This window comes from Paenibacillus sp. J31R30 (genome assembly GCF_059692115.1).
Window position 1 is genome coordinate 1 of the sequence record NZ_JCAUAV010000022.1, and the last position, 55930, is coordinate 55930.

Here is a 55930-nt window from a genome sequence, read left to right on the forward strand (position 1 = left end):
GATGATGGCGGAAGGGACCCACGCGTTCCCATCTCGAACACGACCGTTAAGCCTTCCAGCGTCGATGGTACTTGAACCGCAGGGTTCTGGGAGAGTAGAACGTTGCCAAGCTATTGAAAGAGCCTTACTTGGAGAATTCCAGGTAAGGCTCTTTTTTGCATTTTAAATATGCTGCGGAGCGTTCGTATCCCCTTTTAATAATTGAATAAATCTGTAGGTAAGGTCAACAATAGTAAGGTTCACTTAAGGCTATCGGATCCGTGGGGAGACATTTTAGGAGCAGTACTTGTCAAAAAGAAAGGAAATGATTATAATTTAGTTAAGGTCAAAGAAAGTCAAAGTCAATTTACTTCTAGAAATCTGGGAGGCCGAATTGATGCGCAATGTATCAGAAATTATTGAACAGTACTTGAAACATGTCCTGCAACAAAGTACGGAAGGAGCTATCGAGATTCAACGAAACGATTTGGCTGACCAGTTTCAATGCGTACCGTCTCAAATCAATTATGTCATCAGTACAAGGTTTACTTTGGAAAAGGGCTATTTGGTGGAAAGTAAACGCGGCGGCGGCGGCTACATTCGAATCCAGAAGATCGAGCTCAAGAGTCATGGATCTATTGTGGATCACATTTTCCGTACGATTCATACCCACATTGATCAAGTCACCTCAGAAGGGCTTATTTATCAACTGCAAGAGGGGCATTATATTTCCACCAGAGAAGCTAACCTGATTCGGGCGGCGATATCCAGAGATGTATTGACCTTTAAACTGCCGCTGCGCGATGAAATTCGGGCCAAGATTCTTAAAGCAATGCTGATATCCTTGCTTAGCAGATAAGGAGGCAGATGGAATGGTTTGTCAGGAATGCGGGAAACGACCGGCGACTCTTCACTTCACCAAGATTGTGAATGGAGACAAGAACGAGTTCCACATTTGTGAGAATTGTGCCCGCGAGAAGGGCGAGATGATTCCAGGAACATCGAACGGCTTTTCGATTCACAATTTACTATCAGGTTTACTTGATTTTGAACCATTGTCCGCGGCAAAGTCTCAAGCGATCCGCTGTGATAACTGCGGTCTTACGTATTCGCAATTCAGTAAATTAGGTCGGTTTGGTTGCGGGGCCTGTTATCAAAGCTTTTCAGTCAAACTAGACCCTCTTTTCAAGCGAGTGCATGGGAATATCGTTCATGTAGGGAAAGTTCCCAAACGCAGTGGCGGTATCATTCAGAGCAAGCGTGAAATCGATCTTTTGAAGAAAGATATGATGACCTGTATCGAGAGCGAAGAGTTCGAGCAGGCTGCCCAGATACGTGACCAGATACGTGAGATTGAGAAGAAAATTGCGGGTATGTAAGTTTGTAAGGGAGTGTGAATCCAGTGACATTACAGCGGTTTACAGGAGATGCTTTGAGCGAATGGATGAAGGGTGAAGGGCCAGAGTCGGATATTGTCATTAGCAGTCGAATCCGAATTGCTCGTAACCTGAGAGATTATCCATACCCCATGCTCGCAACCAATCAACAATCCCAGGAAGTGCTGGAACAGTTATCTGGTGTTCTTGAGAACGAAGAGCTGGAGACAATAAGCAACTTCTCGCTCATTCCACTCGCGGAGCTTAATGAGCTTGAGCGAATGGTGCTAGTGGAGAAACATTTAATTAGTCCTAATTTAGCTAACGAATCCAGGAATGGTGCCGTTATTTTAAGCGATAATGAATCGATCAGTATCATGATCAATGAAGAAGATCATCTTCGCATACAATGTTTATGTCCAGGTTTTCAGATTAAAGAGGTTTGGGACCTGGCCAATCAGATTGATGATATTTTTGAAACGCAGATGGATTATGGATACGATGAAAAAAGAGGTTACCTAACGAGCTGTCCGACGAATGTCGGTACAGGGATTCGGGCTTCTGTTATGATGCACCTCCCCGCGCTAGTGCTTAGTCAGCAGATTAATCGTATTTTATCCGCAGTTACACAAGTTGGGTTGACGGTTAGAGGATTATATGGGGAAGGTAGCGAAGCTTTAGGTAATCTATTCCAAATCTCGAATCAAATCACGTTAGGTCAGTCGGAAGAAGAGATTATTGATAATTTATACAGTGTGGCCAGGCAAATTATAGAGCATGAACGCGCCGCGAGACATAAGCTATTACAAGAGTCTAGAATGCGGATCATTGATCGTGTGAATCGCTCCCTTGGGATTCTATCCTATGCAGGAATTATAGACTCTAAGGAAGCGGCACAGCGATTGTCAGATGTACGACTGGGTATTGATGTTGGGATCATCAACAATGTATCCTCTCATGTTCTCAATGAATTATTGGTCATGACGCAGCCTGGTTTTCTTCAGCAATATGCGGGTGAGAAGCTGAATGCAGAAGAGCGTGACATGAGGCGGGCGGAACTGATTCGAGAGAAATTTGGCAGGGTATGAGAAAACTCTTCAAAGATCCCTATATATGGTAAGTTTTATTGCTAATTAGAACGAAGTTTTCGGAGCGAAAACGACATGTTCCAATGTGGAAAGAAAGAAGCAAGATAAGATTCATCCTTTAGGAATTCCATAGATATACTACTTTTGGAGGTGTTCGCTATGATGTTTGGCAGATTTACGGAACGTGCGCAGAAGGTGCTTTCTCTTGCTCAAGAGGAGGCTGTTCGATTAGGACATAACAATATTGGAACAGAGCACATTTTACTAGGACTTATTCGTGAAGGTGAAGGCATTGCTGCTAAAGCACTCGTTGCGCTCGGCTTAGGTCTTGAGAAAATTCAAGATGAAGTCGAATCTCTAATTGGCAGAGGGCAAGAACAACCTACGAACATCGCGTATACCCCTAGAGCTAAGAAAGTGATAGAACTTTCGATGGATGAAGCGAGAAAATTAGGTCACACGTATGTGGGGACTGAACATATTTTGCTCGGATTGATTCGTGAGGGCGAGGGTGTAGCTGCAAGAGTTCTTAATAATCTGGGGGTTTCCCTGAACAAAGCACGTCAGCAGGTTCTGCAGCTTCTCGGCAGCAGTGAAACAGTGTCACCTAGCCATGGAACTAATCCAAATGTGAACACGCCTACATTGGATGGTTTGGCAAGAGATTTGACCGCTTATGCCAAAGAGGGGCATTTGGACCCTGTAATCGGCCGTAGCAAAGAAATTGAGCGTGTAATTCAAGTGTTAAGCCGTAGAACCAAAAACAATCCTGTGCTTATTGGTGAACCAGGGGTTGGTAAAACAGCAATCGCTGAAGGCCTTGCACAAAAGATCATTAACAATGAAATTCCGGAAACGTTAAAAGATAAACGCGTCATGACCCTCGATATGGGCTCTGTTGTTGCAGGGACCAAGTATCGCGGTGAATTCGAGGATCGTCTCAAAAAGATCATGGATGAAATTCGCCAAGCGGGCAATATCGTCTTGTTCATTGATGAGCTGCACACCTTGATTGGTGCTGGGGGAGCGGAAGGTGCGATTGACGCGTCTAACATCCTGAAGCCGGCGCTTGCAAGAGGCGAGTTGCAATGTATTGGGGCTACAACGCTGGATGAGTACCGCAAATACATTGAGAAAGATGCTGCACTTGAGCGTCGTTTCCAGCCGATCACGGTTGATCAGCCTTCACCTGAAGAAGCTGTGCAAATCTTGTATGGATTGCGTGATCGCTATGAAGCGCATCACCGTGTGAAAATCACGGATGCTGCCATTCAAGAGGCTGTTAAGCTGTCCGATCGTTACATCACAGATCGTTTCTTACCGGATAAAGCAATCGACTTGATCGATGAAGCGAGTTCCAAAGTAAGATTGCGTTCATACACGACACCACCTTCCTTGAAGCAGCTTGAAAGCAAGCTAGAAAATATCCGTAAAGAGAAGGACGCTGCGGTTCAAAGCCAAGAGTTCGAGAAAGCAGCAGGACTTCGTGATACGGAGCAAAAGCTTCGCGAAGAACTAGATTCCACGAAAAATGAGTGGAAAGAGAAACAAGGTCGTCTGGATACGGAAGTTACACCGGATGATATCGCACAAATCGTAGCAAGCTGGACGGGAATCCCGGTAAGTAAGCTTGCTGAAGAAGAGACAGATCGCTTGCTCAAGATGGAGGATATCCTTCACGAGCGCGTCATTGGACAAGAAGAAGCGGTTAAAGCTGTGAGTCGTGCGATCCGCCGCGCAAGAGCTGGTTTGAAAGATCCAAAGCGTCCGATGGGTTCCTTTATCTTCCTTGGACCAACAGGGGTTGGTAAAACTGAGCTTGCACGTGCATTAGCAGAATCCCTCTTCGGTGATGACAATGCTGTTGTTCGTATCGATATGTCCGAGTACATGGAGAAGCATTCGACTTCCCGTTTAGTAGGGGCGCCTCCAGGGTATGTGGGCTATGAAGAAGGCGGTCAGCTAACGGAGAAAGTTCGCCGCAAGCCTTACTCCGTCGTCCTCCTCGATGAAATCGAGAAGGCGCATCCGGAAGTATTCAACATCCTTTTGCAAGTGTTAGAGGATGGTCGTTTAACGGATTCCAAAGGTCGTACCGTTGATTTCCGCAACACACTTATCATTATGACTTCCAACGTCGGCGCGGACATGATTAAGAAAAACTCCTCGCTTGGCTTCACTGCTGCACTGGATGCTGGAAGAGACTATACGAATATGAAAGACAAGGTTATGGGCGAGTTGAAGAAAAGCTTCCGTCCTGAGTTCCTTAACCGGATCGATGAAATCATCGTGTTCCACTCTTTGGATGAAGCACACATTGCTCAAATCGTCAGCTTGATGGCCGATGATCTTCGCAAGCGTCTGAAAGAGCAAGAGGTTGATTTCTTACTAACCGATAAGGCGAAAATGTTCCTTGCCAAAGAAGGATTTGATCCAACCTATGGTGCTCGCCCATTGCGCAGAGCAATTCAGAAGCATATCGAAGATCGCTTGTCAGAAGAATTGCTGCGAGGCAATATTTCCAAAGGTGATTCACTAACGATTGATGAGGCTGAAGGCGAGTTAATTGTCCTGAAGGGCGAAGGCGTTTCATTAGCGAAGTAATAGAAAGTGAAGAAGCATTTCACTTCATCCGATGAGGGTGGAGTGAGATGCTTTTTATTTCTTTCGGCACTTTCATGAGAAACATAAAAATGGTAAACTTTATTGGTAAGGATAGCCAAAAAGGATATCCCCATGTTAAGGAGTAATTTCTTCTATGAGTAAACAAAAAACGAAATTTAGCTGCCAAGAATGCGGCTATGATTCACCGAAATGGATGGGCAAATGCCCAGGTTGTCAGTCTTGGAATACGATGGTGGAAGAAATTGAAACGGTTGTTCGTACACAGGGAATGACATCTTCGATCCCCAAAACGAAAGAAAAAGCGATCCCCATCATACATATAGAAAGCAGCTCTGAACCGAGAGTTGTCACAAGCAACAAAGAATTAAATCGTGTCCTGGGCGGAGGAATTGTCCCCGGGTCACTCATCCTCGTTGGTGGAGATCCTGGTATTGGGAAATCAACCTTGCTCCTGCAAACGTCCTTCGAACTCACACAGGCCCAGCAAAAAGTCCTTTATATATCAGGAGAAGAATCGATTAAACAGACGAAGCTTCGCGCCGATCGATTAAATGCTTCCTCTCCGCTGCTGTACGTATTATGTGAGACGAACCTCGAACTTATCGAGGAAGCTATACAAGATATCGAACCTGATTTTCTCGTGATTGACTCGATCCAAACGGTATTTCATCCAGCAATTACTTCGGCACCTGGAACCGTATCGCAGGTTCGAGAATGCACTGGGCATTTTATGAGAATAGCTAAAGGTAAGGGAATTGCAACGGTCCTTGTCGGGCATGTGACGAAGGAAGGGGCAATAGCGGGGCCTAGAATGCTGGAGCATATGGTGGATTGTGTGCTCTATTTTGAAGGAGAGCGGCATCATTCCTATCGCGTGCTTAGAGCTGTGAAGAACCGCTTTGGCTCAACGAATGAGATCGGTATCTTTGAAATGCAAGAGGTTGGTCTTGTCGAAGTCAACAATCCATCTGAGCTGTTTCTGTCAGAGAGGCCGCTTGGCGTGGCAGGTTCAGCTGTGGTAGCTAGCATGGAGGGGACACGTCCCGTCTTGGTGGAGATTCAAGCGTTAGTGTCTTCGACGAACTTTCCATCTCCGAGAAGGATGGCGACGGGTGTCGATCACAATCGATTGTCCTTAATTATCGCGGTACTAGAGAAGCGGATGGGCATGTTTTTACAAAATCAAGATGCCTACCTCAACGTGGCTGGTGGCATCAAGCTGGATGAACCAGCTGTGGATCTGGCGATTGCCATTAGTATCGCATCCAGTTTCCGGGATCAACCTACGCAGCCCTTTGATGTTGTGTTCGGTGAGATTGGCTTAACAGGTGAAGTCCGCGGCGTATCTCGGATTGATCAGCGTGTGAAGGAAGCAGAGAAGCTTGGTTTCCGTAGAGTCATTATGCCGGAGAAAAGCTTGAAGGGGTGGACACATCCGAAAGGGATGGAGATTATTGGCGTAAACACGGTGGCAGAGGCATTGAAAGCAGCGCTTGGTTAACGTGGTTCTGCAAGCTACAAGCCTTCAGGAGGAAAATGATGAGTAAAGAAGAGACGAAACGAGATGTGATGAGCCAATTGCTCCAATTGGTAGCACCCGGCACGCCATTTCGTGATGGATTGGAGAATGTCTTACGCGCCAAAACAGGTGGCCTGATCGTAGTAGGATTCAGTTCCGAGGTAACTGAAATCGTGGATGGCGGGTTCTCAATAAATTGCGACTTTTCACCTAACTATTTGTATGAACTTGCCAAAATGGATGGTGCGATTATCCTCAGTGAGGACATCAAACGTATCCTTTATGCGAACACGCAGCTAATTCCGGATTCATCGATTTCCTCATCGGAGACGGGGATTAGACATCGTACTGCGGAGCGTGTTGCGAAGCAAACGAACAAATTAGTCGTTTCCATTTCGCAAAGGCGGAATGTCATTACGCTCTACCAAGGTAATTTAAGGTATGCGCTGAAAGACATCGGCGTCATTCTGACCAAAGCGAATCAAGCGATCCAGACACTGGAGAGATACAAGGTTGTTCTGGACCAGTCCCTAACGAACCTTAGTGCATCTGAATTTGAGGAGCTAGTTACTCTGCATGATATTACCAATGTCATTGCTAGGTTTGAAATGGTCTTGCGCATCAAAGCTGAGATTAATCGTTATATTAACGAACTTGGTAATGAAGGACGATTAATTAGCATGCAATTAGAAGAACTTGTTGGGAATGCGGAACTTGAAGCGCGTTTGCTCGTAAAAGATTATGTAAGAGAATTATCAGAGGAAAGAGTTAAAGAGATGCAGGCTGGTTTGAAGCGTCTGTCATCTGATGAGCTGCTTGAGCCCCAGCAAATCATCCGGTTGCTTGGGTATTCTCATACCAATTCGATTGCAGAAGAGCCTGTATCTCCACGTGGCTTCCGCATTTTAGGCAAAATCCCGCGGTTACCGTCGATTATTATTGGTAATCTTGTGGAGAAGTTTGGCTACTTGCCACACATGATGATGGCGACGATCGAGGAATTGGATGAAGTTGACGGAATCGGAGAAGTGAGAGCCCGTGCCATAAAAGAGGGTCTCAAAAGAATTCAGGAACAAGTGTTCATTGACAGACATATTTAAAGTGGATACAATCATAAAGTATCATTGTTGAGGTTTCATGAAGTCAAGTTTAGGGTATAGTAAATCCAGAGGTGGACAAAAACATATGTTAACGAAATCAATTCCCAGTCTCTTTACAGTAGGGAACTTATTCCTAGGCGTACTATCGATTATCTTAGCCTTCAGTGGAGAACATGGCATCGCTGCTGTGCTTGTCATTGTCGCCATGTTATTGGATGGACTCGATGGACGTGTTGCTCGAGCGTTGAACGCTCAAAGTGAGTTCGGTAAAGAATTAGACTCCTTATCCGATGTTATTTCTTTCGGTGTCGCTCCTGCTTTTATCATGTATGTAGTTGCATTCAACGACCCTACCGTCATTAGTCCAGCTTTTGCTTGGATTGTAACAGCGATCTTCCCGATCTGTGGAGCGCTGCGTTTAGCTAGGTTCAATGTTGTTGCCGGTACGCCTGGCTATTTTATCGGTTTACCGATTCCAGCAGCAGGCGGTGTTCTTTGTACATTAGCTTTATTCGTGAACGATATTAACGTCTATGTACTTCTTGTAAGTACAGTTCTATTGTCATACTTAATGGTTAGCACAGTAAAATATCCGAATTTCAAAAAAGCGGGTATTCCTAAAGCAGCGATTTGGATCACGCCGATTATCGTTGCAGCAGCAATTTTGATTGCCATCAAATGGCCAGAATCCATTTCCAAAATGATTTTCGTACCGCTTCTGGGGTACGCGCTTTACGGCCTAAAAAAAAACGTTGATGGGTACTTCATCCGCCTCCGTAATCTTCGCAGAAAGAACAAAAGACGTGGCGTAGACGACAGCAATTCAGTGAAATCTGACGTCTAGCACGTTGTTCGAAAATAAAAAGCATTTATTTTCTCCTGAAACTTCGGGAAGAAAATAAATGCTTTTTTTGTTTTCATCATCATGACATGTTGAATAGGCCTAGTGTTGTACATTTCTTTGATTCGTTCTCAACGACTTGCTCCAAATTAATATCAAGAATGTTGCTTAGCGCGGACATGTAGAAAAGATTCCTACCTAATTCGCTGCTAACGACCTCAATGCATTGTTCACATAAGTGTCCAGATACATGGGTGCGAAGAACATCCTTAGCCTCATCCAAGGTCATCTCTGGATGATACTCTTGCTTGGCTGCATGAACCTGAATACATCCACATTCAGTAATGGATTTCACCACGGAACGGTTGGCAGCTGCGCCTGACTGTTGAAATTTGGATAAGACATCAAGCAGACTGCGGTGACGGAGTAACAATTCAGATACTTGATCTTGAAACTGCTTTAAAGTCAAGGAGCTCATTCCATCCACCTCTGGTAGGTTGGTAACTTCCATTTCATTATAATGGATGCCTTCTAATATTTCAATTTTCCGACTAAAGAAGTGATTAACGTTGCATAAATTGGAACATAATTGTAATAAGGCTCAAAAAAAGTGATACAGGAGGTGAATCTGTGATGAAAAAATGGATACAAGTCATTTTAGCCATCATGGGTGGCAGTTTAGGTTATAGGTGGAGCGATGAGTTCCTTCGGACATCGGATGTAGCAAGTCAAGCTGGACAAGTATTTTGGCTTAATAGTTTATGTGCAGTAGGGATGTTTTTGATTTCAGCATGGGTAGCTAATGTTGGTATGAAGCTGCTGATCAGAGGAGAACGCAATGTCACGGATATACCCGTGTCAGACTTGCTTTCCGGTACACTAGGCCTCGTAATTGGGCTGTTGGTTTCTGTGATGTTATTCCCAGTGCTGGAGCAAGCCACATGGGCGGGGCCTTTTTTACCGTTCCTCGTGTCGGCTGTATTGGGAGTCATGGGCTTCCGTATCGGTTACAGCAAGCGGGAAGAGCTTGTGCAGGTCATTGCGAAGAGCCGTTCAGGCGGTCCAGAGAAGCAGACGCATCGTCCGTACGAAGAGCATAAGATTTTGGATACGAGTGTCATTATCGATGGCCGGATCGCAGATATTTGTAAAACGGGATTTATCGAGGGGACACTGGTTATTCCAGAGTTCGTATTGGAGGAGCTGCAACATATTGCAGATTCGTCAGATTTACTGAAGCGAAACCGTGGTCGTCGCGGACTGGACATTTTGAACAAAATCCAAAAAGAACTTGAAGTGAAGGTCCTCATTTATGAAGGGGATTTCGAAGAAATTGCCGAAGTGGACAGCAAGTTGGTGCGCTTAGCCAAAGTGCTTCAAGGGAAAGTGATTACGAACGATTTTAACCTCAATAAAGTGTGTGAACTGCAGGGTGTGTCCGTGCTCAACATCAACGATCTTGCCAATGCGGTGAAGCCAGTTGTCTTACCGGGAGAAGAAATTATTGTTCAAGTCATTAAAGACGGCAAGGAACATGGACAAGGTGTGGCCTATCTAGATGATGGCACGATGATCGTAGTCGAAGGTGGACGTGATTTCATCGGCATGACGCTGGAAGTGATGGTAACGAGTGTGCTTCAGACGTCTGCTGGCCGAATGATTTTCGCGAAACCAAAACTATTGGAAAAAGCACAGTAAAACCAGTATGATAAGGAGATGTAACATAGCTCTTTCAAGTTGACTTGGGCCTATGCTTACGAAGAAAGCTTTCGTTTGGAAAGCGCCAAGTTGGAGGACTTATGGGGAAGCTAGGAGTTATCATCGTGGCAGCGGGCAAGGGCTCGCGCATGGGTACAGCAGAAAGCAAACAATACCTGCAACTGGGACAGAAGCCAATTCTGGTACATACCTTGCAATTATTTCAAAACATACATGAAGTGGATGAAATTATTCTCGTTGTTGGTGCAGATGATGTGAATCGCTGTAACGGCTATGTCACGAGCTATGCGCTTACGAAGGTAACGTGTGTGCTAGCAGGAGGCGCGGAGCGTCAGGATTCCGTTAGACGAGGTCTGGGCGCTTTGCAAGAGGGCACGGAGTGGGTGCTTGTGCATGATGGTGTTCGCCCTTTCGTGAAAACAGAACATATGTTCGAGTGTCTTGTTAAGGCACAAGAAGTAGGAGCAGCTGTCCTCGCCGTTCCTGTCAAGGATACAATTAAGGTTGTGGATGCAGCAGATAAGCGCATTCAATCAACACCGGATAGACGAAGCTTGTGGGCCATCCAAACGCCGCAGGCTTTTCGTCTTTCTCTCCTGCAGGAGGCGCATGAGAAGGCGCAGCAGGACTCATTCACGGGGACCGATGATGCAAGCTTAGTGGAACGTTTGGGTGCTGCGGTGCATGTAGTAGAAGGGGACTATTATAATATCAAAATAACGACCCCGGAAGATTTACCTTGGGCAGATTGGATTTTACATAACGTAAGGGGAGAGGCATGCAAATGATTCGTGTAGGTAATGGATTTGATGTTCATCAATTGGTAGAGGGTCGTAAGTGCATCATTGGAGGCGTAACGGTTCCTTATGAAAAAGGGTTGCTCGGCCACTCCGATGCGGATGTGCTGTTGCACGCGATTAGTGACGCCATATTAGGCGCACTAGGCCTTGGTGATATCGGGAAGCACTTCCCGGATACAGCTGCTGAGTACAAAGATGCGGATAGCTTAGTCTTATTGAAGCGGGTATGGCAATTAGCGAAAGAGAAGGGCTACAAATTGGGGAATGCAGATTCCACAATTATTGCTCAGAAGCCGAAGATGCTTCCTTACATCCCGCAAATGGTTGAAATTATCGCTGCCGCGCTAGAAGCAGAGCCAGATCAGGTGAATGTGAAAGCGACAACGACGGAACAGCTTGGATTTACGGGTCGTGGCGAGGGAATTGCCGCACAATCGGTTGTTTGTTTAATTCGAGATGTGCTAAAATAGCAGGTATTCATGAATGGAATGAAAAGGGGATACGTCGATGAGTCAGCCTTTACGCGTGCGTTATGCACCTAGTCCGACTGGACATTTACATATTGGCGGTGCCCGTACGGCACTGTTTGATTATTTATTAGCTCGCAAGAACGGCGGCGCATTTGTTGTGCGCTTTGAAGATACGGATCAAACCCGTCACAAGGAGTCTGGCGTTGAGGACCAGTTGAACGGTTTGAGATGGCTTGGCCTAGAATGGGATGAAAGCGTGGATATCGGAGGCCCTTACGGTCCTTACCGTCAGATGGAAAGACTCGATATTTACAAAACCTATCTAGATAAGCTTTTACAAAGCGGCCACGCCTACGGCTGCTATTGCTCCGAAGCGGATTTAGAGCAAGAGCGCGCTGAGCAAGAAGCTAGCGGTGAAATGGGCGGCTACTCCGGTAAATGCCGTAGCTTGACACCTGAGCAGGTTGCAGCGTATCAAGCGGAAGGCCGTGTGCCTTCCACGCGTTTCCGTGTTCCTGCAGACCGGATCATCGGCTTCGAGGATAAGGTTCGCGAGCACGTGGAGTTCGACTCCAACGGGATTGGCGATTTCATTATTGCGCGTGCCGATGGCATTCCAACATATAACTTCGCGGTGATCGTTGACGACCATTTGATGAAGATCAACTTGGTTATCCGTGGGGAAGAACATCTGTCTAATACACCTAGACAAATTCTGATGTACGAAGCACTGGATATGCCAATTCCAGACTTTGCGCATCTAGCCTTGATTTTGAATCCAGACCGCAAAAAGATGAGCAAACGGGATGAGTCCATTATCCAGTTTATCGAACAGTACAAAGAACTGGGCTACTTGCCAGAAGCCGTACTGAACTTTATTGCGCTGCTAGGTTGGTCACCGGGCGGGGAAGAAGAGATGTTCACGAAGGAAGAATTGATCGCGCAGTTTGATCTGGATCGCGTATCCAAGAGCCCAGCTGTGTTTGATATGGATAAATTGAACTGGATGAACAACGCTTATTTGAAAAAGGCTCCGCTCTCCCGCGTCGTGGACCTTTGTTTGCCGCATTTGCGCAAAGCTGGCTATATCCAAGGCGACTTGGATGCAGCAGCGCAAGAATGGGTAGAGGCGCTTGTAAGCCTCAATCAAGAAAGAATGCGCTTCGCGGCTGAGATCGTGGAATTATCGAGCCTCTTCTTCAAGGAAGAGCTGGTCATCGACGACGAAGCGGCTGCTGTATTGAAAGAAGAGCATGTGCCTGTCGTGTTGGCGAGCTTCTTGGCTCAAGTCCAGCAAGCGGAGGCTTTCACGGTTGAAGCGATGCCGGCGCTGCTGAAAGCTGTACAGAAGGAAACTGGCTTCAAAGGGAAGCAGCTGTTCATGTCTGTGCGCTCCGCATTGACAGGTCAAGTCCATGGACCGGATTTGAATGTGTCCCTTTTCCTACTTGGGAAAGAAAAAGTCGTTTCACGTCTACAGAGCTTATTGTAAAGCGGGGTTCTTTTCGCTATACTTAACTCAATGAAATACGAAATGCCATGATCAGGAGAGTATGGTTAAGTGAGGATTTGTCAGAGAGGATAATCAAAGCCGTGAGGCTTTGGCTGTGAGTTATCCAATCCTTGTAATCAGAAATGCACCTGGGAGCAGCCGCGCCGAATACTCACTGAGTAGGGTAGGCGCAGCCGGAACACCCACGTTACGGGTTTGAGTTGGGAGACTTCCGAGTCACCAAGCAGAGTGGAACCGCGATAACCACGCCTCTGCAGCCTTAGGGCTGCAGGGGCTTTTTTTATTTTATCATCCCATTATTCTAGGCAAGTAGGTGAGCATATGTGGTCAACGATCAAATCAGATATATCCGCCGTATTCGATAACGACCCTGCCGCACGGAGTTGGTTTGAGGTTGTTTTTACGTATTCGGGACTTCATGCGATTTGGTCGCATCGAATTGGGCATTGGTTTTATACAAGAAGGATGTATACCCTGGCACGTATCGTTTCTCAAGTGAGCCGGTTCATGACAGGAATCGAAATTCATCCAGGTGCAACAATTGGCAAAAGGTTGTTTATTGATCACGGCATGGGCGTTGTCATTGGGGAAACCTGTGAAATCGGGGATGATGTCATTCTATATCAAGGGGTAACTTTAGGGGGAACAGGGAAAGAGAAAGGTAAGAGACACCCAACAATTGGCAATAATGTAGTTATTGGTTCTGGTGCCAAAATTCTCGGATCCTTCCTAGTAGGCGAAAACTCTCGCATTGGGTCCAATGCCGTTGTTATTCAGGAGGTTCCATCTAATAGCACAGTCGTTACCATTCCTGCAAAGCTTGTGAAACGAGACGGCGTCCGTGTGAATCGATTGGATCATGGCAATTTACCGGATCCGATCGTCGATATTTTCCAAGAATTACAGAATCAAATTAATGATTTGAAAAACCAACTTGAAGAAGAGCGGAAGAAGAATGGAGAACTGAGGAGAACATGACACTCAAAGTATATAATACAATGACTCGCAAAAAGGAAGAATTTGTTCCGATTGAGCCTGGTAAAGTGAAAATGTACGTCTGTGGCCCGACGGTATACAACTACATTCATATCGGCAATGGCCGACCTGTTATATTTTTCGACGTCGTTCGTCGTTATTTGGAATCGCAGCAGTATGAAGTGGCCTATATCACAAACTTTACCGATGTCGATGATAAAATGATTCGCAAAGCCGAGGAGATGGCCGTTTCCGTGCCAGAGCTAGCCGAAACGTTTATCGCGGCTTTCTTAGAAGATATCCAATCCTTGGGTGTTCATGAAGCCACTTTGAACCCGCGGGTAACAGAGAATATGCAAGAAATTGTCGATTTCATTGCTGCGCTTGTAGAGAAGGATTTCGCATACGAGGCTCGTGGCGATGTGTATTATCGAACTTCGAAATTCGCGGATTATGGCAAGCTCTCCAAACAAAATCTGGAAGAGCTTCAGCACGGAATTCGTATTGAGGTGGATGAGCGTAAAGAAAATCCGCAGGACTTTGTCCTATGGAAAGCTGCAAAGCCAGGCGAGATATATTGGGATAGCCCTTGGGGCCAAGGCCGGCCAGGCTGGCATATTGAGTGCTCCGCTATGGTGCGCAAATATTTAGGCGAAACGATTGATATTCACGGAGGCGGGCAAGATTTAACGTTCCCTCACCACGAGTGTGAGATTGCCCAAACCGAGGCGGTAACGGGTCATCCGATGGCCAATTATTGGCTGCACAACGCGTTTCTTAATATCGACAATGAGAAAATGTCGAAATCACTCGGAAATGGGATCCTAATTCGTGATCTCATTAAACAAATTAAACCGCAAGTATTCCGTTTCTTCATGTTGTCTGCTCATTATCGGAATCCGCTGAATTTCAGCGATGAGAGCTTGAAGCAAGCAGCGAACGCGCTGGATCGGATTCAGAATGCTTACGACAATATGAAGCACCGTCTGGCTACGGCGTCGGCAACAGGTGAGATTGAAGCGGAAATTACAGATAAGCTGCAGGCGATTTCGAAACAATTTATGGATAAAATGAATGATGACTTCAATACGCCGGATGCGATTACCGCGGTATTCGATCTCGTTGCAGAAGCAAACTTGTACTTGCAACAGGAGCGGGTACATGCGGATGCAGTGAAGCTTTACATGGAGCAGTTGGAAGCGTTCGATGCCACACTCGGCATTCTTTCACTTCAAGCAGATGAATTGCTGGATGAAGAGATTGAACAGCTGATCATTGAACGAACGGAGTCGCGGAAAACGAAGAATTGGGCGCGCGCGGATGAAATCCGTGATTTGCTGACGGAGAAAGGGATATTCCTTGAAGATACACCTCAAGGTATACGCTGGCGCCGCAAATGATCGAATTGAACAATGATGCTGCTAACTTATTTGCGTTCCCGCCATCGAAAAGTCCGAATTTATTGAATCCGCTAGTGTTGGCGTACATTGGGGATGCTGTGTATGAAGTCTACATCCGACAATATGTCATATCCGGGGCGAACCATCGCCCGAACCACTTGCACAAAGCGTCTACGGGATATGTCTCTGCCAAGGCTCAGTCCAAATTGTTGACGGCCTTGATGCCAACGCTAACGGAGGAAGAAGTAGACATCGTGAAGCGTGGGCGAAATGCCAAGTCAGGAACAACAGCCAAAAACGCGGATGTGCTGGAATACCGGCACAGCACCGCGTTTGAGTGCTTAATCGGATATTTATATTACAAGCAATCTTTTGAGCGATTAAAAGAGATTTTAGACTTTGCCATCACGCATGCGCATGATCAAAAGCAGAAATAGAATTGGAATCAGACAGGTATTCGCAACAACCTTTAGGAGGAATTAGGATGGATGAAGATATTATCGGCGGGAAGCACTCCGTTTTGGAGGCGCTTCGTGCAGGACGGACGATTAATAAAATATGGATAGCCGAGGGTGCTCAGAAGCAATTCGCAGGCCCAATTGTGGCAGAAGCCAAAAATCTAGGCATTATTGTTCAGTTTACGGACAAGCGCAAATTGGATCAAATGGCTGAAGGGCTTCAGCACCAAGGAGTAGTTGCACAAGTTGCAGCGTATGCCTATGTGGAAGTTGAAGATATCATAGCCAAAGCGAAAGCGCTAGGGCAAGAGCCATTCATTTTGATTCTGGATGAGATTGAAGATCCGCATAACCTAGGGTCCATTCTGCGTACGGCAGATTGCACGGGGGTTCATGGGGTGATAATTCCAAAACGCCGCTCTGTAGGATTAACTGCAACAGTTTCCAAAACTTCTGCAGGTGCTGTTGAGTATGTGCCCGTTGCGCGTGTAACCAACATTGCTCAAACGATTGAGCAATTGAAGGAGCAAGGCGTATGGGTTGCAGGTACGGATGTATCCGCTGCTCAAGACGTGTATAAAGCCAACTTTACGATTCCTATTGCCCTAGTTATTGGGAACGAAGGTAAAGGTGTTGGCCGACTCATTAAAGAAAGATGCGACTTCTTAGTTAAGCTGCCAATGGCTGGACACGTTAACTCGTTGAACGCCTCCGTAGCCGCGGGTGTATTGATGTATGAAGTGGTCAGACAGCGCAATAAGAGTTAAATGGGATGGAACAGATCCTAATTGTAGATGGCTACAATATTATCGGCGCCTGGCCTGAGCTAAGTAAATTAAAAGATACTGATCTTGAAGGCGCCCGAGACGGGCTTATCCACATGCTTGCGGAGTATCAATCCTTTTCGGGTATGAAAGTCTATCTTGTTTTTGACGCTTATATGGTACCAGGTCTGGGGAAGAAGTATGTTCAGAATAAGTTGGCCGTGCTATATACCAAAGAGAAGGAAACCGCAGATGAGAGAATCGAACGATTGGTCACGAGTCTGATGGGAAGGCGTAAGGAAATTTTTGTAGCGACGTCGGATATGATCGAGCAGCATGTCATATTTGGCAAAGGAGCGCTTCGCTTGCCTGCGAAAGAATTGCTAGTGAAAATTAAGCAGAATCGCAAAGAGGTACGCGAACGCATCGTTCCAGAGACGACAACCAAAAGAAATCCATTCGAGGGCAAGCTGAGTGATGAGATGAAAGCGAAGTTTGAACGATGGCGAAGAGGAGAGTAAATCCTCCAAATGCTAGAAATGGTGGGGTTCCCCGTTGACGGTGTGAGTTTTCATCATGTATACTTAACCTAACTTTTATAGTGAAATCTGGGTAGTCTTGCAGGCCGGAGGGATTGTTGGTGAGTGTCGACCTCAAAGAACTGAGAATGTATGATTATGACCTCAAGCCAGATGAAGACATTGTCGAAGCCGTCCGTGAAGGCAGTAGCGAAGCTTTGGAATATCTTATCAACAAGTATAAGAATTTTGTTCGTGCTAAAGCGCGTTCTTATTTTTTGATAGGTGCAGACCGAGAAGATATTGTGCAGGAAGGTATGATAGGTTTATATAAATCTATCCGCGACTTCCGAGGAGACAAGCTTGCTTCATTCAAAGCCTTTGCTGAACTGTGTATCACGCGGCAGATCATCACGGCGATTAAGACAGCAACTCGTCAAAAGCATATACCTCTTAATTCCTACGTGTCATTGGATAAGCCCATCTATGATGAAGATTCTGATCGTACGCTGCTCGATGTTATTAGCGGCTCCCGGGTAACGGATCCTGAGGAACTGGTTATTAATCAAGAAGAGTTTACGGGACTTGAAGATAAAATGGGAGAGATTTTAAGTGACTTAGAGCGTAGAGTGCTTATGCTCTATCTTGATGGCAGATCCTATCAAGAAATTGCAGTGGATCTCGACCGCCATGTAAAGTCAATTGACAATGCTCTCCAACGTGTCAAGCGGAAGCTTGAACGGTATTTAGAAGTCAGAGATTTGTAGAAATGCCCATGCCGCTGGAGCTGTACGGGTGTTTTTCTTTGTACGGATGTTTAGTAACCCTCGACTGAGCCTATACTGGTGATACTCTTGCATTTGTGAGACTTCTACCTTGACACTCGGGGGACAGTTGTGATAAAGTGTTTCAGGTAGCCCTAAAAGTCGCTTTCTTTTTGATGCGCTTAGAAGGGCTTTAATTAGAAAGTGTCTGTAGGAGGTGTACATCATGCGGGTCATCATCACATTAGCGTGCACAAATTGCAAACAAAGAAACTATGCATCCACTAAAAATAAGCGCAACAATCCCGACCGTATTGAGTTGAAGAAATATTGCAAATTTTGCAATGAACATACTGCTCATCGCGAGACTAGGTAGTTCTTTGGAGGTGTAGTTTGTGGCGTTCTTGGCTAGAATGAGACAAAGCTTCGGATCCACTTTTTCCTTCTTCACCGATAGTTGGTCAGAACTCAAAAAGGTCAAGTGGCCAAGTCGCAAAGAGATGACTACTTATACGCTCGTCGTTATAGGTACAGTAACTTTTGTTGCTATTTATTTTTTTGTGCTGGATCTAGGAATTTCTGAGTTGCTGCGCCTTGTTTTTAAATAAACAGGACTATAGGTGAATTTATTCATGGAAAAAAGATGGTACGTCGTACATACCTATTCAGGGTATGAGAACAAAGTGAAAGCCAACTTAGAGAAGCGCGTTGAGTCCATGGAAATGACGGACAAGATCTTCCGTGTGCTTGTGCCTATGGAAGAAGAACTGGTAAACAAGGATGGCAAGAAGAAAGTCGTCATGCGTAAAGTTTATCCAGGGTATGTTCTCGTGGAAATGATTCAAACCGACGACTCATGGTACGTAGTACGTAATACGCCAGGAGTAACTGGATTCGTAGGTTCTACCGGATCTGGCTCTAAACCAACTGCATTATTACCTGAGGAAGTTGAATCGATCCTGAAGCATATGGGAATGGAAGAGCCGAAGGAAGTAATCGACTTCGAACTCAAAGAAACCGTACGCGTCAAGGTGGGTCCATTTGCAAACTTTGTTGGCTCTGTTGAAGAGATTATTGCCGATAAGGGTAAACTGAAGGTACATGTCAACATGTTTGGAAGAGAAACACCGCTCGAACTTGACTTCGATCAAGTAGAGAAACTCTAAACATGACAACCAAAAGGTTCTACCAGGTCTATTCCTTGGGATAGACCTACGTTAGTGGGATCGCTTAGATTCCTGAATAGTGAGACTTTGATTCGTCGAAGCTCCTATATTACTGCAAGGAGGTGTCTATCATGGCAAAAAAGGTTATTAAAATCGTGAAGCTTCAAGTTCAAGCTGCGAAAGCAAATCCAGCACCACCGATCGGTCCAGCATTGGGTCAAGCAGGTGTGAACATCATGGCTTTCTGTAAAGAGTTTAACGCTCGTACTGCTGATCAAGTTGGTCTAATCATTCCAGTTGAAATCACAGTTTTCGAAGATCGTTCCTTTACATTCATCACTAAAACGCCTCCGGCTGCAGTTCTTCTTCGCGTCGTTGCTGGTATCGCAAAAGGATCCGGTGAACCAAACAAAAAGAAAGTTGCAACTGTGAAACGCGATAAAGTTCGTGAAATCGCTGAACAAAAAATGCCTGACCTAAATGCTGCATCCGTTGAGGCTGCAATGCGTATGGTTGAAGGTACTGCTCGTAGCATGGGAATCGTCATCGAAGATTAATTCCGCAAGGAATGCGACTGTGTAAGCTCGAAGCCTACAGAAATGTTTTCTACGAAAACATGGAAGTCGCTCGGTGGGAGGATTATCCGCTAATACCACTAAGGAGGATAAATATTATGCCTAAACACGGTAAAAAATACCGCGAAGTAGCTCAGCTTGTAAATGCTGAAACTTTGTATGATCCGTCAGAAGCAATCGAGCTTGTTAAGAAAACAGCTCCTGCTAAATTCGATGAAACTGTAGATGTTGCAGTTCGTCTGGGTGTAGACCCAAGAAAACAAGATCAGGCTGTTCGTGGTGTCGTTGTACTTCCACACGGTACTGGTAAAACAAAACGCGTTCTCGTATTTGCAAAAGGCGAGAAAGCAAAAGAGGCTGAAGCAGCTGGTGCAGATTTTGTTGGTGATGCAGACATGATCAACAAAATTCAACAAGGTTGGTTCGAGTTCGATGTTTGCGTAGCTACTCCTGACATGATGAGCGAAGTTGGTAAACTGGGTCGTATCCTCGGGGGTAAAGGTTTAATGCCAAACCCTAAAGCAGGAACAGTTACTTTCGACGTTACTAAAGCTGTTCAAGAGATCAAAGCTGGTAAAATCGAATACCGTCTTGATAAAGCAGGCCAAATCCATGCTCCACTTGGTAAAGTATCTTTTGATGCAGACAAGTTGAACGAAAACTTTAAAGCATTGGTTGATGCACTTGTTCGTGCGAAACCAGCAGCGGCTAAAGGTGTATACCTTAAGAACATTGCTGTATCGTCCACAATGGGTCCAAGCGTACGTGTGAACCTGTCATCCTTTAGATAAGAAATAGCTTCCAGTTGACTTCGGTTACTGGGCGTGATACTCTATCAAAGGTCCTAAAAATGAATATGCAAACCGTAGACAGTAGGTGCTTAACAGCTTAATTTCCTACCGAGGTGTTATGATATATATAACGATTTCTTTGTACATCAGGGAAAAAGTGAACACATCATGCCTTCGTAGCGTCTACGAAGGCATTTCTTATTCATAGATAAGAAATGCTAATGCTCCTACTGTTTGCAATCTTGAAAGATAAATGCATAAGAAGTGAGGTGTACTATGGCAAACGCGAAAATTCTTGCAGAGAAAGAACTAGCAGTAGCTGAAGTGACTGAGAAGTTTAAGGCTAGTGCTTCTACAATCATAGCGGACTACCGCGGTTTGAACGTAGCTCAAGTAACACAGCTGCGCAAAAGCTTGCGCGAAGCTGGTATTGAATTCGTAGTTCTCAAGAACTCGTTGGCTAGACGCGCATCGGCGAATGCTGAACTAAGCGCATTGGATGAGTACCTAACAGGTCCAACTGCTATTGCTTTCAGCAAAGACGATCTAGTTGCTCCAGCGAAAATTTTGACTGAATTTGCGAAAAAGAATGATAAATTGAGCGTAAAAGGTGGCGTGGTCGAAGGCCGCGTAGTTGGATACGATCAAATCAAAGCACTTGCAGAACTTCCATCCAGAGATGGTCTTCTCTCCATGTTGCTTAGCGTTCTTCAAGCTCCAGTTCGTAACTTTGCACTTGCTGTTAAAGCAGTTGCAGAGAAAAAAGAAGCTGAAGGTCAAGCTTAATTACAACGTACTACATGTTTTACAAACAAAAAAACTAATTTATTAATGATAATGGAGGTTTAACCATGAGCACAAATGCAACGATCCTAGAAGCAATCAAAGGCATGACAATCTTGGAATTGAACGACCTGGTTAAAGCAATTGAAGAAGAGTTTGGCGTAACAGCAGCAGCTCCAGTAGCAGCAGGCGGCGGCGCAGCAGTAGCAGTTGAAGAAGCTCAAACTGAGTTTGACGTTATCTTGACAAGCGCTGGCGCATCCAAAATCAACGTAATCAAAGTAGTTCGCGAAATCACAGGTCTTGGCCTGAAAGAAGCGAAAGACCTTGTTGACGGAGCTCCAAAAGCAGTTAAAGAAAAAGTTAGCCAAGAAGAAGCAGACGCTGTTAAAGCTAAGCTTACTGAAGCTGGCGCTTCCGTAGAAGTTAAGTAATTCTTTTTCTTAGGAAACCTCTTGAAGCTTGACTTCAAGAGGTTTTTTTCAACATTTGAGAACCGATTGTTTCACAGGAGATAGACGGTGTAGCCGTTTATTGTGCCTAAGTTTTTACCCTTAGGAAAGCCTTAGGAACACACGTGGTTATTGGATTTTCCTATAGGTAGAAAAGGAGGGAATTCAAACGTGTCAGAGCATTACTACACACAACGGCCAACCGTGAAGAGTGATGTCCATACAACGCAAGAGATATTGCGAGGTAAGTCATTTACTTTTCTTACGGATGCAGGTGTGTTTTCGAAAAAAGGTGTCGATTATGGAAGTAAGCATTTAATAGAAACGATGGAATTGCCGGAAGATGCAAGAGTGCTCGATGTGGGTTGTGGCTACGGACCGATGGGACTTAGCGCTGCAGTGATGTGCCCGAAAGGACATGTGACAATGGTCGACATCAATGAGAGAGCTGTTGAACTTTCAGTAGAAAATGCGCGGCGAAATAGAATTACGAATGTCACCATTCTACAGAGTGATCTATTGGAACAAGTGAAGGATAAGAAGTTTGACGCTGTTTTGACCAATCCACCAATTCGCGCTGGGAAAGAAACGGTTCATCGCATTTTCGAACAGGCTTATGATTGTTTGAATGCCGGGGGCTCGCTATGGGTCGTCATCCAGAAGAAACAAGGAGCGCCGTCTGCCGTGAAGAAGCTGGAAACTCTGTATAGTGAAGTAGTGGAAGTGTCGAAAGATAAAGGCTACCGCATTCTTAAAGCGACAAAGTGAGCTTCTTGCGAATATACGTGGGAATTTGTTTGACTTGACATTTCAAATGTGATATTATTAAAAAATGTCAGTATTAAGATGGGACACATGTCTTTAGTTAGTAAAAATGTCAAGTCTTTTTTCATTCGTTATGAATAAAATTCGGACCAGCAACGTATAATGTTTGAATTTTGGGAAATTCTAACAGGATGGAAAGAAATTCTTGAAAAAGTTATTGAATACAGAAAAAAACCTTCATCCATACAGTCGCTTAATTCGGACGGGCTCCACTAACGGAGGCGTCCTGAGTGTACGTCGGTCGAAGTTTTTCTTCTTTCTTTTTATTTATTGAGTAGAGTTGAGGGGTGAATGAAAGTTGGCGGGACATCTTGTTCAATTTGGACGACGTAAACGCAGGACTTATGCACGAATTAATGAGGTTCTGGGCATTCCAAACCTGATTGAAATCCAGCAAAAATCGTATGAGTGGTTTTTGGAAGAGGGACTTCGTGAGATGTTTCAGGATATCTCCCCGATTCAGGATTTTACAGGGAACCTAGTACTGGAGTTCATCGACTATAGCTTAGGCGATCCTAAGTATTCCGTTGATGAGTCCAAAGAACGCGACGTAACTTATGCGGCGCCGTTAAGAGTCAAAGTCCGTTTGATTAATAAGGAAACCGGTGAGGTCAAGGAACAAGAAGTGTTCATGGGGGATTTCCCTATTATGACTGATACGGGAACGTTCATTATTAACGGTGCGGAGCGTGTAATCGTCTCCCAGCTCGTTCGTTCTCCCAGTGTTTATTATAGCACGAAAGTGGATAAAAACGGCAAAAAAACTTACACAGCAACAGTGATTCCGAACCGTGGAGCATGGCTGGAGTTGGAGACAGATGCGAAGGATATCATCTATGTTCGTATCGATCGCACACGTAAAATTCCGGTTACTGTATTGCTTCGTTCATTAGGATTTGGTACGGATGCTGAGATTCTAGATTTGCTTGGCGATAACGAATATATTCGTAATACGCTAGATAAAGATAACACGGATTCTACGGAAAAAGCGTTGATCGAAATCTATGAGCGTCTTCGTCCAGGCGAGCCGCCTACACTTGATAATGCAAGAAGCTTGATCGTTGCTCGTTTCTTTGATCCGAAGCGTTACGATTTGGCGAACGTAGGTCGCTACAAAATCAACAAAAAATTACACATCAAGAACAGATTGTTCAATCAACGTTTAGCTGAAACTTTGATAGATTCCGAAACAGGAGAAATCATTGCTGAAGCTGGACAATTGTTGGATCGTCGTGTGCTGGATGAAATCCTTCCTTTTATCGAAAAAGGTGCAGGATATAAAGAGTTTACGATTCCTAAAGGTGTAACTGGCGCGGATACAATTCCTGTTCAGTGCATTAATGTTTACTCACCAACAGAAGAAGGCAAGGTAGTTAAGGTTATTTCTAACGGTGTTATTGATAAAGCTGTCAAGAACATCACGCCTGCCGATATCATTTCATCCATTAACTACTTTATTAACTTACTGCATGGTATTGGAAATACGGATGATATTGACCATCTTGGTAACCGTAGACTTCGTTCTGTAGGTGAATTGCTTCAAAACCAATTCCGTATCGGTCTATCCCGTATGGAACGTGTTGTTCGTGAGCGTATGTCGATTCAAGACGCTAACGTGATCACGCCGCAAGCGTTGATCAACATTCGTCCTGTTATCGCTTCGATCAAAGAGTTCTTTGGTAGCTCACAACTTTCTCAGTTTATGGATCAAACGAATCCGCTTGCTGAATTGACGCACAAGAGACGTCTGTCTGCACTCGGACCCGGCGGTTTGACGAGAGAGCGCGCAGGGATGGAAGTTCGTGACGTGCATCACTCTCACTATGGTCGTATGTGTCCAATTGAGACGCCTGAGGGACCGAATATTGGTCTGATCAACTCCTTGTCTACGTTTGCCCGCATCAATGAGTATGGCTTCATTGAAGCTCCATACCGTTGGGTAGATCCGAAGACTGGTTTGGTAACTGATCAAATCGCTTACCTGACAGCGGATGAGGAAGATAACTACGTAATCGCGCAAGCGAATGCGAAGTTGACGGAAGACAACAAATTCGTCGAGGACGCGATTATCGTTCGTTACAAAGATGATAACTTAACACTTCCGGTTGAACGTGTCGATTACATGGACGTTTCTCCGAAACAAGTTGTTTCCGTTGCGACAGCGTTGATTCCGTTCCTTGAAAATGATGACTCCAACCGTGCGTTGATGGGTTCCAACATGCAGCGTCAAGCTGTTCCGCTTCTTATTCCTAAAGCTCCACTTGTAGGAACAGGTATGGAGCACAAGGTTGCTAAGGACTCGGGAGTATGTATTGTCTCCAAGTTTGATGGAATTATTGAGAAGGCTGCTGCGAATGAAATTTGGCTGCGTCGCCAGGAGATGGTTGATGGCAAGCTAGTCAGCGGTAACATCGTTAAATATAAGCTTCACAAATTCATGCGTTCTAACCAAGGTACTTGCATTAATCAACGTCCAATTGTTAAAAAAGGTCAATTGATTAAAGCGGGAGATATTCTTGCAGATGGACCATCAACAGAGCAAGGCGAATTGGCACTTGGACGTAACGTAGTCGTAGCTTTTATGACTTGGGAAGGTTACAACTATGAGGATGCGATCTTGCTAAGCCAAAAGCTTGTTAAAGAAGATGTGTACACCTCCATTCATATCGAGGAATACGAGTCTGAAGCTCGTGATACGAAGCTTGGACCTGAAGAAATTACTCGCGATATCCCGAACGTAGGGGAAGACGCACTTAAGAATCTAGATGAGCGCGGAATCATTCGTGTCGGTGCTGAAATTGGCGCTGGCGACATCCTCGTTGGTAAAGTAACACCGAAGGGTGTAACGGAGTTGACTGCGGAAGAAAGATTGCTGCACGCGATCTTCGGTGAGAAGGCTCGTGAGGTTCGTGACACGTCCCTACGCGTACCGCATGGTACAGACGGCATCGTTGTTGATGTGAAAGTATTTACGCGTGAGAACGGTGATGAGCTGCCTCCTGGTGTGAACCAACTTGTTCGTGTCTATATTGCTCAAAAGCGGAAAATTTCCGAAGGCGACAAAATGGCGGGACGTCATGGTAACAAAGGGGTTGTAGCGCGTATTCTCCCTGAAGAAGATATGCCTTTCCTGCCAGATGGTACACCGGTTGAAGTTGTATTGAATCCACTAGGGGTTCCTTCTCGTATGAACATCGGTCAAGTACTTGAAGTTCACTTAGGTATGGCTTCCAAGTATTTGGGTATTCACGCTGCGACACCAGTATTCGATGGAGCGCGTGAGTATGACGTATTTGACGCTATGGAAGAAGCAGGTATGCAACGTAGCGGTAAAACGATTCTGTACGATGGTCGTACAGGGGAGTCCTTCGAACGTGAAGTAACCGTTGGCGTTATGTACATGATCAAACTGGCACACATGGTTGACGATAAAATCCATGCCCGTTCCACAGGACCTTACTCCCTTGTTACTCAACAGCCGCTGGGTGGTAAAGCGCAGTTCGGTGGACAACGTTTCGGGGAGATGGAGGTATGGGCACTCGAGGCTTATGGAGCTGCTTATACATTGCAAGAAATTCTTACCGTTAAGTCAGATGACGTTGTGGGCCGTGTGAAAACATACGAATCCATTGTCAAAGGCGAGAATGTTCCAGAACCAGGCGTTCCGGAATCCTTCAAAGTTTTGATCAAAGAGCTTCAAAGCTTAGGTATGGATGTTAAAATCCTGTCTGGTGACGAAGAAGAGATCGAAATGCGCGAAGCCGATGATGACGACGAAGTGACGAGCGATAAATTAAACCTAAACATTGAAGGCTCCGAGCTTGGAGTCAACGAATAGTAACACCACATTAGAACGAGAACGATTCACTGTATAGTGGGTTTAAATTCTTAAAGGAGGGTTGCTCCTTGATGGACGTTAACAACTTCGAGTTTATGAAAATCGGCTTGGCATCACCCGATAAAATTCGCTCTTGGTCCCGTGGGGAAGTAAAGAAGCCGGAAACGATTAACTACAGAACCTTAAAACCTGAGAAAGAAGGTCTTTTCTGTGAAAAGATCTTCGGACCTACGAAAGATTGGGAATGTCATTGCGGGAAATACAAACGCGTTCGCTATAAAGGCGTCGTTTGTGACCGTTGTGGCGTTGAAGTAACCCGTCAAAAAGTACGTCGTGAACGCATGGGGCACATTGAACTTGCTGCTCCTGTGTCACACATTTGGTACTTCAAAGGGATTCCTAGCCGTATGGGTCTTGCACTAGATATGTCTCCAAGATCTTTGGAAGAAATCATCTACTTCGCATCCTACGTAGTAACGGATCCAGGTGATACACCACTTGAGAAGAAGCAACTATTGTCTGAGAAAGAATACCGTAGCTATCGCGAGAAGTACGGCTATGCTTTCCAAGCGGGCATGGGTGCAGAAGCAGTTAAGAAACTTCTAATCGATATTGATATCGAACGGGAAGTAGACACACTCAAAGAAGAACTCAAAACAGCACAAGGTCAACGTCGTAACCGCGCGATTAAGCGTCTGGAAGTTATGGAAGCATTCCGTAACTCGAAGAACTTGCCTGGTTGGATGGTACTGGATGTACTGCCAGTTATCCCGCCTGAGCTTCGCCCGATGGTACAACTTGACGGTGGTCGTTTTGCGACATCCGATTTGAATGACCTATATCGCCGTGTTATCAACCGTAACAACCGTCTTAAGAGATTGCTCGACCTAGGCGCGCCGGATATCATTGTTCAAAATGAGAAACGGATGCTTCAAGAAGCGGTTGATGCATTGATCGACAACGGTCGTCGCGGCCGTCCAGTAACAGGTCCGGGTAACCGTCCTTTGAAATCCCTCAGCCATATGCTGAAAGGTAAACAAGGTCGTTTCCGTCAGAACTTGCTCGGTAAACGTGTTGACTACTCTGGTCGTTCCGTTATCGTAGTAGGACCTAACCTGAAGATGTACCAATGTGGTCTTCCGAAGGAAATGGCACTTGAATTGTTCAAGCCTTTCGTTATGAAAGAGCTTGTGAATAAAGGTTTGGCTCATAACATCAAGAGTGCGAAACGTAAAGTTGAACGCGTAAGTCCAGATGTTTGGGATGTACTAGAAGAAGTCATTAAGGAGCACCCGGTTCTTCTGAACCGTGCACCGACGTTGCATAGATTGGGTATTCAAGCTTTTGAACCGATTCTGGTTGAAGGCCGCGCTATTAAACTTCATCCGCTCGTATGTACAGCGTACAACGCTGACTTCGACGGTGACCAAATGGCCGTTCACGTACCATTGTCCTCAGAAGCACAAGCTGAAGCTCGCTTGCTCATGCTAGCATCAGGAAACATTTTGAATCCGAAAGACGGTAAGCCGGTTGTTACACCTTCACAGGATATGGTTCTGGGGAGCTTCTACTTAACAACGGATAACAAATTCGCTAAAGGTGCAGGTTCCATTATTAGAACTGTACACGAAGCAGTTTCTTCCTACCAATCGGGCAAAATGGCACTACACGCACGTGTAGCGATCCCTGCTAAAGCTTTGAACAAAACAAGCTTCACTGAGAAGCAACAAAACGCAATGTTGATCACGACAATCGGTAAAATCATTATGAACGAAATCTATCCTGCTGATTTCCCGTTCATTAATGAACCGACCAAAACGAACCTCTTGAACGGCATTCCGGATGCACACTTTGTTTTTGAAAAAGGTGCGGATCTTAGAGCTATCATGTTGGAACGTGATGAGAACAAAGCGGTAGGTAAAGAGTATCTAGGATCGATTATTGCGGAGTGCTTCCGTAAGTACCACACAACGCAAACGTCCATGATTCTTGATAAAATTAAAGAGCTTGGATTTACGTATTCCACCAAAGCGGGTATTACCGTAGCTGTCTCTGACGTTGTTGTTCCAACTGAAAAAGTAGCAATCCTTAAGGAATGTGAAGAGAAAGTACGCGTAGTTACGAACCAATACCGTCGTGGTTTGATTACGGATGAAGAGCGTTATGACCGCGTTATTGCGATCTGGAGTAAAGCTAAGGATGAAATTACAGAAATTTTGATGAAATCCCTAGATAAATACAACTCCATTTCCATGATGGTTGAGTCCAAAGCACGGGGTAACAAATCTCAGATTACACAGCTTGGCGGTATGCGTGGTTTGATGGCGAATCCATCCGGTAAAATTATGGAGTTGCCGATTAAATCGAACTTCCGTGAAGGTCTGACAATCTTGGAATACTTTATTTCCACGCACGGAGCGCGTAAAGGTCTTGCCGATACAGCATTACGTACAGCGGATTCCGGTTACTTGACTCGTCGTCTCGTTGACGTAGCACAAGATGTTATCGTTCGTGAAGACGATTGTGGAACAGATAAAGGCTTCATGGTTAGCAAAATTCAAGATGGTAAAGAGGTTATTGAAGATCTCTACGATCGTATTGAAGGCCGCTATGCGTATGAAACTCTTCGTCATCCACAAACAGGTGAAGTTATTGTTCAACGCAACGAGCTTATTGAATCAGGTATTGCAGATAAAATTATTGAAGCAGGTATCGAGAAGCTTCAAATTCGTTCTGTACTTAGCTGCCGCACCAATCATGGTGTTTGTAAGAAATGTTATGGTCGTAACTTGGCTACTGGTCAATTCGTTGAGGTTGGTGAGGCAGTTGGTATTATTGCCGCGCAATCCATTGGTGAGCCAGGAACACAGTTGACGATGCGTACGTTCCATACCGGTGGTGTTGCCGGAGACGATATTACACAAGGTTTGCCGCGTATTCAAGAGCTCTTTGAAGCACGTAATCCGAAAGGTCAAGCGATCATTTCCGAAATCGACGGTGTCGTTAAGGAAATTCGTGAAGCTAAGGATCGTCGTGAAATCGAAGTTCAAGGTGAAGCGGAATCCAAAGTATACGCAGTTCCTTACGGATCACGTGTACGTGTATCGTTGAATCAACAAGTTGAAGCTGGTGACGAGTTGACGGACGGATCTATCGATCCGAAAGAAATGCTTCGCATCAAAGGTATTCGCGGCGTTCAGAACTATATTCTTCAAGAAGTGCAACGCGTTTATCGTAACCAAGGGGTAGAAATTAACGATAAACACATTGAAGTTATGGTTCGTCAAATGCTACGTAAAATCCGCATCGTAGATGCTGGTGATACAACGCTTCTACCTGGTTCATTCGTTGATATTCATGAGTATGAAGCAGCTAATAAGGTTGCTTTGTTCGCTGGCAATGAGCCTGCGGTTGCTCGTCCAATCTTGCTTGGTATCACGAAAGCTTCCCTTGAAACGGATTCCTTCTTATCAGCAGCTTCTTTCCAAGAGACAACGCGTGTCTTGACAGATGCAGCTATTAAGGGGAAAGTCGACCAATTGTTAGGTTTGAAAGAGAATGTTATCATCGGTAAACTGATTCCTGCGGGAACTGGTATGCCAAGATACCGTAACATTCGAATCACCAACCCTAACGAGGTTGTCGTTCTAGATGAAGATTTGGAAAAAGAAACAGTTGCTGTTGAGTAATTGTATATAGAAGAAGAGGTAGCCACTTGAATAGGGGTGTGCTATCTCTTTTTTATTTGAAAATAAGGCTTGTTGGTTTAATAGAATTACTTAAACTAACCCTTGACACTCGCTAATCAAAATGCTAATATATCGTAGTGTGCCTAAGTCGATATTCTTTCCTTTCTTTGAAGGGGGTGCCTAATGTCTTATGAAATAGTCAAACAGGCGAAGAATAGAGCTGTAGGTACGAAGAAAGTTACAAAAACAGTCGAGCAAGGCAAGGCGATAGAAGTTTTTGTTTCTAAAGATGCAGATCCGCGATTGACGATAAATCTGGTAGCTCTCTGTACGCAGAAGGGTGTGCCTGTAACCTACGTAGATTCTATGAAGATGCTAGGTAAAGCATGTGGAATTGAAGTTGGAGCTGCGGTAGCAGCTGTTGTAAATGAATAATGGCTAAAGACGTTTTTGTTGGTGGAACAAGCTAGCGTAAGTACTAGTGACTTTGACAGCTGTCCATAACAAAGACTTTCTCTTTGCTCATTTATGACTCGCCTGGATCTGTGGGCTTGCAAGAAGCACATCATGTTATGAATGTAGGGAGGAGGTGGCGATATGCCAACAATTAACCAACTAGTACGTAAAGGTCGTCAAGCGAAGGTGGATAAGTCCAAATCACCAGCTTTACAAAAAGGTTTTAACGCTTTGAAAAGAGAAGCAACGGATTTGAGCGCTCCTCAAAAACGTGGTGTCTGCACGCGTGTAGGTACTATGACTCCTAAGAAGCCTAACTCCGCACTTCGTAAATATGCACGTGTTCGTTTAACGAACCGTGTAGAGGTGACAGCTTATATCCCAGGTATCGGTCACAACCTGCAAGAACACAGCGTTGTATTGATCCGTGGTGGTAGAATTAAAGATCTTCCAGGGGTACGTTATCACATCGTGCGTGGAGCTCTAGATACTTCCGGTGTTAACAACCGTAAGCAATCCCGTTCCAAATACGGTACGAAACGTCCGAAAGTTAAAAAATAAGAGATAATAATCAGGGATGATTCTTATAAGAAAGGGGGATAACTATGCCTCGTAAAGGTCCAGTTACTCGCAGAGACGTATTGCCAGATCCTATTTATAATAGCAAACTAGTTACTCGTCTTATCAACCGCATTATGGTTGATGGAAAAAGAGGGGTAGCACAAACCATTCTATACAACGCTTTTAACCTCGTGAAAGATCGTACAGGTAAAGAGCCGATGGAAGTGTTTGAAGCTGCTATCAAAAACATTATGCCAGTACTAGAAGTTAAAGCTCGCCGTGTTGGTGGAGCAAACTATCAAGTACCTATCGAAGTTAGACCTGACCGTCGTTCGACATTAGGTTTGCGTTGGTTGGTTAACTATTCCCGTCTTCGCGGTGAGAAGACGATGGAAGAAAGATTGGCTTATGAAATTATCGATGCTAGCAATAGCACAGGTTCTTCCGTTAAGAAACGTGAAGATACACACAAAATGGCTGAAGCTAACAAAGCTTTCGCTCACTACCGTTGGTAGAATTCTAAATTAATTAACAGAAAGGAGACATAACGACCTATGGCTAGAGAGTTCTCCTTAAAAAACACACGTAATATCGGGATCATGGCTCATATCGATGCTGGTAAAACGACTACAACAGAGCGTATCTTGTACTACACTGGTAAAGTTCACAAAATCGGAGAAGTGCACGAAGGTGCAGCTACGATGGACTGGATGGAGCAGGAGCAAGAGCGCGGAATTACGATTACTTCCGCCGCTACAACTGCGCAATGGGAAGGTCACCGCATCAATATTATTGATACCCCAGGGCACGTTGACTTTACTGTAGAGGTGGAGCGTTCCCTTCGTGTGTTAGATGGAGCAGTTGGTGTATTTAGTGCGAAAGAGGGCGTTGAACCTCAATCCGAAACAGTTTGGAGACAAGCTGATAAATACAACGTTCCTCGTATTGCTTACGTTAACAAAATGGACATCATCGGTGCAGACTTCCTGCAAGTAGTTGAATCCATGCGTCAAAAACTTGGTGCAAATGCAGTAGCTATTCAACTTCCAATCGGTGCTGAGAATGAATTCAAAGGTATCATCGATTTAGTTGATCAAGTTGCTTATATGTACAAAGATGATCTTGGTAAGGATATCGAGAAAATCGAGATTCCTGCTGAGTTCACTGATCAAGTTGCAGAGCTTCGTTTGGAACTTATCGAGAAAGTTGCTGAGCTTGATGAAGAGCTTACAATGAAATACCTCGAGGGTGAAGAACTTACTGTTGATGAGATCAAAGCAGCTCTACGTAAAGGTGTCTGCGATGTAAAAATCTTCCCAGTTATCGTAGGGTCTTCTTACAGAAACAAAGGTGTTCAATTGATGTTGGATGCGGTAATTAATTACCTGCCATCACCACTTGATGTACCTGACATTAAAGGTGTACTTGACGATGGTACTGAAGTGATTCGTAAGTCTGCTGATGATCAACCGTTCTCAGCGCTTGCATTCAAAATCATGACAGATCCTTTCGTTGGTCGTCTTACATTCTTCCGTGTTTACTCTGGTACCTTGAACTCCGGTTCCTATGTCTCTAACGCGACAAAAGGAAAACGTGAGCGTGTTGGTCGTATTCTTCAAATGCATGCGAACTCACGTCAAGAGATCAGCATTGTTTACGCTGGTGATATTGCCGCGGCTGTTGGATTGAAAGATACAACAACTGGTGATACACTTTGTGATGAGAAACACCCAGTTATTCTTGAGAAAATGGTCTTCCCTGAACCGGTTATCCAGCTTGCTGTTGAGCCGAAGACGAAAGCCGATCAAGATAAAATGGGTATCGCATTGCAAAAACTTGCTGAAGAAGATCCTACTTTCCGTGCTTCCACAGACGAAGAAACAGGACAAACGATCATCGCAGGTATGGGTGAGCTTCACCTTGAGATCCTCGTTGACCGTATGCTTCGTGAGTTCAAAGTAGAAACCAATGTAGGTAAACCACAAGTTGCTTACCGTGAAACATTCCGTGCGGCAGCTAAAGTTGAAGGGAAATTCGTTCGTCAATCCGGTGGTCGTGGTCAATACGGACATTGTTGGGTTGAGTTCGAACCGCAAGAAGCTGGCGTAGGTTTTGTCTTCGAAAACAAAGTTGTGGGTGGAGCTATTCCTAGAGAGTACATTGCACCTATTCAAGCTGGTATCGAAGAGTCCATGAAGAATGGTGTAATCGCAGGATTCCCGCTTGTGGATATCAAAGCTACAGTTGTTGATGGATCTTACCATGATGTTGACTCCAACGAAATGGCGTTCAAAATCGCGGGATCCATGGCACTTAAAGCAGCGAAAGACAAATGTAAACCGGTTCTTCTTGAGCCAATCATGAAGGTTGAAGTTACTGTGCCTGAAGAGTACATGGGAGATGTTATGGGTGACCTTAACTCTCGTCGTGGACGCATCGAAGGTATGGATAGCCGTCATGGAGCACAAGTCATTCGTGCTAAGGTGCCTTTGTCCGAAATGTTTGGATATTCCACAACACTTCGTTCAAGAACACAAGGCCGTGGTGTTTACTCCATGGAACTTTCACATTATGAAGAAGTACCTAAGTCAATTGCAGAAGAAATTATTGCAAAAGGCAAAGGCGCTTAATATAAAATATTAGTCACTCTAAGGAGGAATCGTTTAAAATGGCAAAGGCTAAATTTGAACGTAACAAACCGCATGTTAACATCGGAACTATTGGTCACGTCGATCATGGTAAAACAACTTTGACAGCTGCTATCACAACAGTATTGTCCAAAAGATACGGTGGAGCTGCAGTAGCATTCGACCAAATCGATAAAGCACCAGAAGAGCGCGAGCGCGGTATCACAATCTCCACAGCTCACGTTGAGTACGAAACTCCTAACCGTCACTACGCACACGTAGACTGCCCAGGACATGCTGACTATGTTAAAAACATGATCACTGGTGCTGCTCAAATGGACGGCGCTATCCTAGTTGTATCCGCAGCTGATGGCCCTATGCCACAAACACGTGAGCACATTCTTCTTTCCCGTCAAGTAGGCGTACCATACATCGTGGTATTCCTTAACAAATGTGACATGGTTGAAGACGAAGAGTTGCTTGAATTGGTTGAGATGGAAGTTCGCGACCTTCTTAACGAATATGAGTTCCCAGGCGATGATACTCCAATCATCCGTGGAGCAGCTCGTGAAGCTCTTCAAAACCCAGATGGCGCATGGGCTGATAAAATTATCGAATTGTTCGAACAAGTTGATACTTATATCCCAACTCCAGAGCGTCAAACTGACAAACCTTTCCTTATGCCGGTTGAGGATGTATTCTCAATCACTGGTCGTGGTACAGTTGCTACAGGCCGTGTAGAGCGTGGAACTGTTAAAGTACAAGAAGAAGTTGAAATCGTTGGTATCGCTGAAGAAACTCGCAAATGCGTAGTTACAGGCGTAGAGATGTTCCGTAAATTGCTTGACTCCGCTCAAGCAGGTGACAACATCGGTGCCCTTCTTCGTGGTGTTGATCGTAAAGATATCGAGCGTGGACAAGTACTTGCTAAGCCAGGTTCAGTTAAACCACACACGAACTTTACAGCTCAAATCTACGTACTAACTAAAGAAGAGGGTGGCCGTCACAAGCCTTTCTTCACAGGTTACCGTCCACAGTTCTACTTCCGTACAACTGACGTTACTGGTATCATCAACCTTCCAGAAGGAACAGAGATGGTAATGCCAGGTGATAACATCACTGTTACTGTAGAACTTATCAACCCAATCGCAATTGAAGAAGGAACACGCTTCGCGATTCGTGAAGGCGGACGTACTGTTGGTGCGGGCGCGGTTGCTACAATTCAAAAGTAATCTCTCTTTGAGAGATCGAAACATCCATCGATTTATCGGTGGATGTTTTTTTTGTTCTATTAACCGCGGTTATTCAGCTCTTTATCTCATTTCGTGGACTGGAAACAGATTGCAGTGGTTTTAATAATGTTCTTTGATTATAATGTAGAAACGGATTGAGAAACGACAGGCGAGCGTTATTATATAGAAGAGAAACTCATGAGTAAATAATTTTGTGTATATGCCTAAAATTTCACTTGCTTTTCGTTTTAGAATTTTATATAATATTAAACGTTGGTCTGTGACGTTGCGATGATGCGAAAGGTTGCCGACACACCAGGCCCCTTTGCCATGGGGATGGTTGTTGGAGAATTTTCGCGGAGTATGTCCGATAATAAATTGGGCGATAGAAGGAGGGACTTTTAAATGGCAAAGCAAAAAATTCGTATCCGTTTGAAGGCGTATGATCACAGAATTATTGATCAATCAGCTGAGAAAATCGTGGAAACTGCCAAGCGTTCCGGTGCAGGTGTATCCGGTCCGATTCCGCTTCCGACAGAGAAGCAAATCATCACGATTCTTCGTGCGGTGCACAAGTACAAGGATTCGCGTGAGCAATTCGAAATGCGTACGCATAAGCGTCTAATCGATATTGTGAATCCAACACCACAAACAGTTGATGCTTTGATGCGTCTGGACTTACCGTCTGGCGTTGACATCGAGATCAAACTGTAAAACAACTATAGAGTTAACAATGGAAGGAAATGAGGTGTCAACGATGAAAGGTATCTTAGGAAAAAAACTTGGGATGACACAGTTGTTTACTCCGGAGGGTAATGTAGTTCCGGTAACTGTCATTCAAGCGGGACCATGTGTGGTGCTGCAAAAGAAAGATGTGGATAACGATGGTTATGAGTCGATCCAAATCGGTTTTGATGATGTAAAAGCTAGCCGTATCATTAAACCAGAGCTTGGCCATGCGAAAAAAGCAGGGGCAACGCCTAAGCGCTACGTTAAAGAAATTCGTGGCATTCAGTTGGGTGACTATGAAGTAGGTCAAGAACTGAAGGCAGATCTGTTCGCAGAGGGCGAATTCGTTGATGTAACGGGTACTTCCAAAGGTAAAGGGTTCCAAGGTAACATCAAAAGACATAACCAATCCACTGGGCCAATGGCACACGGATCACGTTATCACCGCGGACCAGGTTCGATGGGTTCCATTCAAGCAAACCGCGTTCCTAAAGGTAAGAAATTACCAGGACATATGGGTAACGAAACAGTAACACTTCAAAATCTTCAAATCATTAAAGTAGATGCTGAGCGTAATGTATTGCTAGTTAAAGGTTCCATTCCGGGTCCTAAAAACAGCTACGTTAGCGTGAAGTCTGCTGTGAAAAAGTAAGAAAGGAGGAAGACAGATGCCAAAAGTAGCTTTATATAATGTAACAGGTGCTCAGGTAGGAGAAGTTGAACTGTCTGACGTTGTTTTCGGAATTGAACCTCACGTTCATGCGATTCACGAAGCTGTTCTTTTGCAACAAGCAGCTGTGCGTCAAGGGACTCACAAAACAAAAGGTCGTTCAGAAGTTCGCGGCGGTGGTCGCAAACCATGGAAACAAAAAGGTACAGGTCGTGCTCGTCAAGGTAGTATTCGTGCTCCACAGTGGAAAGGCGGCGGTACCGTATTCGGACCAACTCCTCGTAGCTATGGTTTCAAATTACCAAGAAAAGTTCGTCGCTTAGCGATCAAATCCGCTTTGTCCTCGAAACTTATCGATAACAACTTGATCGTTCTGGATCAACTACAAATGAATGCTCCGAAAACGAAAGAATTCGTTGCTATTCTGAACAACCTGAAAGTAGATGCAAAAGTACTAGTTGTAGGCGTTCCTAACGACTCCAATGTAGCTTTGTCTGCTCGTAATATCCCAGGTGTGAAATTTGTTGCTGCTGATGGAGTTAACGTTCTTGATGTCATGCTTTATGACAAATTGATCTTAACGCAAGAGGCTGTACAGAAAGTTGAGGAGGTGCTTGCACAATGAAAAATCCACGCGACATTATCAAGCGCCCGATCATCACTGAGCGTACAAGCGACCTAATGGCTAACAAAAAGTATGTTTTCGAAGTGGATCTTCGCGCTAACAAAACAGAAATTAAACAAGCTATTGAAGCTATTTTCAAAGTAAAAGTTACAAATGTAAACACACTCAGAATGCCAGCTAAGCCTAAACGTTATGGCAAACACTCTGGTTACACTTCCATCTGGAAGAAAGCTATCGTGTCCCTAAGCGCAGAAAGCAAAGAATTGGAATTCTTCGAAACGGTATAACCCATTTCTTGAAGTAAGGAGGAAACAGAGTGCCAATTAAAAAATACAAACCAACCTCACCAGCTCGTCGTGCGATGTCGGTTTCTACTTTTGAAGAAATCACAACGTCAACACCCGAGAAATCCTTGCTTGCTCCTTTGTTCAAGCATGCTGGTCGTAACAACCAAGGTAAAATTACGGTTCGTCACCATGGTGGTGGACACAAGCGTAAATACCGTATTATCGATTTCAAGCGTACTAAAGATGGAATACCAGGACGCGTTGCTACAGTTGAGTACGATCCTAACCGTTCCGCGAACATCGCATTGATTCATTATGCTGATGGCGAAAAAACATACATCATCGCTCCTAAAGGTCTTAAAGTGGACGATCGTATCGTTTCTGGACCACAAGCTGATATCAAAGTAGGTAACGCTCTTCCATTGGAAAACATTCCAGTTGGTACAGTTATCCACAACATTGAGTTGAAACCTGGTAAAGGTGCACAACTAGTGCGCGCTGCTGGTACAGAAGCTCAATTGCTTGGTAAAGAAGAGACTTACGTAACAATTCGCCTTTCTTCCGGTGAAGTTCGTAAAGTTCTAAAAGTTTGCCGCGCAACAATCGGTTCTGTTGGTAACGAAGATCACGAGCTTGTGAAAATCGGTAAAGCAGGACGTAATCGTTGGAAAGGCAATCGTCCACAAGTTCGTGGGGTTGTTATGAACCCGAACGATCACCCACACGGTGGTGGTGAAGGACGCGCACCAATCGGACGTAAATCACCTATGTCTCCATGGGGTAAACCGACGCTTGGTTTCAAAACTCGTAAAAAAGGTAAAGCATCCGATAAATACATTGTACGTCGTCGTACGAAGTAATCTAGGATATATGAATTTTCTTGAGGTTCAAGGAAGGGAGGAACACCCATGGGTCGCAGCTTAAAGAAGGGTCCATTTATCGATGGACACTTACTGAAAAAAGTAGAAGACTTGAATACTTCTGGCAAGAAATTGGTTGTCAAAACGTGGTCCCGTCGTTCTACAATTTACCCGCAATTCGTTGGTCACACTTTCGGAGTTTATGACGGAAGAAAACACGTGCCAGTATATGTAACGGAAGATATGGTTGGGCATAAGCTTGGTGAATTTGCTCCAACACGTACGTATAAAGGTCACGATGACGATAAGAAAACCGGAAAACGTTAATTCATTTTTAACCGAGAGGAGGTACTACCATGCAAGCTAAAGCAATATTGAACCACGCTCGGATTGCTCCTCGTAAAGCAAAGCTAGTTGTTGACTTGATTCGGGGAAAAGCGGTAGGTGAAGCGATCGCAATTTTGCGTCATACACCGAAAGCAGCTTCTCCAATTCTGGAGAAACTATTGAATTCCGCAATTGCCAATGCAGAGCATAACTATTCATTAGATCCGAACAAACTTGTTGTTTCCGAGACTTTCGTAAATCAAGGGCCAACAATGAAAAGATTCCAACAACGTGCAATGGGCCGCGCTAGCGCGATCAAAAAACGTACCAGCCACATTACAATCGTGGTATCTGAAAAATAAGGAGGGGTAACGTGTGGGTCAGAAAGTACACCCGATAGGTTTTAGAATTGGTGTCATTCGTGATTGGGAGTCCAAATGGTTCGCAGAAAAAGATTTCGGAACTCTGCTGCTTGAAGACGTCAAAATCCGCGAATACTTAAAGAATAAACTTAAAGATTCTGCAGTTTCCCATATCGATATCGAGCGCGCGGCTAACCGTGTTAACGTAACGATTCATACAGCTAAACCAGGAATGGTTATTGGTAAAGGCGGAGCTGAAGTTGAAGTTATTCGTAACTACATCGCAGCTATGTCGAACAAAAAAGTTCATATCAACATTTCTGAAATCAAACACCCAGATCTTGATGCTATCCTAGTAGCTGAAGCTGTTGCACTTCAATTGGAACGTCGTGTTTCTTTCCGTCGTGCTATGAAACAAGCTATGCAAAGAACTATGAGATCCGGAGCTAAAGGTATTAAAGTTGCAACTAGCGGACGTCTTGGCGGTGCCGAGATTGCTCGTACGGAAGGATATAGCGAAGGAACTGTTCCACTTCATACACTTCGTGCGGATATTGACTATGGTACAGCTGAAGCAGCTACTACTTATGGACGTATTGGTGTAAAAGTATGGATTTATCGTGGAGAAGTGCTTCCGACAGCTAAGAAAAAGGCTCAGCCGGAAGGAGGAAATTAAATCATGTTAGTACCTAAACGTGTAAAACACCGTAAAGAACACCGCGGTAACATGAAAGGTCGCGCTAAAGGCGGTACGGAAGTTGCTTTTGGCGAATATGGTCTGCAAGCGGTAGAACCGGCTTGGGTTTCCAACCGTCAAATCGAAGCAGCACGTATTGCCATGACACGTTACATCAAACGTGGCGGTAAAGTATGGATTAAAATCTTCCCAGCTAAACCAGTTACACAAAAACCGCTTGAAGTACGTATGGGTAGTGGTAAAGGTAGCGTGGAGAAGTGGGTTGCTGTAGTAAAACCGGGCAAAATTTTGTTTGAACTAGCAGGTGTAAGCGAAGAGGTTGCTCGTGAAGCAATGCGTCTTGCAGCTCACAAGCTTCCAATCAAAACGAAGTTCGTGAAAAGAGAAGAAGTAGGCGGTGAAGCAAATGAAGGGTAGTGAATTCCGGAACTTAACCACTGCTGAAATCGAGCAAAAAGTTAATGGTTTTAAAGAAGAACTCTTTAACCTCCGTTTTCAACTAGCTACTGGTCAATTGGACAACCCGACTCAAATTCGTGATTTGCGTAAAGAGATCGCACGTGCCAAGACTATTTTGCGTGAAAGAGAACTGGGTATTGGGTAACCAAATCTAGAAGGGAGTGTTCCTTAGATGGCTGAACGTAACGATCGTAAAGTTCTGATCGGTAAAGTTGTCAGCGATAAAATGGATAAAACCATTGTTGTTGCTGTTGAAACTTACAAAAAACATGAACTCTATCACAAGAGAATTAAACATACGAAAAAGTTTAAAGCGCATGACGAAAACAACCAAGCTAAGATTGGTGACACTGTGAAAATCAGTGAAACTAGACCTTTGTCCAAAGATAAAAGCTGGAGACTGGTTGAAATTCTTGAAGTTGCTGTTGTTATCTAATATTCTAGATATGAACCCCGAAAGGAGGGAATACGATGATTCAACCATTTACTCGTTTGGCTGTCGCTGACAACTCTGGCGCGAAACAATTAATGTGTATCCGCGTTTTGGGTGGTACTGGTCGTCGCGTTGGTCACATTGGTGATTTGATCGTATGTTCAGTAAAAGAAGCAACACCAGGTGGCGTTGTCAAAAAAGGTGACGTTGTTAAAGCAGTTATCGTTCGTACGAAGAGCGGAGCTCGCCGTAAAGACGGTTCATATATCTCATTTGATGAGAATGCAGCTGTTATCGTGAAAGAAGATAAGAGCCCACGTGGTACTCGTATCTTCGGACCAGTTGCTCGCGAACTTCGCGATAGAGACTTCATGAAGATCGTATCCTTGGCTCCAGAAGTTATCTAAGACGTGTTACGATGTTGTTTTCCGAACCGGAGAACCCCAGGAGGTGTAGAAGCTAATGCCAAGACTTAAAAAGAGATTAGAATCTCATAACAATAAATTGCACGTGAAGAAAGACGATACTGTTTTCGTTATCACTGGCAAAGACAAAGGTAAGAAAGGCCGCGTTATCGCTGCTTACCCTCGTCAAAATCGTGTTCTTGTTGAAGGTGTAAACATGGTTAAGAAACATGCGAAACCATCCCAACTTAACCCACAAGGCGGTATCTTGAATCAAGAAGCTGCGATCCACGTTTCTAACGTGATGCTGATTGATCCTAAGAGCGGCAAACCTACTCGCGTAGGATACAAAGTATTGGATAACGGAACGAAAGTTCGTATCGCGAAAAAATCCGGCGAAGTTATCGACTAATACACACATGTATGGAAAGGAGGATACTAAGTCATGGCAGTAAGATTGAAAGATCGTTACTTGAACGAAATTACGCCTGCATTAATTCAAAAGTTCAACTACACAACAGTTATGCAAGTGCCGAAAATTGAGAAAGTCGTAATCAACATGGGTGTTGGTGAGGCTGTATCTAACTCCAAAGTACTTGATACTGCAGTTGAAGATCTTCAAAAGATCTCTGGTCAAAAGCCAGTTGTAACTAAATCCAAAAAAGCAATCGCGGGTTTCAAACTTCGTGAAAACATGCCGATCGGTGCGAAAGTAACTCTTCGTGGTGAGCGCATGTACCACTTCTTGGATAAATTATTTAACGTATCACTTCCACGTGTACGTGACTTCCGCGGTATTTCCAACAAAGCATTTGATGGTCGCGGTAACTACACGCTTGGTTTGAAAGAACAACTCATTTTCCCTGAAATTGAGTATGATAAAATCGATAAAGTTCGTGGTATGGATATTGTTATCGTAACGACGGCTAAGTCCGACGAGGAAGCTCGCGAGCTTTTAACACAACTCGGAGCGCCTTTCGTAAAATAGGTTACCAGTCGTACCTATCAGGAGGTGTTATATTAAGTGGCAAAAACTTCGATGAAAGTCAAACAGCAACGTACCCCGAAGTTTAAAGTGCAAGCATACACACGTTGTGAGCGCTGCGGACGTCCGCATTCAGTGCTTCGCAAATTTAAAATTTGTCGGATTTGTTTCCGCGAATTAGCACACTTGGGTCAGATTCCAGGCGTGAAAAAAGCAAGCTGGTAATCACCCTATTTTCGGGAAGGAGGTTTACACAAAATGGTCATGTCAGATCCAATTGCAGATATGCTAACACGCATTCGTAATGCGAACATCGTACGTCATGAGACAGTTGAAATCCCAGCTTCAAAAGTGAAGAGGGAAATCGCTGAAATCCTTAAAAAAGAAGGATTTATCCGTGATGCTGAGTACGTTCAAGATAGCAAACAAGGTATCATTCGTTTGTTCCTGAAATATGGTTCAAACAATGAGCGTGTTATCTCTGGTTTGAAAAGAATTTCGAAACCAGGTCTACGCGTTTATACAAAATCACAAGAAGTCCCTCGTGTTCTGGGCGGATTAGGGATTGCCATCATCTCCACGTCTCAAGGAGTTATGACGGATAAAGATGCTCGTCAATCCAAAGCTGGCGGAGAAGTTATCTGCTACGTTTGGTAATACAATTGTAATTGAATGGAGGTGCAAACATGTCTCGTATTGGTCGTAAGCCAATCACCATTCCAAGTGGTGTAAATGTAACACTAGACAATACTCAAATCACGGTTAGTGGACCTAAAGGTTCCCTGTCCCGTGTACTTCATACTGATATGAAAGTTAATGTTCTAGAAAACGAGATTTCCGTTGAGCGTCCTTCCGATAACAAGCTCCACCGTTCCCTGCATGGTACAACACGTAGTGTTGTTGCCAACATGGTAAGTGGTGTTACGGAAGGGTTCACGAAATCGTTGGATCTAGTAGGCGTAGGTTACCGTGCAAACAAAAGCGGTGACAAATTAGTTCTTAACGTTGGGTACTCCCATCCAGTTGAAATCAACCCTGAAAACGGCATTGAGTTCGATGTTCCAACGAACACGAAAATCATCGTTAAAGGTATTGATAAAGAGCTAGTTGGCGCAATGGCAGCGAAAGTTCGTTCCGTACGTGAACCAGAACCGTATAAAGGTAAAGGTATCAAGTATGAAGGCGAGCGCATTCTTCGTAAAGAAGGTAAAGCTGGTAAGAAGAAATAAGATCGAAAGATCGCGGGTAATAGCTAAGAGTTTTCGAATGAAAACTTGCTACCTAAGCATAAGCCTCGCATCATAAGATGATGAAAGGAGTGTAAGTATAGATGATTACTAAAAGCGATAAAAATAAAGCTCGTCTGAAAAGACACCTTCGTGTTCGTAAGAAAATTGAAGGTACAACTCTTCGCCCACGTTTGAACATTTTCCGTTCATCCAAACATATGTATGCTCAACTAATCGATGATACAACTGGTGTAACAATCGTTGCAGCTTCGACTCAAGATAAAGAGCTGAAAAGTGAAATTGGTAACGGTGGTAACGTTGAAGCTGCTCGTAAAGTTGGCGCATTAATCGCGGCACGTGCGAAAGAAAAAGGTTTAGACAAAGTGGTTTTTGACCGCGGTGGATACCTTTATCATGGACGTGTTCAAGCATTAGCTGACGCAGCTCGTGAAGCTGGTCTTGAATTCTAGAATACATTAATAAGGAGGTAAAAGACTTGCGTGTAGATCCTAATACTTTAGAGCTAACAGAAAAAGTCGTAAACATTAATCGCGTAGCTAAAGTAGTAAAAGGCGGACGTCGTTTCAGCTTCAGCGCACTTGTTGTCGTTGGCGATGGCAATGGCTGGGTTGGTGCAGGAATCGGTAAAGCTTCCGAAGTTCCAGATGCAATCCGTAAAGGCATTGAAGATGCGAAAAAGAACTTGATTCATGTTCCTATCGTAGGCACTTCGATTCCTCACCTTGTTACTGGTAAATTTGGCGCAGGACGCGTTCTATTGAAACCAGCATCCCAAGGTACAGGAGTTATCGCAGGCGGTCCAGTTCGTGCAGTACTTGAACTTGCTGGTGTAGGCGATATCTTGACAAAATCCCTGGGTTCATCGAACTCCATGAACATGGTTAACGCAACGCTTGAAGGCTTGAGCCGCTTGAAAAAAGCGGAAGAAGTTGCAAAGCTTCGCGGTAAAACTGTTCAAGAGCTATTAGGTTAGGAGGGGTAAACATGGCTAAACAATTACAGGTTACCCTAAAACGCAGCTTGATCGGCCGTCCTGAAACACAACGCGTTACTGTGAAAACACTTGGTCTTCGCAAGTTGAACCAAACTGTTCTTCACCAAGATAATGCTGCAATCAGAGGCATGGTTAATCAAGTGAGCCATTTGGTAGAAGTTAAAGAAATCGAAGCATAGTAATACGAATTTAAGATCTAGAGGAGGTGTGCAACGATGAAGTTACATGAGCTAAGTTCTGCTACTGGCGCTCGTAAATCACCTAAACGTGTTGGACGTGGAACAAGTAGTGGTATGGGTAAAACATCAACTCGCGGACATAAAGGTCAAAATGCACGTTCCGGTGGAGGCGTTCGTCCTGGATTTGAGGGTGGACAAAACCCATTGTACCGTCGTTTACCTAAACGTGGATTCACGAACCGTTTCCGTACGGAGTACGCGATCGTTAATCTTGAAGATTTGAACAATTTCGCAGCTGGTACTGAAGTTACTCCAGAAGTATTGATGGAGACTGGTATTGTAAAAGCTCCTAAAGACGGCATTAAGATTTTAGGAAACGGTGAAATCACAGTAAAATTAACCGTTAAAGCGAATAAGTTCTCTCAGTCAGCGATTGAGAAAATCCAAGCTGCCGGCGGTCAAACCGAGGTGATTTAATGTGTTCAATACCATAGCCAACATCTTCAAAGTAGAAGATTTACGCAGAAGGATTCTCTTCACGCTTATCTTGCTAATCGTCTACCGTTTGGGTGCCTTCATTCCGGTACCAAACATTAATACAGATGTTCTGAAACTTCAAGATCAAGCGAATCAGAGCGATGTCTTTGGTTTGCTTAACACGTTCTCCGGCGGTGCGCTCTTCCAATTCTCCATCTTCGCGATGGGAATTATGCCTTATATCACGGCTTCGATCATTGTTCAACTTTTGTCCATGGATGTAATCCCGCGCTTCGCGCAATGGGCGAAAGAAGGAGATGTCGGAAGAAAGAAAATGACGCAGGTGACTCGTTACGGTACGATTGTTCTAGGGTTGATTCAAGCTTTCGGTTTATCAATCGGCTTTAACCGCCTATACAGTGGTTTGGTCATTGATGCTGGGTTTACAACTTTTGCATTAATCGCTATCGTGTTGACAGCTGGTACAGCTTTCTTGATGTGGCTAGGTGAGCAAATCACGGAGTATGGTATTGGTAACGGTATTTCCATTATCATCTTTGCTGGTATCGTTTCAGCGATTCCAACAAGCATTCAACAAATCTACAAATCACTCTTTACAACCGATGCAGCGCTTTTCCTGAACATTGTGAAACTAATCATTATTGCTGTAGTTGTTATCCTGATTATTGCTGGAGTTATATTCGTACAACAAGGTGTTCGTAAGATACCTGTACAATATGCTAAGCGAGTAGTTGGCCGTAAAATGTATGGTGGGCAAACAACACACATTCCACTTAAAGTGAATGCTGCTGGTGTTATCCCTGTAATCTTCGCATTGTCACTTTTGATGTTTCCTCCAACCATTGCTAGTTACTGGAGAGGAAATGTAGTTGCAGAATGGATTATTAACAACTTGAGTATTAATCAAACTGCACCATTAGCGATTGTACTTTATGTACTGCTGATTATTGGTTTCACCTACTTCTACACCTTCGTACAAATTAATCCAGTTCAAATGGCTGATCAGATGAAGAAGAATGGCGGTTACATACCAGGTATCAGACCAGGTAAAACGACGTCGACTTATCTGACACGCGTAATGACTAGAATTACTCTTTCTGGGGCTCTGTTTCTCTCAGCAATTTCTATTCTTCCAATGTTATTTGGAGGACTCGCTGGATTGCCTAGCTCGGTTAAAATAGGTGGTACATCTTTACTTATCGTAGTAGGCGTTGGTCTTGAGACAATGAAGCAAATCGAGAGCCAATTGATTAAGCGTCATTACAAAGGGTTCATCAATAAATAGCTAATAGGTTCTGATGGGGCAAGTTCTGCGACATCGGCACCTATTGTGCTGTTCGTAATGCCGAGTGCGATGGGGAGGTTTTAATTGTGAACGTAATATTTATGGGGCCTCCTGGTGCAGGCAAAGGTACGCAAGCAGAGAAAATCGTCTCCGAATTTCAAATTCCTCATATCTCAACTGGCGACGCATTCCGCGCAGCTATGAGCCAAGGTACTCCAATGGGTATCGAAGCCAAAGGATATGTAGATAAGGGGCTTCTTGTTCCTGATGAAATTACGAACGGTATTGTGAGAGAGCGTCTTGCCCAGCCGGATTGCGATAAAGGATTTTTGCTCGATGGGTTTCCTAGAACGGTAGCTCAAGCGGATGCATTGTCTGACATCGTTGAATCACTTGGTAAGAAGATTGAGGTCGTAATCAATCTAGCTGTTGATCGCAGTTATCTGTTAGCACGACTAACTGGCCGAAGAATTTGTAAATCCTGTGGTTCTACGTATCATGTCATCTTCAACCCACCTCAGCAAGAAGGCGTATGCGATAAATGTTCCGGTGAGTTGTACCAACGATCTGATGATACGGAAGAGAAAGTCGGAACACGTTTGGATGAATACATCAACAAAACGGCTCCGCTTCTGGATTACTACCAAAAGAGGGAATTATTGCGTGAGGTTAACGGGGAACAAGACATTCATGCGGTAACCGAACAAATTAGCTCACTGCTACGAGGTCTAGCGTAATGATCATTTGTAAGTCCGAGGTTGAACTAGACCTAATGCGAGAAGCTGGTCGTATCGTAGCCGAAACGCACCGCTTATTGGCAAGGGCGATTCGTCCGAACATTACAACGAAAGAACTTGATCAGATCGCAGAGGAATTCATTCGCAGTCAGGGAGCAATTCCATCTTTCAAAGGTTACAATGGTTTTCCTGGGAGCATTTGTGCTTCAGTCAACGAAGAATTAGTTCATGGTATTCCTGGTCCAAGAAAGCTCGTTGAGGGCGACATTATCAGTATTGATATTGGCGCTCAATATAAAGGTTATCATGGAGATTCTGCTTGGACATATCCTGTCGGTGAGATTTCTGAAACTGCTCAGCGTTTGTTGACTGTAACAGAAGCATCACTCTATCGAGGCATTGCAGAAGCTAAACCGGATGCTAGACTCTACACGTTGTCGCATGCAATCCAAACTTGTATTGAAGACGCAGGCTTCTCCGTGGTTATAGAGTATGTCGGTCATGGTATTGGAACGGATCTTCACGAAGAACCTCAAATTCCGAACTATGGTATACCTGACAAAGGTCCTCGACTCAAACCAGGCATGGTCCTAGCCATTGAACCCATGGTGGTTGTTGGCGAAAGATTTGTCCAAACACTCGAAGACGATTGGACTGTAGTCACTTCGGATCGTACCCTATGTGCTCATTTCGAACATACGGTTGCTATAACGGCAGCTGGTTATGAAATATTAACTTTGCCTAGATCGTAGGTGAACTGAGTGGATAGTAAGATTCCGCAAGTGGGTCAAATCGTAAAGGTGCTTCGCGGTAGAGATCCCGGAGAATATGCGGTCGTGATTGGGATTGTAGATCTTCGATTCGTCTGGCTTGCCGACGGCGATCATCGCAAATTCGATCAACCGAAGAAGAAGAACCTGAATCATCTTCATTTACAAGAAACGATCAGCAGTGAAGTAGCGTCAAGCATTAGGGAAACAGGTCGTGTGACTAATGGGAAGTTGCGCTTTGCAATCGCCAAATTCGTTGAACTTATGCAAGTTGAAGCACAAGAGAAAGGAGAATGACTGTGGCCAAAGAAGATGTAATTGAAGTAGAAGGTACAGTGATTGAACCTCTTCCGAATGCAATGTTTAAAGTTGAATTGGAAAATGGTCATAAAATCCTAGCCCATGTTTCAGGAAAAATCAGAATGCATTTTATCCGCATTTTGCCTGGAGATAAGGTTACCGTAGAATTATCGCCTTATGATTTGACGAGAGGCCGTATAACCTACCGTTTCAAATAAATGTTCGGCTTAGAAGTAATACTCTCTCAAGACGTATGCTTACGAAGCAAGTTTTCTAACGAAAACGCAACATGGTTGCTTACGATGAAAAGGAGGGCTTAAAATGAAAGTAAGACCGTCAGTAAAACCGATTTGTGAAAAATGTAAAGTTATTCGCCGTAAAGGCAAAGTAATGGTAATTTGTGAAACACCTAAGCACAAACAAAAACAAGGTTAAAAGGAGGTGCATTCTGTAGATGGCACGTTTAGCTGGAGTTGACTTACCTCGTGACAAACGAGTTGTAATCGCGTTGACTTACATTTTCGGTATCGGCACTACAACTGCTCAGAAAATCATTGCTTCCACAGGTATCGATGCGAGTACTCGCGTTCGTGACTTGACTGAAGATGAAGTGAGCAAAATCCGTGATGTAATTGACAAAACCCTTAAAGTAGAAGGCGATCTTCGCCGTGAAATTTCCCTAAACATCAAACGTCTAATCGAAATCGGGTCCTACCGTGGTCTTCGTCACCGCCGTGGTCTTCCTGTTCGTGGTCAACGTACTAAAACAAATGCTCGTACACGTAAAGGTCCTCGTCGTACAGTAGCTAATAAGAAGAAATAATAAAGGGGGTTAGAGCTAATGGCAAAACCTAAAAAAGTTGTCCGTACGAAACGTCGTGACCGGAAAAATATTGAGAGCGGTGTAGCACACATCCGTTCAACATTTAACAACACGATCGTAACGATCACGGATCCGCATGGTAACGCAATTTCTTGGGCAAGTTCAGGAAACCTTGGATTCAAAGGTTCCCGTAAAAGTACTCCTTTCGCAGCACAAATGGCAGCTGAAAAAGCAGCTAAAGCAGCAATGGAGCATGGCTTGAAAACAGTTGAAGTTATGGTTAAAGGTCCAGGCGCTGGCCGCGAAGCAGCAATCCGCTCTTTGCAAGCAGCAGGTCTTGAAGTAAACCTGATTAAAGACGTGACGCCGGTTCCTCATAATGGCTGCCGTCCTCCAAAACGTCGTCGCGTATAATTCAGGATCACTTTGTAGTATAATTATTCCAAAATCGTGAATAATGGTTTGAAGGATAGGCATACTATGAAATTTTCAACGAAGTATCCAGAGGGAACCGACGTATTGAATGGAGGGTACATTTCATGATCGAAATCGAAAAGCCAAAAATAGAAACTGTAGCATTAAGTGAAGATGGCGCTTATGGTAGATTTATCATCGAGCCGTTGGAGCGTGGCTACGGTACAACCTTAGGAAACTCACTACGTCGTATCTTACTGTCCTCCTTGCCGGGGGCAGCAGTAACCTCTGTCCAAATCGATGGCGTTTTGCACGAATTTTCAACGATTCCTGGCGTACTTGAGGATGTTACGGAAATTATCCTCAATCTGAAAGGTTTATCGTTGAAGATTCACTCCGATGAGGAGAAAGTGCTAGAAATTGATGCAGAAGGAGAAGGTAATATTACTGCGGCTGATATCCGTGGTGATAGTGATGTTGAGATCCTTAACCCGGATTTACACATCGCTACCTTGTCTCCAGATGCACGTCTTCACATGAGGATTCATGCGGGCAGAGGGCGCGGTTACGTCCAATCAGACAAAAATAAGCATGAAGAGCAACCAATTGGTGTAATTCCAATTGATTCGATCTACACGCCTATTACTCGGGTAAACTACGCTATTGAGAATACTCGCGTCGGCCAAGTGACTAACTATGACAAATTGACCCTCGAAGTGTGGACCGATGGAAGTATTCGACCAGAAGAAGCAGTAAGCTTGGGCGCTAAAATCTTAACTGAACATTTGCTCTTATTCGTTGGTTTGACGGATGAAGCAAAAGACGCTGAGATTATGGTTGAAAAAGAAGAAGATAAGAAAGAGAAAGTTCTTGAGATGACTATCGAAGAATTAGATCTTTCCGTTCGTTCTTACAACTGTCTCAAACGTGCAGGGATTAACACCGTACAAGAGCTGATTACCAAAACAGAAGAAGACATGATGAAAGTTCGGAACTTAGGTCGCAAATCCCTTGAAGAAGTTCAAGAGAAGCTCGAAGAGCTGGGTCTGGGTCTACGTACCGAGGAATAATCTTGTCAGAAGGAGGTTAACTCAATGAACTACAGAAAATTGAACCGCGATTCCAGTAATCGTAAAGCATTATTTCGTGATCTGGTAACGGATCTGTTCATACATGAGCGCATTCAAACAACAGAAGCAAAAGCTAAAGAAATTCGTTCAATCGCTGAGAAGTTAATTACTCTTGCGAAACGCGGAGATCTTCATGCACGCCGTCAGGTTGCTGCTTTTGTTCGTAGAGAAGCTGCTAACGAAAATCAAGATGCGATTCAAAAACTATTCTCTGATTTGGCTACTCGTTACTCCGAGCGTCCAGGCGGATACACACGTATCCTTAAACTGGGACCACGCCGCGGTGACGCAGCACCAATGGTTTACCTAGAGCTAGTAGATCGCGCATAGAAGACGGATGGGAAAGGGTGGACGGAATCACTAGATTCTGGTGAAGCCCTTTTTTTGCAGTCTTGGATCGCATTCTAGTGAGGTGAGCTGCGTATGCAGCTCAGGCTAGGTAGAAAGGATGACTCATGGAGGAACAAGCCTTGAGAAATCTACGTTTTACCATAAGCTATGATGGCACGTCTTATTCTGGATTCCAGATACAGCCAAGATCTGACACTGTGCAATATCGTTTAGAACAGGCTGTGTTCTTGTTGACAGGTGAGAAAGTGAAAGTCATTTCATCAGGGCGAACAGATGCCGGTGTCCATGCGAAAGCACAAGTTATTAATTTTACAACGAGTTCTAAGATTCCAGTGGAACGTTGGTGTTTGGCTCTAAATGCTAGACTACCCAGGGATATCGTCGCACATACTGCGGAAGAAGTCCTTCCTACTTTTCACTCTCGCAAAGCCGCGAAACGTAAGACGTACTGTTATACGATTCGTTCGGCGCGCTTCCCTGATGTCTTTCACCGCAACTACGAGTATCATCACCCCACGCCTTTAAATGTGGAAGCCATGAGAGAGGCGCTCCCTTGTTTGCTAGGTGAGCATGATTTTACTTCGTTTTGTACTGTGAGAACGGATAAGGAAATCAAAGTGAGAACCTTGTATGAGGTACGTATGGAGACGGAAACCGACGAGCTAATGGCGACAGGTAAAATAGAGCGTATCCGTTTGATTATAACGGGGAATGGCTTTCTTTATAACATGGTCAGGATCATCGTAGGGACGTTGATTCAGATCGGTGAGGGTAAGAGACCACCCAGCGACATGCAGCGTGTACTCGAAGCCAGAGACCGGTCTCAAGCGGGTCCTACAGCTGAAGCTATGGGATTAACCTTATGGAAAGTCGACTATTAAAAAGTTATCATCACCACTTGCTTCTTAAGACATTATCGTGTAAAATATAACTTGGCGTTTCGTGATCGGCTACCCCACAGCCCCTGATCACAAATGACCATAACTATCCATCGCTTATGTTACATTTACAACTATAACTTATGTATTTAAGATATATTTTTAGGAGGATTAAGCATGCGCACCACATATATGGCTAAGCCAAATGAAGTAGAGCGTAAATGGTACATTGTTGACGCTGCAGGCCAAACACTTGGCCGTCTTGCAAGTGAAGTTGCTAGCATTATCCGCGGTAAGCACAAACCGGAGTTCACTCCACACGTAGATACTGGTGATTTCGTTGTTGTTATCAATGCTTCCCAAATTAAGCTTACTGGTAAGAAAATGCAAAACAAAATGTACTACCGTCACTCTTTGTACCAAGGTGGTTTGAAAGTGACTTCCGCTCAGGACCTACTTAACACTAAGCCTGATCGTATGATCGAATTCGCAGTTCATGGTATGCTTCCTAAGAACCGTCTAGGCGACAGCTTGAAAACTAAGCTTAAAGTCTACGGTGGCGCAGAGCATCCACACCAAGCACAACTACCAGAAGTCTGGAATCTTCGCGGTTAATATAAGGAGGAACGTTTCGTGGCACAAGTTCAATATTATGGAACGGGTCGTCGTAAACATTCGGTAGCGCGTGTTCGCTTAATACCGGGTGAAGGACGCATCATTATCAATAAACGTGATCTAGATGAGTATTTCGGTCTAGAAACGTTGAAACTAATCGTTAAACAACCACTTGCTCTTACTGAAACTATCGGTCAATACGATGTTCTAGTTCTTGCAAATGGCGGCGGAATCAGCGGACAAGCTGGCGCAATTCGTCACGGTATCTCCCGTGCATTGTTGAAAGCTGATCCGGAATACCGGGGATCCTTGAAAAAAGCTGGATTCCTAACACGTGATTCCCGTATGAAAGAGCGTAAAAAATACGGATTGAAAGCAGCACGTCGTGCTCCTCAATTCTCCAAACGTTAAGATCTTGTGCCTCTGGCACACAAGAAATCCTTTTCAGCTTATGGCTGAGAAGGTTTTTTTGCTTTAAATATGTCGTGATTTCATTCGAATGACCCATCAAAAATAAGTTAATACCAAAATGGAAAAAAGTCGTTGACACTTTGTAGAAGTCAGATATAATAAATATAAATCATACAATAGCAGTCGGGATTATCGACTATTGGAGGAATCGTAAGATGAATCTATTTGAAAAAGAAGCATTTGTAACGAAAGCTGCGGAGGAATTCGAAAATCAATCGCCTGAAGCCATATTAAAACTTGCAGTAGATACCTTCGGGAGCTTAACCCTAGCTTGTAGTTTTGGGGCAGAAGATGTTGTGCTTGTTGATATGCTTCAAAAAATTAACCCGAATGTAGATATATTCTATTTAGATACAAACGTGCATTTTGATGAAACTTATGAGACGAAAGAGCGCCTTGAGAAACACTATGGCACGAAATTTGTTCAAGTATTGCCTAAACTTACACTTGAAGAGCAAGCGGAGAAGTTTGGCGACGAGCTTTGGAAGAGTGATGCGAACCAATGCTGCAACATTCGTAAGGTCGATCCATTGACAGACATTCTTAAAAATTACGACGCCTGGATTACAGGTATTCGCCGCGATCAAGCTCCTACTCGTGCTAACGCTAAAAAAGCGGAGTATGATGTTAAATTTGGACTTATCAAGTTCAATCCTTTAGCTAGTTGGACTTCAGAAGATGTATGGCAATATATCCGTGATAATGATGTTATCTATAATCCACTTCATGATCGTAACTACCCTAGTATCGGTTGTACACATTGCACACGACCAGTGGCTGAAGGCGAAGATCCACGTGCTGGGCGTTGGGCTAGTATTGAAAAAACGGAGTGCGGACTCCATAAGTAAGTTGTCTAAGATGTTTCAGCTGACGTGCGTAATGTAAAGCTACTTGTTCTTGTTAGGAAATTACGAAGGATCGCACATTCTAAGGTGTTTTTTCGGCTGCTATGCGTTATTCAGGCCTGCGTTTGGCGATTCTACATGCGATTGTGCGTAGGAACTATGGTTGCACGCATTTCATCGGAAGGCTGGCATATTTGTCCACCCTGTCCCATATAGATGTTACAGAGTCTATAGGGGAACAGAGGTGGATTTTTTTATGCGTAAAAGGAAGAAAAGGTTAGTGGTCTGGCTGACCTTTCACAGTAGTCTGAAACTAATGCTTTCCGCTGTATTGCTTGCATTGGTTGTCTTTATTTATGCGTACGAGCTCCCTACAACGAAGACATGGTCAGATTGGACGCTACCTCTATCGGGTAAGACAATTGCGCTAGACGCGGGTCATGGTGGGCCAGATGGTGGGGCGGAGAGCAAGGATGGCGTTATTGAGAAGGATATCAATTTGGCGATCACCTTGCGGTTGCGTGATTATTTACAACAAGCTGGTGCAGTCGTAGTTCTAACGAGAGAAACGGACACCGATCTGGCTGAGTCTGGCACGAAAGGCTATAGCAAGCGTAAGACGCAGGATCTCCATAACCGCGCAGACCTGATTCAAGACAATAATGCCGATATGTTTTTGAGTATCCATTTGAACAGTATTCCTTCGGAAAAATGGCGGGGCGCACAAACGTTCTATTATTTGAACAATCCGGATAATCCTAACTTAGCGGCACTTATCCAAGCTGAACTGAGGCGAAATCTCGAAAATACCGATCGTGTTGCTAAATTAGCGGATAAGACGGTGTATTTGTTGAAAACATTAAAAATCCCAAGCGCACTCGTTGAAGTAGGCTTTCTTTCAAACCCGGAAGAAGCCAAATTACTTGCGGATGAGAACTACCAGAAGATGCTGGCAGCGTCTGTCTATCAAGGGATCTTAAGATATTTTGCGGGGGAAAAAGTGGGTTCTGCTTCATAATGTGTTATAATAAAAGCCTCAAAGACAATGTCCCAATAAAGGTGTGATGTGGCTATGGTACATAAAGAACAAATCCTAGAAGCGTTAAACACGCTTATAGAACCTCAATTTAATAAAAGTGTTGTAGAACTAAATTTGATTCGTGATGTAATGGTGAAGGAAGATGCCGTGTCCTTAAGTTTAATTGTGGTATCTGAGGATGAAGGATTCAAGGAGCAAGCCAAAGCTTTTATTCAACAATCTTTAGCCAATATAGGAGTACCTCAGGTTCATATCCGCTTTAGATTAATGACAGATCATGAACGGAGTCGGTTGGAAGGTCCTTCACAACAGTCAGCTGAAACGAACCCGCCGAAACCAGTGCAACCTCCGATTCAGCAGCCGATTCTTGGACAATCCTCTACAGTCGAGTTTATCGCAGTTGCTAGTGGCAAAGGTGGTGTTGGTAAATCCACGGTTACAGTTAATCTAGCAGTTGCGTTAGCGCGTAAGGGGAAAAGGGTAGGGATCATCGATGCGGATATTTACGGTTTCAGTATTCCTGATATGATGGGGATTGAAGAACAACCGCAGCTCGTTGAAAACGTGATTATTCCTGTTGAGAAATTCGGAGTAAAAGTGATCTCAATGGGTTTCTTTGTTCAAGATAATGCTCCTGTTGTATGGCGCGGACCTATGCTTGGCAAGATGCTGCGCAATTTCTTCAATGAAGTAAACTGGGGAGATGTGGAATACATCTTGCTAGACCTTCCTCCGGGTACTGGTGATGTCGCCCTAGATGTGCATCAACTTATCCCGCAAAGTAAAGAAGTTATTGTCACGACGCCTCATGCAACCGCTGCTTTCGTAGCTGCAAGAGCTGGCGCTATGGCTATTCAAACGAACCATGAAATTCTGGGTATCGTTGAGAATATGTCTTATTACGAAAGTAAAGATGGTAGCATTGATTACATTTTTGGAAAAGGTGGCGGAGCGAAGCTTGCAGAAGATCTGCATAGCGAGCTATTAGCGCAAATCCCATTAGGGGCTCCGGATAATCATATTTCTGAAAAGGATTATTCGCCATCCGTGTATAAAGCAGAATCCAAGACAGGGCAAATCTATTTAGAAATAGCGGATAGAATGATAGCAAAACTTGAGAAATGACAAAAGGAAGAGGGAGCAGCAAGGCTGCAACCTCTTCCTTTTTGTTTTAAGAACCAGAGTCTGAACCGCCATCTTTTTTCTCTTCACCTTGTTTTTCGGAGTCACCAGAGGAATCATCCTTCTGCTTTTCATCTCCGCCTTCTCCTTTTTTATCGCCTTCTTTACCTGAATCCGCGCCTTTCTCTTGACTTTTCGCAGAAGGCATTTGATCAGGCTTACTTTGCTGTTCAATTGCAGACTTCAGTAATTCAACCAACTGAGCCCGAAACAGAGGACTTTGGACGGACTCTTCCATTACAGTCATCATTTGTTGACGGTATGGCGCAGTTTTCATAACATCCAATACCATTTTCTCGTAGTCTGGATTCTTCATAACATCAATAAGTGACTTTTGATACGTAGGATCTTTCAATAATTCTTTAAACATCTGCTTGGTTTCTTTTTGAATCGCCGCAGCGAAGTCTCCAGCGAATTTAGGGTCTTT

General features: G+C 44.2%; 71 protein-coding genes, 1 rRNA gene, 1 pseudogene and 1 other annotated feature (1 of these 74 cut by a window edge). Of the genes and pseudogenes, 71 read left to right on the forward strand and 2 right to left on the reverse strand.

Annotated elements, in window-relative coordinates:
* The 8 genes from rrf to pssA form a co-directional block, all read left to right on the forward strand.
* Window positions 1–111 (forward strand): 5S ribosomal RNA (gene rrf, locus AC58QO_RS32280); the annotation flags it as partial.
* Window positions 112–376: 265 nt separating this feature from the next.
* Window positions 377–838, forward strand: a complete 462-nt coding sequence (locus AC58QO_RS32285) for a CtsR family transcriptional regulator (RefSeq protein ID WP_497272852.1) — start codon at window positions 377–379, stop codon at window positions 836–838.
* A gap of 13 nt (window positions 839–851) precedes the next feature.
* Window positions 852–1358 carry a protein-arginine kinase activator protein McsA gene (gene mcsA, locus AC58QO_RS32290; RefSeq protein WP_497272854.1) on the forward strand — a complete coding sequence of 169 codons (507 nt, stop codon included), beginning with the start codon at window positions 852–854 and terminating at the stop codon, window positions 1356–1358.
* A 23-nt stretch (window positions 1359–1381) separates the two neighbouring features.
* The gene (gene mcsB, locus AC58QO_RS32295; protein WP_497246607.1) at window positions 1382–2443 is read left to right on the forward strand and encodes a protein-arginine kinase McsB; all 1062 of its coding nucleotides are present in this window, start codon (window positions 1382–1384) and stop codon (window positions 2441–2443) included.
* 159 nt (window positions 2444–2602) lie between these two features.
* Window positions 2603–5047, forward strand: coding sequence for an ATP-dependent protease ATP-binding subunit ClpC (gene clpC, locus AC58QO_RS32300; protein WP_497272856.1), 2445 nt, complete (start codon window positions 2603–2605; stop codon window positions 5045–5047).
* A gap of 154 nt (window positions 5048–5201) precedes the next feature.
* Window positions 5202–6569 carry a DNA repair protein RadA gene (gene radA, locus AC58QO_RS32305; RefSeq protein WP_497272858.1) on the forward strand — a complete coding sequence of 456 codons (1368 nt, stop codon included), beginning with the start codon at window positions 5202–5204 and terminating at the stop codon, window positions 6567–6569.
* 38 nt (window positions 6570–6607) lie between these two features.
* On the forward strand, window positions 6608–7687 hold the full coding sequence (gene disA / locus AC58QO_RS32310; protein ID WP_310502686.1) for a DNA integrity scanning diadenylate cyclase DisA: 1080 nt from the start codon (window positions 6608–6610) through the stop codon (window positions 7685–7687).
* Between the two features lie 85 nt (window positions 7688–7772).
* Window positions 7773–8531 (forward strand): CDP-diacylglycerol--serine O-phosphatidyltransferase, encoded by a 759-nt coding sequence (gene pssA / locus AC58QO_RS32315; RefSeq protein ID WP_497272860.1) that lies wholly within the window; start codon window positions 7773–7775, stop codon window positions 8529–8531.
* Window positions 8532–8610: 79 nt separating this feature from the next.
* Here the strand turns inward: pssA and AC58QO_RS32320 are convergent, their stop codons facing one another.
* A complete protein-coding gene (locus tag AC58QO_RS32320; RefSeq protein WP_065858819.1) occupies window positions 8611–9006 on the reverse strand; it encodes a nucleoside triphosphate pyrophosphohydrolase family protein in 396 nt (131 codons plus the stop codon).
* Between the two features lie 152 nt (window positions 9007–9158).
* Between AC58QO_RS32320 and AC58QO_RS32325 the strand changes: the two genes are divergently transcribed.
* The 63 genes and pseudogenes from AC58QO_RS32325 to salA all read left to right on the forward strand — a co-directional run bounded on the left by AC58QO_RS32325 (window position 9159) and on the right by salA (window position 55446).
* On the forward strand, window positions 9159–10226 hold the full coding sequence (locus tag AC58QO_RS32325) for a PIN/TRAM domain-containing protein (protein ID WP_497272862.1): 1068 nt from the start codon (window positions 9159–9161) through the stop codon (window positions 10224–10226).
* A gap of 101 nt (window positions 10227–10327) precedes the next feature.
* Window positions 10328–11035, forward strand: a complete 708-nt coding sequence (gene ispD, locus AC58QO_RS32330) for a 2-C-methyl-D-erythritol 4-phosphate cytidylyltransferase (protein WP_497272864.1) — start codon at window positions 10328–10330, stop codon at window positions 11033–11035.
* On the forward strand, window positions 11032–11517 hold the full coding sequence (gene ispF / locus AC58QO_RS32335) for a 2-C-methyl-D-erythritol 2,4-cyclodiphosphate synthase (protein WP_497272866.1): 486 nt from the start codon (window positions 11032–11034) through the stop codon (window positions 11515–11517). The genes ispD and ispF overlap by 4 nt, the downstream gene beginning before the upstream one ends.
* Before the next feature lie 37 nt (window positions 11518–11554).
* Window positions 11555–13009, forward strand: coding sequence for a glutamate--tRNA ligase (gene gltX, locus AC58QO_RS32340; protein WP_497272868.1), 1455 nt, complete (start codon window positions 11555–11557; stop codon window positions 13007–13009).
* A 342-nt stretch (window positions 13010–13351) separates the two neighbouring features.
* Window positions 13352–14008, forward strand: coding sequence for a serine O-acetyltransferase (gene cysE / locus AC58QO_RS32345; RefSeq protein WP_497272870.1), 657 nt, complete (start codon window positions 13352–13354; stop codon window positions 14006–14008).
* On the forward strand, window positions 14005–15405 hold the full coding sequence (gene cysS, locus AC58QO_RS32350; protein ID WP_497272872.1) for a cysteine--tRNA ligase: 1401 nt from the start codon (window positions 14005–14007) through the stop codon (window positions 15403–15405). Before cysE ends, cysS begins: the two co-directional genes overlap by 4 nt.
* On the forward strand, window positions 15402–15842 hold the full coding sequence (locus AC58QO_RS32355) for a Mini-ribonuclease 3 (protein ID WP_497272874.1): 441 nt from the start codon (window positions 15402–15404) through the stop codon (window positions 15840–15842). The genes cysS and AC58QO_RS32355 overlap by 4 nt, the downstream gene beginning before the upstream one ends.
* A 47-nt stretch (window positions 15843–15889) precedes the next feature.
* Window positions 15890–16630 (forward strand): 23S rRNA (guanosine(2251)-2'-O)-methyltransferase RlmB, encoded by a 741-nt coding sequence (gene rlmB / locus AC58QO_RS32360; RefSeq protein ID WP_497272876.1) that lies wholly within the window; start codon window positions 15890–15892, stop codon window positions 16628–16630.
* Window positions 16631–16635: 5 nt separating this feature from the next.
* Window positions 16636–17148 carry an NYN domain-containing protein gene (locus AC58QO_RS32365; RefSeq protein ID WP_497272878.1) on the forward strand — a complete coding sequence of 171 codons (513 nt, stop codon included), beginning with the start codon at window positions 16636–16638 and terminating at the stop codon, window positions 17146–17148.
* Window positions 17149–17267: 119 nt separating this feature from the next.
* Window positions 17268–17912, forward strand: a complete 645-nt coding sequence (sigH, locus tag AC58QO_RS32370) for an RNA polymerase sporulation sigma factor SigH (RefSeq protein WP_028557511.1) — start codon at window positions 17268–17270, stop codon at window positions 17910–17912.
* A 223-nt stretch (window positions 17913–18135) separates the two neighbouring features.
* Window positions 18136–18285, forward strand: coding sequence for a 50S ribosomal protein L33 (rpmG, locus tag AC58QO_RS32375; protein WP_079418041.1), 150 nt, complete (start codon window positions 18136–18138; stop codon window positions 18283–18285).
* 19 nt (window positions 18286–18304) lie between these two features.
* The gene (gene secE / locus AC58QO_RS32380; protein WP_047683213.1) at window positions 18305–18517 is read left to right on the forward strand and encodes a preprotein translocase subunit SecE; all 213 of its coding nucleotides are present in this window, start codon (window positions 18305–18307) and stop codon (window positions 18515–18517) included.
* Window positions 18518–18541: 24 nt separating this feature from the next.
* Complete coding sequence (nusG, locus tag AC58QO_RS32385; RefSeq protein WP_028557509.1) at window positions 18542–19075, forward strand: transcription termination/antitermination protein NusG; 534 nt, start codon at window positions 18542–18544, stop codon at window positions 19073–19075.
* Window positions 19076–19206: 131 nt separating this feature from the next.
* On the forward strand, window positions 19207–19632 hold the full coding sequence (gene rplK, locus AC58QO_RS32390) for a 50S ribosomal protein L11 (protein WP_477593127.1): 426 nt from the start codon (window positions 19207–19209) through the stop codon (window positions 19630–19632).
* 116 nt (window positions 19633–19748) lie between these two features.
* Window positions 19749–20441, forward strand: a complete 693-nt coding sequence (gene rplA, locus AC58QO_RS32395; RefSeq protein ID WP_028557507.1) for a 50S ribosomal protein L1 — start codon at window positions 19749–19751, stop codon at window positions 20439–20441.
* 54 nt (window positions 20442–20495) lie between these two features.
* Window positions 20496–20649: a sequence feature (ribosomal protein L10 leader region), on the forward strand.
* A 68-nt stretch (window positions 20650–20717) separates the two neighbouring features.
* Complete coding sequence (rplJ, locus tag AC58QO_RS32400) at window positions 20718–21227, forward strand: 50S ribosomal protein L10 (protein ID WP_310502675.1); 510 nt, start codon at window positions 20718–20720, stop codon at window positions 21225–21227.
* A 65-nt stretch (window positions 21228–21292) separates the two neighbouring features.
* Window positions 21293–21658 carry a 50S ribosomal protein L7/L12 gene (gene rplL / locus AC58QO_RS32405; protein WP_057313458.1) on the forward strand — a complete coding sequence of 122 codons (366 nt, stop codon included), beginning with the start codon at window positions 21293–21295 and terminating at the stop codon, window positions 21656–21658.
* A 189-nt stretch (window positions 21659–21847) separates the two neighbouring features.
* Window positions 21848–22444 (forward strand): class I SAM-dependent methyltransferase, encoded by a 597-nt coding sequence (locus AC58QO_RS32410; protein ID WP_497272881.1) that lies wholly within the window; start codon window positions 21848–21850, stop codon window positions 22442–22444.
* Window positions 22445–22799: 355 nt separating this feature from the next.
* Window positions 22800–26339, forward strand: a complete 3540-nt coding sequence (gene rpoB, locus AC58QO_RS32415) for a DNA-directed RNA polymerase subunit beta (RefSeq protein WP_497272883.1) — start codon at window positions 22800–22802, stop codon at window positions 26337–26339.
* A gap of 68 nt (window positions 26340–26407) precedes the next feature.
* Window positions 26408–30028, forward strand: a complete 3621-nt coding sequence (gene rpoC, locus AC58QO_RS32420; protein ID WP_497272885.1) for a DNA-directed RNA polymerase subunit beta' — start codon at window positions 26408–26410, stop codon at window positions 30026–30028.
* A gap of 183 nt (window positions 30029–30211) precedes the next feature.
* Entirely contained in the window at window positions 30212–30463 is a 252-nt protein-coding gene (locus tag AC58QO_RS32425) for a ribosomal L7Ae/L30e/S12e/Gadd45 family protein (RefSeq protein WP_497272887.1), read from the forward strand.
* 162 nt (window positions 30464–30625) lie between these two features.
* On the forward strand, window positions 30626–31045 hold the full coding sequence (gene rpsL / locus AC58QO_RS32430; RefSeq protein ID WP_028557500.1) for a 30S ribosomal protein S12: 420 nt from the start codon (window positions 30626–30628) through the stop codon (window positions 31043–31045).
* A 44-nt stretch (window positions 31046–31089) separates the two neighbouring features.
* Window positions 31090–31560 (forward strand): 30S ribosomal protein S7, encoded by a 471-nt coding sequence (gene rpsG / locus AC58QO_RS32435; RefSeq protein WP_028557499.1) that lies wholly within the window; start codon window positions 31090–31092, stop codon window positions 31558–31560.
* Window positions 31561–31599: 39 nt separating this feature from the next.
* Window positions 31600–33675 (forward strand): elongation factor G, encoded by a 2076-nt coding sequence (gene fusA / locus AC58QO_RS32440; RefSeq protein ID WP_497272889.1) that lies wholly within the window; start codon window positions 31600–31602, stop codon window positions 33673–33675.
* A 38-nt stretch (window positions 33676–33713) separates the two neighbouring features.
* The gene (gene tuf, locus AC58QO_RS32445; protein WP_068661877.1) at window positions 33714–34904 is read left to right on the forward strand and encodes an elongation factor Tu; all 1191 of its coding nucleotides are present in this window, start codon (window positions 33714–33716) and stop codon (window positions 34902–34904) included.
* Window positions 34905–35309: 405 nt separating this feature from the next.
* Window positions 35310–35618 (forward strand): 30S ribosomal protein S10, encoded by a 309-nt coding sequence (gene rpsJ, locus AC58QO_RS32450; RefSeq protein ID WP_028557496.1) that lies wholly within the window; start codon window positions 35310–35312, stop codon window positions 35616–35618.
* Between the two features lie 43 nt (window positions 35619–35661).
* Window positions 35662–36285: a 50S ribosomal protein L3 gene (gene rplC, locus AC58QO_RS32455; protein WP_056618299.1), complete on the forward strand. Its 624-nt coding sequence runs from the start codon at window positions 35662–35664 to the stop codon at window positions 36283–36285.
* A gap of 16 nt (window positions 36286–36301) precedes the next feature.
* A complete protein-coding gene (rplD, locus tag AC58QO_RS32460) occupies window positions 36302–36928 on the forward strand; it encodes a 50S ribosomal protein L4 (protein WP_497272891.1) in 627 nt (208 codons plus the stop codon).
* Window positions 36925–37215: a 50S ribosomal protein L23 gene (rplW, locus tag AC58QO_RS32465; RefSeq protein WP_056618288.1), complete on the forward strand. Its 291-nt coding sequence runs from the start codon at window positions 36925–36927 to the stop codon at window positions 37213–37215. Before rplD ends, rplW begins: the two co-directional genes overlap by 4 nt.
* Before the next feature lie 29 nt (window positions 37216–37244).
* The gene (gene rplB / locus AC58QO_RS32470; protein WP_497272893.1) at window positions 37245–38075 is read left to right on the forward strand and encodes a 50S ribosomal protein L2; all 831 of its coding nucleotides are present in this window, start codon (window positions 37245–37247) and stop codon (window positions 38073–38075) included.
* A 48-nt stretch (window positions 38076–38123) separates the two neighbouring features.
* Window positions 38124–38402 carry a 30S ribosomal protein S19 gene (gene rpsS / locus AC58QO_RS32475; protein ID WP_028557491.1) on the forward strand — a complete coding sequence of 93 codons (279 nt, stop codon included), beginning with the start codon at window positions 38124–38126 and terminating at the stop codon, window positions 38400–38402.
* A 29-nt stretch (window positions 38403–38431) separates the two neighbouring features.
* Window positions 38432–38764: a 50S ribosomal protein L22 gene (gene rplV / locus AC58QO_RS32480; RefSeq protein ID WP_028557490.1), complete on the forward strand. Its 333-nt coding sequence runs from the start codon at window positions 38432–38434 to the stop codon at window positions 38762–38764.
* Between the two features lie 13 nt (window positions 38765–38777).
* Window positions 38778–39440: a 30S ribosomal protein S3 gene (gene rpsC, locus AC58QO_RS32485; protein ID WP_028557489.1), complete on the forward strand. Its 663-nt coding sequence runs from the start codon at window positions 38778–38780 to the stop codon at window positions 39438–39440.
* Window positions 39441–39443: 3 nt separating this feature from the next.
* Window positions 39444–39878: a 50S ribosomal protein L16 gene (gene rplP / locus AC58QO_RS32490; RefSeq protein WP_028557488.1), complete on the forward strand. Its 435-nt coding sequence runs from the start codon at window positions 39444–39446 to the stop codon at window positions 39876–39878.
* Window positions 39868–40065 carry a 50S ribosomal protein L29 gene (gene rpmC, locus AC58QO_RS32495; RefSeq protein WP_028557487.1) on the forward strand — a complete coding sequence of 66 codons (198 nt, stop codon included), beginning with the start codon at window positions 39868–39870 and terminating at the stop codon, window positions 40063–40065. The genes rplP and rpmC overlap by 11 nt, the downstream gene beginning before the upstream one ends.
* 27 nt (window positions 40066–40092) lie before the next feature.
* A complete protein-coding gene (gene rpsQ, locus AC58QO_RS32500) occupies window positions 40093–40356 on the forward strand; it encodes a 30S ribosomal protein S17 (protein WP_068661882.1) in 264 nt (87 codons plus the stop codon).
* A gap of 35 nt (window positions 40357–40391) precedes the next feature.
* Window positions 40392–40760 (forward strand): 50S ribosomal protein L14, encoded by a 369-nt coding sequence (gene rplN / locus AC58QO_RS32505; protein WP_028557485.1) that lies wholly within the window; start codon window positions 40392–40394, stop codon window positions 40758–40760.
* A gap of 55 nt (window positions 40761–40815) precedes the next feature.
* Entirely contained in the window at window positions 40816–41169 is a 354-nt protein-coding gene (rplX, locus tag AC58QO_RS32510; RefSeq protein ID WP_081787661.1) for a 50S ribosomal protein L24, read from the forward strand.
* A gap of 33 nt (window positions 41170–41202) precedes the next feature.
* On the forward strand, window positions 41203–41745 hold the full coding sequence (gene rplE, locus AC58QO_RS32515) for a 50S ribosomal protein L5 (protein WP_056618284.1): 543 nt from the start codon (window positions 41203–41205) through the stop codon (window positions 41743–41745).
* Window positions 41746–41781: 36 nt separating this feature from the next.
* On the forward strand, window positions 41782–41967 hold the full coding sequence (locus tag AC58QO_RS32520; protein WP_028557482.1) for a type Z 30S ribosomal protein S14: 186 nt from the start codon (window positions 41782–41784) through the stop codon (window positions 41965–41967).
* A 33-nt stretch (window positions 41968–42000) separates the two neighbouring features.
* Window positions 42001–42399, forward strand: coding sequence for a 30S ribosomal protein S8 (rpsH, locus tag AC58QO_RS32525; protein ID WP_028557481.1), 399 nt, complete (start codon window positions 42001–42003; stop codon window positions 42397–42399).
* A gap of 29 nt (window positions 42400–42428) precedes the next feature.
* Window positions 42429–42971: a 50S ribosomal protein L6 gene (rplF, locus tag AC58QO_RS32530; RefSeq protein ID WP_028557480.1), complete on the forward strand. Its 543-nt coding sequence runs from the start codon at window positions 42429–42431 to the stop codon at window positions 42969–42971.
* Window positions 42972–43072: 101 nt separating this feature from the next.
* Window positions 43073–43441 (forward strand): 50S ribosomal protein L18, encoded by a 369-nt coding sequence (gene rplR / locus AC58QO_RS32535; RefSeq protein ID WP_056618280.1) that lies wholly within the window; start codon window positions 43073–43075, stop codon window positions 43439–43441.
* A gap of 26 nt (window positions 43442–43467) precedes the next feature.
* Window positions 43468–43965 carry a 30S ribosomal protein S5 gene (gene rpsE / locus AC58QO_RS32540; protein WP_056618277.1) on the forward strand — a complete coding sequence of 166 codons (498 nt, stop codon included), beginning with the start codon at window positions 43468–43470 and terminating at the stop codon, window positions 43963–43965.
* Window positions 43966–43976: 11 nt separating this feature from the next.
* Window positions 43977–44165 carry a 50S ribosomal protein L30 gene (gene rpmD, locus AC58QO_RS32545; RefSeq protein ID WP_028557477.1) on the forward strand — a complete coding sequence of 63 codons (189 nt, stop codon included), beginning with the start codon at window positions 43977–43979 and terminating at the stop codon, window positions 44163–44165.
* A 36-nt stretch (window positions 44166–44201) separates the two neighbouring features.
* Window positions 44202–44642, forward strand: a complete 441-nt coding sequence (gene rplO, locus AC58QO_RS32550) for a 50S ribosomal protein L15 (protein ID WP_056618269.1) — start codon at window positions 44202–44204, stop codon at window positions 44640–44642.
* Between the two features lies 1 nt (window position 44643).
* Window positions 44644–45948, forward strand: coding sequence for a preprotein translocase subunit SecY (gene secY / locus AC58QO_RS32555; protein WP_497272896.1), 1305 nt, complete (start codon window positions 44644–44646; stop codon window positions 45946–45948).
* Window positions 45949–46034: 86 nt separating this feature from the next.
* Window positions 46035–46685: an adenylate kinase gene (locus AC58QO_RS32560; protein WP_497272898.1), complete on the forward strand. Its 651-nt coding sequence runs from the start codon at window positions 46035–46037 to the stop codon at window positions 46683–46685.
* Window positions 46685–47437, forward strand: coding sequence for a type I methionyl aminopeptidase (map, locus tag AC58QO_RS32565; protein ID WP_497272900.1), 753 nt, complete (start codon window positions 46685–46687; stop codon window positions 47435–47437). Before AC58QO_RS32560 ends, map begins: the two co-directional genes overlap by 1 nt.
* Before the next feature lie 9 nt (window positions 47438–47446).
* Entirely contained in the window at window positions 47447–47752 is a 306-nt protein-coding gene (locus AC58QO_RS32570) for a hypothetical protein (RefSeq protein WP_497272902.1), read from the forward strand.
* Between the two features lie 2 nt (window positions 47753–47754).
* The gene (gene infA, locus AC58QO_RS32575; RefSeq protein ID WP_009676800.1) at window positions 47755–47973 is read left to right on the forward strand and encodes a translation initiation factor IF-1; all 219 of its coding nucleotides are present in this window, start codon (window positions 47755–47757) and stop codon (window positions 47971–47973) included.
* A gap of 103 nt (window positions 47974–48076) precedes the next feature.
* The gene (rpmJ, locus tag AC58QO_RS32580; RefSeq protein ID WP_171632730.1) at window positions 48077–48190 is read left to right on the forward strand and encodes a 50S ribosomal protein L36; all 114 of its coding nucleotides are present in this window, start codon (window positions 48077–48079) and stop codon (window positions 48188–48190) included.
* A gap of 19 nt (window positions 48191–48209) precedes the next feature.
* Window positions 48210–48578, forward strand: coding sequence for a 30S ribosomal protein S13 (rpsM, locus tag AC58QO_RS32585; RefSeq protein ID WP_028557471.1), 369 nt, complete (start codon window positions 48210–48212; stop codon window positions 48576–48578).
* 18 nt (window positions 48579–48596) lie between these two features.
* Window positions 48597–48992, forward strand: coding sequence for a 30S ribosomal protein S11 (rpsK, locus tag AC58QO_RS32590; RefSeq protein ID WP_028557470.1), 396 nt, complete (start codon window positions 48597–48599; stop codon window positions 48990–48992).
* A gap of 125 nt (window positions 48993–49117) precedes the next feature.
* Window positions 49118–50062, forward strand: coding sequence for a DNA-directed RNA polymerase subunit alpha (locus AC58QO_RS32595; protein WP_056618255.1), 945 nt, complete (start codon window positions 49118–49120; stop codon window positions 50060–50062).
* A gap of 24 nt (window positions 50063–50086) precedes the next feature.
* The gene (gene rplQ / locus AC58QO_RS32600) at window positions 50087–50452 is read left to right on the forward strand and encodes a 50S ribosomal protein L17 (protein ID WP_057304263.1); all 366 of its coding nucleotides are present in this window, start codon (window positions 50087–50089) and stop codon (window positions 50450–50452) included.
* Between the two features lie 140 nt (window positions 50453–50592).
* Entirely contained in the window at window positions 50593–51354 is a 762-nt protein-coding gene (gene truA / locus AC58QO_RS32605) for a tRNA pseudouridine(38-40) synthase TruA (protein WP_497272904.1), read from the forward strand.
* A gap of 174 nt (window positions 51355–51528) precedes the next feature.
* Window positions 51529–51966, forward strand: coding sequence for a 50S ribosomal protein L13 (gene rplM / locus AC58QO_RS32610; RefSeq protein WP_497272906.1), 438 nt, complete (start codon window positions 51529–51531; stop codon window positions 51964–51966).
* 18 nt (window positions 51967–51984) lie between these two features.
* Entirely contained in the window at window positions 51985–52377 is a 393-nt protein-coding gene (gene rpsI, locus AC58QO_RS32615) for a 30S ribosomal protein S9 (RefSeq protein WP_028557465.1), read from the forward strand.
* Between the two features lie 215 nt (window positions 52378–52592).
* Window positions 52593–53285: a phosphoadenylyl-sulfate reductase gene (locus AC58QO_RS32620; RefSeq protein WP_497272908.1), complete on the forward strand. Its 693-nt coding sequence runs from the start codon at window positions 52593–52595 to the stop codon at window positions 53283–53285.
* 83 nt (window positions 53286–53368) lie between these two features.
* Window positions 53369–53461: pseudogene (locus tag AC58QO_RS32625) on the forward strand (hypothetical protein); the annotation flags it as partial.
* Between the two features lie 77 nt (window positions 53462–53538).
* Window positions 53539–54300, forward strand: coding sequence for an N-acetylmuramoyl-L-alanine amidase CwlD (gene cwlD, locus AC58QO_RS32630; protein WP_497272910.1), 762 nt, complete (start codon window positions 53539–53541; stop codon window positions 54298–54300).
* A 54-nt stretch (window positions 54301–54354) separates the two neighbouring features.
* Window positions 54355–55446: an iron-sulfur carrier protein/transcriptional regulator SalA gene (salA, locus tag AC58QO_RS32635; protein ID WP_497272912.1), complete on the forward strand. Its 1092-nt coding sequence runs from the start codon at window positions 54355–54357 to the stop codon at window positions 55444–55446.
* 46 nt (window positions 55447–55492) lie between these two features.
* Here the strand turns inward: salA and gerD are convergent, their stop codons facing one another.
* A protein-coding gene (gerD, locus tag AC58QO_RS32640; RefSeq protein WP_497272914.1) for a spore germination lipoprotein GerD crosses the window boundary here: on the reverse strand, window positions 55493–55930 show its 3' portion. It continues 342 nt past the right edge of the window; 438 of the gene's 780 nt are visible here — the last part of the coding sequence; the start codon falls outside the window, past its right edge; the stop codon is at window positions 55493–55495.

What these genes read in the sequence shown, in the direction of transcription:
- AC58QO_RS32285 (WP_497272852.1), top strand. Translation starts at nt 377, where the DNA reads ATGCGCAATGTATCAGAAATTATTGAACAGTACTTGAAACATGTCCTG.
- mcsA (WP_497272854.1), top strand. Translation starts at nt 852, where the DNA reads ATGGTTTGTCAGGAATGCGGGAAACGACCGGCGACTCTTCACTTCACC.
- clpC (WP_497272856.1), top strand. Translation starts at nt 2,603, where the DNA reads ATGATGTTTGGCAGATTTACGGAACGTGCGCAGAAGGTGCTTTCTCTT.
- radA (WP_497272858.1), top strand. Translation starts at nt 5,202, where the DNA reads ATGAGTAAACAAAAAACGAAATTTAGCTGCCAAGAATGCGGCTATGAT.
- disA (WP_310502686.1), top strand. Translation starts at nt 6,608, where the DNA reads ATGAGTAAAGAAGAGACGAAACGAGATGTGATGAGCCAATTGCTCCAA.
- pssA (WP_497272860.1), top strand. Translation starts at nt 7,773, where the DNA reads ATGTTAACGAAATCAATTCCCAGTCTCTTTACAGTAGGGAACTTATTC.
- AC58QO_RS32320 (WP_065858819.1), bottom strand. Translation starts at nt 9,006, where the DNA reads ATGAGCTCCTTGACTTTAAAGCAGTTTCAAGATCAAGTATCTGAATTG.
- ispD (WP_497272864.1), top strand. Translation starts at nt 10,328, where the DNA reads ATGGGGAAGCTAGGAGTTATCATCGTGGCAGCGGGCAAGGGCTCGCGC.
- ispF (WP_497272866.1), top strand. Translation starts at nt 11,032, where the DNA reads ATGATTCGTGTAGGTAATGGATTTGATGTTCATCAATTGGTAGAGGGT.
- gltX (WP_497272868.1), top strand. Translation starts at nt 11,555, where the DNA reads ATGAGTCAGCCTTTACGCGTGCGTTATGCACCTAGTCCGACTGGACAT.
- cysE (WP_497272870.1), top strand. Translation starts at nt 13,352, where the DNA reads ATGTGGTCAACGATCAAATCAGATATATCCGCCGTATTCGATAACGAC.
- cysS (WP_497272872.1), top strand. Translation starts at nt 14,005, where the DNA reads ATGACACTCAAAGTATATAATACAATGACTCGCAAAAAGGAAGAATTT.
- AC58QO_RS32355 (WP_497272874.1), top strand. Translation starts at nt 15,402, where the DNA reads ATGATCGAATTGAACAATGATGCTGCTAACTTATTTGCGTTCCCGCCA.
- rlmB (WP_497272876.1), top strand. Translation starts at nt 15,890, where the DNA reads ATGGATGAAGATATTATCGGCGGGAAGCACTCCGTTTTGGAGGCGCTT.
- AC58QO_RS32365 (WP_497272878.1), top strand. Translation starts at nt 16,636, where the DNA reads ATGGAACAGATCCTAATTGTAGATGGCTACAATATTATCGGCGCCTGG.
- rpmG (WP_079418041.1), top strand. Translation starts at nt 18,136, where the DNA reads ATGCGGGTCATCATCACATTAGCGTGCACAAATTGCAAACAAAGAAAC.
- nusG (WP_028557509.1), top strand. Translation starts at nt 18,542, where the DNA reads ATGGAAAAAAGATGGTACGTCGTACATACCTATTCAGGGTATGAGAAC.
- rplK (WP_477593127.1), top strand. Translation starts at nt 19,207, where the DNA reads ATGGCAAAAAAGGTTATTAAAATCGTGAAGCTTCAAGTTCAAGCTGCG.
- rplA (WP_028557507.1), top strand. Translation starts at nt 19,749, where the DNA reads ATGCCTAAACACGGTAAAAAATACCGCGAAGTAGCTCAGCTTGTAAAT.
- rplJ (WP_310502675.1), top strand. Translation starts at nt 20,718, where the DNA reads ATGGCAAACGCGAAAATTCTTGCAGAGAAAGAACTAGCAGTAGCTGAA.
- rplL (WP_057313458.1), top strand. Translation starts at nt 21,293, where the DNA reads ATGAGCACAAATGCAACGATCCTAGAAGCAATCAAAGGCATGACAATC.
- AC58QO_RS32425 (WP_497272887.1), top strand. Translation starts at nt 30,212, where the DNA reads ATGTCTTATGAAATAGTCAAACAGGCGAAGAATAGAGCTGTAGGTACG.
- rpsL (WP_028557500.1), top strand. Translation starts at nt 30,626, where the DNA reads ATGCCAACAATTAACCAACTAGTACGTAAAGGTCGTCAAGCGAAGGTG.
- rpsG (WP_028557499.1), top strand. Translation starts at nt 31,090, where the DNA reads ATGCCTCGTAAAGGTCCAGTTACTCGCAGAGACGTATTGCCAGATCCT.
- fusA (WP_497272889.1), top strand. Translation starts at nt 31,600, where the DNA reads ATGGCTAGAGAGTTCTCCTTAAAAAACACACGTAATATCGGGATCATG.
- tuf (WP_068661877.1), top strand. Translation starts at nt 33,714, where the DNA reads ATGGCAAAGGCTAAATTTGAACGTAACAAACCGCATGTTAACATCGGA.
- rpsJ (WP_028557496.1), top strand. Translation starts at nt 35,310, where the DNA reads ATGGCAAAGCAAAAAATTCGTATCCGTTTGAAGGCGTATGATCACAGA.
- rplC (WP_056618299.1), top strand. Translation starts at nt 35,662, where the DNA reads ATGAAAGGTATCTTAGGAAAAAAACTTGGGATGACACAGTTGTTTACT.
- rplD (WP_497272891.1), top strand. Translation starts at nt 36,302, where the DNA reads ATGCCAAAAGTAGCTTTATATAATGTAACAGGTGCTCAGGTAGGAGAA.
- rplW (WP_056618288.1), top strand. Translation starts at nt 36,925, where the DNA reads ATGAAAAATCCACGCGACATTATCAAGCGCCCGATCATCACTGAGCGT.
- rpsS (WP_028557491.1), top strand. Translation starts at nt 38,124, where the DNA reads ATGGGTCGCAGCTTAAAGAAGGGTCCATTTATCGATGGACACTTACTG.
- rplV (WP_028557490.1), top strand. Translation starts at nt 38,432, where the DNA reads ATGCAAGCTAAAGCAATATTGAACCACGCTCGGATTGCTCCTCGTAAA.
- rplP (WP_028557488.1), top strand. Translation starts at nt 39,444, where the DNA reads ATGTTAGTACCTAAACGTGTAAAACACCGTAAAGAACACCGCGGTAAC.
- rpmC (WP_028557487.1), top strand. Translation starts at nt 39,868, where the DNA reads ATGAAGGGTAGTGAATTCCGGAACTTAACCACTGCTGAAATCGAGCAA.
- rpsQ (WP_068661882.1), top strand. Translation starts at nt 40,093, where the DNA reads ATGGCTGAACGTAACGATCGTAAAGTTCTGATCGGTAAAGTTGTCAGC.
- rplN (WP_028557485.1), top strand. Translation starts at nt 40,392, where the DNA reads ATGATTCAACCATTTACTCGTTTGGCTGTCGCTGACAACTCTGGCGCG.
- rplX (WP_081787661.1), top strand. Translation starts at nt 40,816, where the DNA reads ATGCCAAGACTTAAAAAGAGATTAGAATCTCATAACAATAAATTGCAC.
- rplE (WP_056618284.1), top strand. Translation starts at nt 41,203, where the DNA reads ATGGCAGTAAGATTGAAAGATCGTTACTTGAACGAAATTACGCCTGCA.
- rpsH (WP_028557481.1), top strand. Translation starts at nt 42,001, where the DNA reads ATGGTCATGTCAGATCCAATTGCAGATATGCTAACACGCATTCGTAAT.
- rplF (WP_028557480.1), top strand. Translation starts at nt 42,429, where the DNA reads ATGTCTCGTATTGGTCGTAAGCCAATCACCATTCCAAGTGGTGTAAAT.
- rplR (WP_056618280.1), top strand. Translation starts at nt 43,073, where the DNA reads ATGATTACTAAAAGCGATAAAAATAAAGCTCGTCTGAAAAGACACCTT.
- rpmD (WP_028557477.1), top strand. Translation starts at nt 43,977, where the DNA reads ATGGCTAAACAATTACAGGTTACCCTAAAACGCAGCTTGATCGGCCGT.
- rplO (WP_056618269.1), top strand. Translation starts at nt 44,202, where the DNA reads ATGAAGTTACATGAGCTAAGTTCTGCTACTGGCGCTCGTAAATCACCT.
- map (WP_497272900.1), top strand. Translation starts at nt 46,685, where the DNA reads ATGATCATTTGTAAGTCCGAGGTTGAACTAGACCTAATGCGAGAAGCT.
- rpmJ (WP_171632730.1), top strand. Translation starts at nt 48,077, where the DNA reads ATGAAAGTAAGACCGTCAGTAAAACCGATTTGTGAAAAATGTAAAGTT.
- rpsM (WP_028557471.1), top strand. Translation starts at nt 48,210, where the DNA reads ATGGCACGTTTAGCTGGAGTTGACTTACCTCGTGACAAACGAGTTGTA.
- rpsK (WP_028557470.1), top strand. Translation starts at nt 48,597, where the DNA reads ATGGCAAAACCTAAAAAAGTTGTCCGTACGAAACGTCGTGACCGGAAA.
- AC58QO_RS32595 (WP_056618255.1), top strand. Translation starts at nt 49,118, where the DNA reads ATGATCGAAATCGAAAAGCCAAAAATAGAAACTGTAGCATTAAGTGAA.
- rplQ (WP_057304263.1), top strand. Translation starts at nt 50,087, where the DNA reads ATGAACTACAGAAAATTGAACCGCGATTCCAGTAATCGTAAAGCATTA.
- rplM (WP_497272906.1), top strand. Translation starts at nt 51,529, where the DNA reads ATGCGCACCACATATATGGCTAAGCCAAATGAAGTAGAGCGTAAATGG.
- AC58QO_RS32620 (WP_497272908.1), top strand. Translation starts at nt 52,593, where the DNA reads ATGAATCTATTTGAAAAAGAAGCATTTGTAACGAAAGCTGCGGAGGAA.
- cwlD (WP_497272910.1), top strand. Translation starts at nt 53,539, where the DNA reads ATGCGTAAAAGGAAGAAAAGGTTAGTGGTCTGGCTGACCTTTCACAGT.
- salA (WP_497272912.1), top strand. Translation starts at nt 54,355, where the DNA reads ATGGTACATAAAGAACAAATCCTAGAAGCGTTAAACACGCTTATAGAA.